The 57,671-nt window shown below is 42.8% G+C and carries 65 protein-coding genes and 1 pseudogene (2 of these 66 cut by a window edge); 4 read left to right on the top strand and 62 right to left on the bottom strand.

Annotation, left to right across the window (positions count from 1 at the left end; genetic code table 11):
* The 11 genes from sdaAA to KJW29_RS09295 all read right to left on the bottom strand — a co-directional run.
* Positions 1–630, bottom strand: partial view of an L-serine ammonia-lyase, iron-sulfur-dependent, subunit alpha gene (sdaAA, locus tag KJW29_RS09250; RefSeq protein ID WP_214629563.1) — the 5' portion only. The gene continues 267 nt to the left of window position 1, outside the view; the window shows 630 of its 897 coding nt (coding positions 1–630); the start codon lies at positions 628–630; the stop codon falls past the left edge of the window.
* Complete coding sequence (gene sdaAB / locus KJW29_RS09255; protein WP_214629564.1) at positions 627–1,310, bottom strand: L-serine ammonia-lyase, iron-sulfur-dependent subunit beta; 684 nt, start codon at positions 1,308–1,310, stop codon at positions 627–629. Before sdaAB ends, sdaAA begins: the two co-directional genes overlap by 4 nt.
* Positions 1,311–1,337: 27 nt before the next feature.
* Positions 1,338–2,408 (bottom strand): dihydrodipicolinate synthase family protein, encoded by a 1,071-nt coding sequence (locus tag KJW29_RS09260; protein WP_214629565.1) that lies wholly within the window; start codon positions 2,406–2,408, stop codon positions 1,338–1,340.
* Positions 2,408–3,424 (bottom strand): NAD-dependent epimerase/dehydratase family protein, encoded by a 1,017-nt coding sequence (locus KJW29_RS09265; protein ID WP_214629566.1) that lies wholly within the window; start codon positions 3,422–3,424, stop codon positions 2,408–2,410. The genes KJW29_RS09260 and KJW29_RS09265 overlap by 1 nt, the downstream gene beginning before the upstream one ends.
* Positions 3,425–3,538: 114 nt before the next feature.
* Complete coding sequence (locus KJW29_RS09270; protein WP_214629567.1) at positions 3,539–4,855, bottom strand: hypothetical protein; 1,317 nt, start codon at positions 4,853–4,855, stop codon at positions 3,539–3,541.
* A 36-nt stretch (positions 4,856–4,891) separates the two neighbouring features.
* Positions 4,892–5,101 (bottom strand): helix-hairpin-helix domain-containing protein, encoded by a 210-nt coding sequence (locus tag KJW29_RS09275; RefSeq protein ID WP_214629568.1) that lies wholly within the window; start codon positions 5,099–5,101, stop codon positions 4,892–4,894.
* A gap of 32 nt (positions 5,102–5,133) precedes the next feature.
* On the bottom strand, positions 5,134–6,324 hold the full coding sequence (locus KJW29_RS09280) for an MFS transporter (RefSeq protein WP_281426344.1): 1,191 nt from the start codon (positions 6,322–6,324) through the stop codon (positions 5,134–5,136).
* Between the two features lie 97 nt (positions 6,325–6,421).
* Positions 6,422–6,862 (bottom strand): DUF6376 family protein, encoded by a 441-nt coding sequence (locus KJW29_RS09285; protein ID WP_108992631.1) that lies wholly within the window; start codon positions 6,860–6,862, stop codon positions 6,422–6,424.
* 191 nt (positions 6,863–7,053) lie between these two features.
* Positions 7,054–7,188, bottom strand: coding sequence for a hypothetical protein (locus KJW29_RS36465; RefSeq protein WP_281426345.1), 135 nt, complete (start codon positions 7,186–7,188; stop codon positions 7,054–7,056).
* A gap of 11 nt (positions 7,189–7,199) precedes the next feature.
* Positions 7,200–7,724: a YfiT family bacillithiol transferase gene (locus KJW29_RS09290; RefSeq protein ID WP_214629569.1), complete on the bottom strand. Its 525-nt coding sequence runs from the start codon at positions 7,722–7,724 to the stop codon at positions 7,200–7,202.
* A gap of 82 nt (positions 7,725–7,806) precedes the next feature.
* Positions 7,807–8,526 (bottom strand): YebC/PmpR family DNA-binding transcriptional regulator, encoded by a 720-nt coding sequence (locus KJW29_RS09295; RefSeq protein ID WP_214629570.1) that lies wholly within the window; start codon positions 8,524–8,526, stop codon positions 7,807–7,809.
* A gap of 174 nt (positions 8,527–8,700) precedes the next feature.
* Between KJW29_RS09295 and KJW29_RS09300 the strand changes: the two genes are divergently transcribed.
* On the top strand, positions 8,701–9,219 hold the full coding sequence (locus KJW29_RS09300; RefSeq protein WP_214629571.1) for a TlpA family protein disulfide reductase: 519 nt from the start codon (positions 8,701–8,703) through the stop codon (positions 9,217–9,219).
* Between the two features lie 27 nt (positions 9,220–9,246).
* On the opposite strand, the gene KJW29_RS36035 is transcribed toward KJW29_RS09300, so the two are convergent.
* From KJW29_RS36035 to KJW29_RS09480, 37 genes and pseudogenes are all read right to left on the bottom strand, one after another.
* Positions 9,247–9,636, bottom strand: a complete 390-nt coding sequence (locus KJW29_RS36035) for an antibiotic biosynthesis monooxygenase family protein (RefSeq protein ID WP_246608823.1) — start codon at positions 9,634–9,636, stop codon at positions 9,247–9,249.
* 18 nt (positions 9,637–9,654) lie between these two features.
* A pseudogene (locus KJW29_RS36040) lies at positions 9,655–10,167 on the bottom strand (GNAT family N-acetyltransferase); the annotation flags it as partial.
* Positions 10,119–10,619 (bottom strand): putative immunity protein, encoded by a 501-nt coding sequence (locus tag KJW29_RS09310; RefSeq protein ID WP_214629573.1) that lies wholly within the window; start codon positions 10,617–10,619, stop codon positions 10,119–10,121. The gene KJW29_RS09310 and the pseudogene KJW29_RS36040, both read right to left, overlap by 49 nt.
* A 3-nt stretch (positions 10,620–10,622) precedes the next feature.
* Positions 10,623–11,174, bottom strand: coding sequence for a pyridoxamine 5'-phosphate oxidase family protein (locus KJW29_RS09315; protein ID WP_214629574.1), 552 nt, complete (start codon positions 11,172–11,174; stop codon positions 10,623–10,625).
* A complete protein-coding gene (locus KJW29_RS09320) occupies positions 11,158–11,718 on the bottom strand; it encodes an NUDIX hydrolase (protein WP_214629575.1) in 561 nt (186 codons plus the stop codon). The genes KJW29_RS09315 and KJW29_RS09320 overlap by 17 nt, the downstream gene beginning before the upstream one ends.
* A gap of 409 nt (positions 11,719–12,127) precedes the next feature.
* Positions 12,128–12,589, bottom strand: a complete 462-nt coding sequence (locus tag KJW29_RS09325) for a shikimate kinase (RefSeq protein ID WP_246608824.1) — start codon at positions 12,587–12,589, stop codon at positions 12,128–12,130.
* Positions 12,590–12,683: 94 nt separating this feature from the next.
* The gene (locus KJW29_RS09330; protein ID WP_246608662.1) at positions 12,684–13,826 is read right to left on the bottom strand and encodes a Gfo/Idh/MocA family protein; all 1,143 of its coding nucleotides are present in this window, start codon (positions 13,824–13,826) and stop codon (positions 12,684–12,686) included.
* A gap of 34 nt (positions 13,827–13,860) precedes the next feature.
* Positions 13,861–14,772: a nucleoside hydrolase gene (locus tag KJW29_RS09335; RefSeq protein WP_214629577.1), complete on the bottom strand. Its 912-nt coding sequence runs from the start codon at positions 14,770–14,772 to the stop codon at positions 13,861–13,863.
* 25 nt (positions 14,773–14,797) lie between these two features.
* A complete protein-coding gene (locus KJW29_RS09340) occupies positions 14,798–15,991 on the bottom strand; it encodes a hypothetical protein (RefSeq protein ID WP_214629578.1) in 1,194 nt (397 codons plus the stop codon).
* A gap of 37 nt (positions 15,992–16,028) precedes the next feature.
* Positions 16,029–16,895 (bottom strand): carbohydrate ABC transporter permease, encoded by an 867-nt coding sequence (locus tag KJW29_RS09345; protein WP_214631061.1) that lies wholly within the window; start codon positions 16,893–16,895, stop codon positions 16,029–16,031.
* Between the two features lie 33 nt (positions 16,896–16,928).
* On the bottom strand, positions 16,929–17,786 hold the full coding sequence (locus KJW29_RS09350; protein WP_214631062.1) for an ABC transporter permease: 858 nt from the start codon (positions 17,784–17,786) through the stop codon (positions 16,929–16,931).
* Positions 17,787–17,933: 147 nt separating this feature from the next.
* The gene (locus KJW29_RS09355) at positions 17,934–19,619 is read right to left on the bottom strand and encodes an extracellular solute-binding protein (RefSeq protein ID WP_214629579.1); all 1,686 of its coding nucleotides are present in this window, start codon (positions 19,617–19,619) and stop codon (positions 17,934–17,936) included.
* Between the two features lie 120 nt (positions 19,620–19,739).
* A complete protein-coding gene (locus tag KJW29_RS09360; RefSeq protein ID WP_214629580.1) occupies positions 19,740–21,425 on the bottom strand; it encodes a helix-turn-helix domain-containing protein in 1,686 nt (561 codons plus the stop codon).
* 139 nt (positions 21,426–21,564) lie between these two features.
* A complete protein-coding gene (gene tatC, locus KJW29_RS09365; RefSeq protein ID WP_214629581.1) occupies positions 21,565–22,299 on the bottom strand; it encodes a twin-arginine translocase subunit TatC in 735 nt (244 codons plus the stop codon).
* A gap of 33 nt (positions 22,300–22,332) precedes the next feature.
* On the bottom strand, positions 22,333–22,563 hold the full coding sequence (gene tatA, locus KJW29_RS09370) for a twin-arginine translocase TatA/TatE family subunit (protein WP_214629582.1): 231 nt from the start codon (positions 22,561–22,563) through the stop codon (positions 22,333–22,335).
* A 22-nt stretch (positions 22,564–22,585) separates the two neighbouring features.
* Positions 22,586–24,775, bottom strand: coding sequence for a hypothetical protein (locus KJW29_RS09375; RefSeq protein ID WP_214629583.1), 2,190 nt, complete (start codon positions 24,773–24,775; stop codon positions 22,586–22,588).
* Positions 24,776–24,942: 167 nt separating this feature from the next.
* Positions 24,943–26,586 carry a sensor histidine kinase gene (locus KJW29_RS09380; RefSeq protein WP_214629584.1) on the bottom strand — a complete coding sequence of 548 codons (1,644 nt, stop codon included), beginning with the start codon at positions 26,584–26,586 and terminating at the stop codon, positions 24,943–24,945.
* Positions 26,587–26,919: 333 nt separating this feature from the next.
* Positions 26,920–27,330 (bottom strand): DUF1801 domain-containing protein, encoded by a 411-nt coding sequence (locus tag KJW29_RS09385; RefSeq protein WP_214629585.1) that lies wholly within the window; start codon positions 27,328–27,330, stop codon positions 26,920–26,922.
* 80 nt (positions 27,331–27,410) lie between these two features.
* Complete coding sequence (locus tag KJW29_RS09390; RefSeq protein ID WP_187100411.1) at positions 27,411–27,806, bottom strand: GNAT family N-acetyltransferase; 396 nt, start codon at positions 27,804–27,806, stop codon at positions 27,411–27,413.
* A 63-nt stretch (positions 27,807–27,869) separates the two neighbouring features.
* Positions 27,870–28,457 (bottom strand): metallophosphoesterase family protein, encoded by a 588-nt coding sequence (locus tag KJW29_RS09395; RefSeq protein ID WP_214629586.1) that lies wholly within the window; start codon positions 28,455–28,457, stop codon positions 27,870–27,872.
* A gap of 48 nt (positions 28,458–28,505) precedes the next feature.
* The gene (locus tag KJW29_RS09400) at positions 28,506–29,051 is read right to left on the bottom strand and encodes a DNA topology modulation protein (protein WP_214629587.1); all 546 of its coding nucleotides are present in this window, start codon (positions 29,049–29,051) and stop codon (positions 28,506–28,508) included.
* 23 nt (positions 29,052–29,074) lie between these two features.
* Positions 29,075–29,557 (bottom strand): DUF6933 domain-containing protein, encoded by a 483-nt coding sequence (locus KJW29_RS09405; protein WP_214629588.1) that lies wholly within the window; start codon positions 29,555–29,557, stop codon positions 29,075–29,077.
* A 329-nt stretch (positions 29,558–29,886) separates the two neighbouring features.
* Positions 29,887–30,594 (bottom strand): class I SAM-dependent methyltransferase, encoded by a 708-nt coding sequence (locus tag KJW29_RS09410; protein WP_214629589.1) that lies wholly within the window; start codon positions 30,592–30,594, stop codon positions 29,887–29,889.
* Positions 30,595–30,752: 158 nt separating this feature from the next.
* Positions 30,753–31,259 carry an HIT family protein gene (locus KJW29_RS09415; protein WP_214629590.1) on the bottom strand — a complete coding sequence of 169 codons (507 nt, stop codon included), beginning with the start codon at positions 31,257–31,259 and terminating at the stop codon, positions 30,753–30,755.
* Between the two features lie 17 nt (positions 31,260–31,276).
* Positions 31,277–31,867, bottom strand: a complete 591-nt coding sequence (locus KJW29_RS09420; RefSeq protein ID WP_214629591.1) for a GNAT family N-acetyltransferase — start codon at positions 31,865–31,867, stop codon at positions 31,277–31,279.
* Between the two features lie 111 nt (positions 31,868–31,978).
* Positions 31,979–32,464, bottom strand: coding sequence for a DinB family protein (locus KJW29_RS09425; RefSeq protein WP_214629592.1), 486 nt, complete (start codon positions 32,462–32,464; stop codon positions 31,979–31,981).
* Positions 32,465–32,486: 22 nt separating this feature from the next.
* Positions 32,487–32,876, bottom strand: coding sequence for an NUDIX hydrolase (locus KJW29_RS09430; protein ID WP_281426346.1), 390 nt, complete (start codon positions 32,874–32,876; stop codon positions 32,487–32,489).
* Between the two features lie 80 nt (positions 32,877–32,956).
* Positions 32,957–33,409 (bottom strand): VOC family protein, encoded by a 453-nt coding sequence (locus tag KJW29_RS09435; protein WP_214629593.1) that lies wholly within the window; start codon positions 33,407–33,409, stop codon positions 32,957–32,959.
* A 95-nt stretch (positions 33,410–33,504) separates the two neighbouring features.
* A complete protein-coding gene (locus KJW29_RS09440) occupies positions 33,505–34,215 on the bottom strand; it encodes a class I SAM-dependent methyltransferase (RefSeq protein ID WP_246608663.1) in 711 nt (236 codons plus the stop codon).
* A 313-nt stretch (positions 34,216–34,528) separates the two neighbouring features.
* Positions 34,529–35,329, bottom strand: a complete 801-nt coding sequence (locus tag KJW29_RS09445) for an inositol monophosphatase family protein (protein ID WP_214629594.1) — start codon at positions 35,327–35,329, stop codon at positions 34,529–34,531.
* Between the two features lie 581 nt (positions 35,330–35,910).
* On the bottom strand, positions 35,911–36,468 hold the full coding sequence (locus KJW29_RS09450) for a histidine phosphatase family protein (protein ID WP_343222768.1): 558 nt from the start codon (positions 36,466–36,468) through the stop codon (positions 35,911–35,913).
* Between the two features lie 1,123 nt (positions 36,469–37,591).
* The gene (locus KJW29_RS09455) at positions 37,592–38,188 is read right to left on the bottom strand and encodes a hypothetical protein (protein ID WP_214629596.1); all 597 of its coding nucleotides are present in this window, start codon (positions 38,186–38,188) and stop codon (positions 37,592–37,594) included.
* Between the two features lie 230 nt (positions 38,189–38,418).
* Positions 38,419–38,838, bottom strand: coding sequence for a GNAT family N-acetyltransferase (locus tag KJW29_RS09460; RefSeq protein WP_214629597.1), 420 nt, complete (start codon positions 38,836–38,838; stop codon positions 38,419–38,421).
* Positions 38,839–39,162: 324 nt separating this feature from the next.
* Complete coding sequence (locus KJW29_RS09465; protein WP_214629598.1) at positions 39,163–39,567, bottom strand: DUF4259 domain-containing protein; 405 nt, start codon at positions 39,565–39,567, stop codon at positions 39,163–39,165.
* A gap of 214 nt (positions 39,568–39,781) precedes the next feature.
* Positions 39,782–40,249: a DinB family protein gene (locus KJW29_RS09470; protein ID WP_214629599.1), complete on the bottom strand. Its 468-nt coding sequence runs from the start codon at positions 40,247–40,249 to the stop codon at positions 39,782–39,784.
* Positions 40,250–40,481: 232 nt separating this feature from the next.
* Positions 40,482–40,997 carry a MepB family protein gene (locus KJW29_RS09475; RefSeq protein ID WP_214629600.1) on the bottom strand — a complete coding sequence of 172 codons (516 nt, stop codon included), beginning with the start codon at positions 40,995–40,997 and terminating at the stop codon, positions 40,482–40,484.
* Between the two features lie 263 nt (positions 40,998–41,260).
* On the bottom strand, positions 41,261–42,028 hold the full coding sequence (locus tag KJW29_RS09480) for a nucleotidyltransferase domain-containing protein (RefSeq protein ID WP_214629601.1): 768 nt from the start codon (positions 42,026–42,028) through the stop codon (positions 41,261–41,263).
* A 362-nt stretch (positions 42,029–42,390) separates the two neighbouring features.
* Between KJW29_RS09480 and KJW29_RS09485 the strand changes: the two genes are divergently transcribed.
* Positions 42,391–43,353: a tyrosine-type recombinase/integrase gene (locus KJW29_RS09485; protein ID WP_246608664.1), complete on the top strand. Its 963-nt coding sequence runs from the start codon at positions 42,391–42,393 to the stop codon at positions 43,351–43,353.
* The gene (locus KJW29_RS09490; protein WP_214629602.1) at positions 43,350–44,321 is read left to right on the top strand and encodes a tyrosine-type recombinase/integrase; all 972 of its coding nucleotides are present in this window, start codon (positions 43,350–43,352) and stop codon (positions 44,319–44,321) included. Before KJW29_RS09485 ends, KJW29_RS09490 begins: the two co-directional genes overlap by 4 nt.
* Positions 44,322–44,836: 515 nt before the next feature.
* Here KJW29_RS09490 and KJW29_RS09495 read toward each other — a convergent pair.
* The 14 genes from KJW29_RS09495 to KJW29_RS09560 all read right to left on the bottom strand — a co-directional run bounded on the left by KJW29_RS09495 (position 44,837) and on the right by KJW29_RS09560 (position 56,994).
* Positions 44,837–46,054 carry an MFS transporter gene (locus KJW29_RS09495; protein ID WP_214629603.1) on the bottom strand — a complete coding sequence of 406 codons (1,218 nt, stop codon included), beginning with the start codon at positions 46,052–46,054 and terminating at the stop codon, positions 44,837–44,839.
* The gene (locus tag KJW29_RS09500; protein ID WP_214629604.1) at positions 46,035–47,339 is read right to left on the bottom strand and encodes an NAD(P)-binding domain-containing protein; all 1,305 of its coding nucleotides are present in this window, start codon (positions 47,337–47,339) and stop codon (positions 46,035–46,037) included. Before KJW29_RS09500 ends, KJW29_RS09495 begins: the two co-directional genes overlap by 20 nt.
* Before the next feature lie 29 nt (positions 47,340–47,368).
* Positions 47,369–48,430 carry a flavin-containing monooxygenase gene (locus KJW29_RS09505; protein WP_214629605.1) on the bottom strand — a complete coding sequence of 354 codons (1,062 nt, stop codon included), beginning with the start codon at positions 48,428–48,430 and terminating at the stop codon, positions 47,369–47,371.
* A 67-nt stretch (positions 48,431–48,497) separates the two neighbouring features.
* Positions 48,498–48,944 (bottom strand): MarR family winged helix-turn-helix transcriptional regulator, encoded by a 447-nt coding sequence (locus tag KJW29_RS09510; RefSeq protein ID WP_214629606.1) that lies wholly within the window; start codon positions 48,942–48,944, stop codon positions 48,498–48,500.
* A gap of 304 nt (positions 48,945–49,248) precedes the next feature.
* On the bottom strand, positions 49,249–49,683 hold the full coding sequence (locus KJW29_RS09515) for a protein-tyrosine phosphatase family protein (RefSeq protein ID WP_214629607.1): 435 nt from the start codon (positions 49,681–49,683) through the stop codon (positions 49,249–49,251).
* Entirely contained in the window at positions 49,683–50,162 is a 480-nt protein-coding gene (locus KJW29_RS09520; protein WP_214629608.1) for an ArsI/CadI family heavy metal resistance metalloenzyme, read from the bottom strand. The genes KJW29_RS09515 and KJW29_RS09520 overlap by 1 nt, the downstream gene beginning before the upstream one ends.
* 64 nt (positions 50,163–50,226) lie before the next feature.
* On the bottom strand, positions 50,227–50,652 hold the full coding sequence (gene arsC / locus KJW29_RS09525) for an arsenate reductase (thioredoxin) (RefSeq protein ID WP_214629609.1): 426 nt from the start codon (positions 50,650–50,652) through the stop codon (positions 50,227–50,229).
* Between the two features lie 26 nt (positions 50,653–50,678).
* Positions 50,679–52,100, bottom strand: coding sequence for an arsenic transporter (locus KJW29_RS09530; RefSeq protein WP_214629610.1), 1,422 nt, complete (start codon positions 52,098–52,100; stop codon positions 50,679–50,681).
* Between the two features lie 18 nt (positions 52,101–52,118).
* Entirely contained in the window at positions 52,119–52,427 is a 309-nt protein-coding gene (locus KJW29_RS09535; RefSeq protein ID WP_214629611.1) for an ArsR/SmtB family transcription factor, read from the bottom strand.
* Positions 52,428–52,526: 99 nt separating this feature from the next.
* Positions 52,527–53,225 (bottom strand): response regulator transcription factor, encoded by a 699-nt coding sequence (locus KJW29_RS09540; RefSeq protein WP_214629612.1) that lies wholly within the window; start codon positions 53,223–53,225, stop codon positions 52,527–52,529.
* Positions 53,226–53,258: 33 nt separating this feature from the next.
* Positions 53,259–54,014, bottom strand: coding sequence for a phosphate ABC transporter ATP-binding protein PstB (gene pstB / locus KJW29_RS09545; protein ID WP_214629613.1), 756 nt, complete (start codon positions 54,012–54,014; stop codon positions 53,259–53,261).
* 11 nt (positions 54,015–54,025) lie between these two features.
* The gene (gene pstA, locus KJW29_RS09550; protein ID WP_214629614.1) at positions 54,026–54,913 is read right to left on the bottom strand and encodes a phosphate ABC transporter permease PstA; all 888 of its coding nucleotides are present in this window, start codon (positions 54,911–54,913) and stop codon (positions 54,026–54,028) included.
* 2 nt (positions 54,914–54,915) lie between these two features.
* Complete coding sequence (gene pstC / locus KJW29_RS09555) at positions 54,916–55,782, bottom strand: phosphate ABC transporter permease subunit PstC (RefSeq protein WP_246608826.1); 867 nt, start codon at positions 55,780–55,782, stop codon at positions 54,916–54,918.
* Between the two features lie 213 nt (positions 55,783–55,995).
* A complete protein-coding gene (locus tag KJW29_RS09560; protein WP_214629616.1) occupies positions 55,996–56,994 on the bottom strand; it encodes a PstS family phosphate ABC transporter substrate-binding protein in 999 nt (332 codons plus the stop codon).
* A 189-nt stretch (positions 56,995–57,183) separates the two neighbouring features.
* Here KJW29_RS09560 and KJW29_RS09565 point away from each other — a divergent pair, with 189 nt between their 5' ends.
* A protein-coding gene (locus KJW29_RS09565; RefSeq protein WP_214629617.1) for a response regulator transcription factor crosses the window boundary here: on the top strand, positions 57,184–57,671 show its 5' portion. 238 nt of this gene lie beyond the right edge of the window; 488 of the gene's 726 nt are visible here — the first part of the coding sequence; its start codon is at positions 57,184–57,186; the stop codon falls past the right edge of the window.

Genomic DNA, 57,671 nt, shown 5'->3' on the forward strand with positions numbered 1-57,671 from the left:
GATGAGACCCAGCGAATTTTTTAAGGCGAGTCCTACGGCATGCACCGCTTGCTCCGGCGTTCCGCCGCGAAGCTCCGTTAATGCCCCGGCCGCCATCCCGATTGCGGAACCAACCTCTGCTTGACAGCCGCCCTCCGCCCCGGAGACAAACGAATTGTTGGCAATGACATAGCCGATTGCGCCTGCGGCGAACAATCCGTACACCATATGCTCATCGCTCCAGCCGAATCTCTCCTGCGTGCTGACGAACACGCCGGGGATGATGCCGCAGCTGCCGGCGGTTGGGGTTGCGATCACGCGCCCCATCGAAGCGTTTACTTCCGATACCGCAAGCGCATAAGCCATGGCCGTACAAGCCGATTCGCCGAGCGCAGGCATGCCTGAATCCGAGAAATACGTCAGAACCCGTTTGGCATCGCCTCCCGTTAAGCCGCTCCTGGACGTTGTATCCTCCTGGATTCCCTTCCGTACCGCCTCTTTCATCACACCGTAGTAGGCCGTCATTTGTTCCATGATGGCGGCTTCGCTTGCGCCGGTTTCCAGGGATTGCTCCAGAACCATCAGTCGTCCCATCGTTAGCGATTCCGTCAAACACAGCTCCTTCAGCTCATTGAGACTCGAAAATCTCATGACTGCGCCTCCTTTTTCATCAGATCGATGATGCAGACCTCGTTGACGTCGGTCAGTTGTTCCAATCGTTGCTTGGCTTTCGGCAGAAGCCTTTCGTCGCTTTCGATGACGGTCAGCGCCTCGCCGTTGCGCATCTTGCGGTCCACTTCCATATAGCTGATATTAATGCCGGCTTGTCTGGCAATATCCGATATCTCTGCAACCATCCCTGTACGATCCTTGTGGTAAATCAGCAGGGTTGGGTAGACGGCCGTAAATTTCACGTCGAAACCATTTACATTAATAATTTCAATGCTTCCGCCGCCGATGGAACAGCCCGTCATCGTTACTTTTCGACCGTCTCCTTGCAGAAGCATGGTTACCGTGTTCGGATGAACGTTCGGCCGTGTCATCGGCACGAATTTAATTTGCATGCCGAGCTGCTCGGCATGCTGTATGGAATTCCGGATACGCACGTCGTCGGTGTCCAGATCCAACAGTCCTGCAATGATCGCGAGATCCGTTCCATGGCCGACGTAAGTGTCGGCGAACGATCCGTAGAACCGGATTTCCGCCTCATTTGGCATAACGCCTAACGCTTGCCTGGCGCATCTGCCGAGCCTTACGGCGCCGGCTGTGTGTGAGCTGGAAGGGCCGATCATGCTCGGGCCGATTATCGAAAAAACGTCCTTGAATCGCAAGCGGGTTCCCCTCCGTAATGTGCGCCTCTAATCGTTGGCCAGCCACTTCGTTAAATTCGCCTTAACGAATTCGTCGTCATGCAGATGCGGGTATTGTTCATATACGCGGTCGATCTCTTCCGATTGCCCCGGGGAAAGTTTCTCGTCCGGGTTCAAGCACCAGGTGCCGCGCAGCAAGCCTTGTCTTCTTAACACTTCATGAATGCCCGGAATGCAGCCTTCGAAGCCATGCGCCGGATCAAAGAATGCCGCGTTGGAATCCGTCACCTGGATATTCCGAGTCAACCATTCCTTGCTGAAGACGCCTTCCTTACGCACGGCTTTAATCTCTTCCAGCAGCTCAACGGCTTTATTCGTCCATACGGCCCAATGGCCAAGCAACCCGCCGACGATCGGCTTCTCTACGGTCTCGCCATCTACATTAAACCGATACGTCGTAAGCAGGTCTGCGACGATATTATCATCGTTGCCCGTATACAAGGCGATCTCGTCCCGACGCGAAGAAGCGCATACCGCACGCACGACATCGATTGTCTGATATCGATTAAACGGCGCCATCTTAATCGCTACGATATTAGGAATTTCGGCAAAAGCGCGCCAGAATTCATAGCTGAAAATCCTTCCTCCGACGGACGGCTGCAGATAAAAGCCGATAACCGGCAGGATCGCCGCGATGCGCTCTGTCCGCTTGAGGATTTCGGCTTCGCTCCAGCCCTGCAGTCCGCCCATGCTGAGCAATGCCGCGTCGTAGCCGAGTTTTCGGGCAAGCTCGGCTTCCCCGATCGCTTGCTCAGTCCCCCCGCATACGCCTGCAACCTTAATAAATGGCCGGTTCAGCGACGCGGCATCCACTTCTTCCGCTGCCATTCGCAGAACGGTCTCGAACAAATTATGCTGCGGTTCGCGGATTTCGAATTGCGTAGAGTGGACGCCTACGGCAATGCCGCCCGCCCCTGAAGCGATATAATATCTCGATAAGGCTCGTTGGTAGTTTTCGTCCAGTTGACGGTTCTCATCCAAAGCGAGCGGATGCGCTGGAATGACGAGCCCATCCTGCAAAGCTTTCAACAGCTCCGGCGATAACGTTTGTGCAGCCATTAGAAGTTCCCCTTTCGTTCTTGGAAGTGCGTCGGCTTATTCCAGGTTGCGCCGCCCTGCAGCACCCACTCCGCCGTCCAATCGATCATTTGAAGCAGAGACACGCGCGGATAGCCGAATAATTGATGCGACTTGGCCGCATTATTAAGCAACGCCGTCTCGGATTCTGTGCCTTCAAAGAGCGCTTCCTTGCCAAGCCGCTTCGCAATTTCGGTTGCCGCCCACCTGATGGATACCGTCTCCGGACCCGTAATATTGATCAGCGTCGGCGGGCTGGAGCAATGATTTAAGCTTCTAAGCGCCATCGCGTTTGCATCACCTTGCCAAATGACGTTGGCGAAGCCCATCGTCAAATCGATGGAGCGGTTCTCTTGGATCGCTTTCGCCAGCTCAAGCAGAACGCCGTATCTCATGTCGATGGCGTAATTGAGTCGATACATAGCCATCGGCGTGCCGTTTTTGTGGGAATGGTATTCGAAGATCCGTTCTCTCCCCAGCGTCGATTGCGCGTATTCGCCAAGCGGCTCCGGCGCGACCGATTCGCTGGCGCCGCCGCTGCTGACCGGCTTGAACGGATAGATATTGCCAGAGGAGAACACGACGATCCGGGAATCCTTGAACTTCTCCGCTACGCGGCCGGGCAGATAAGTATTCATCGCCCAAGTAAAATGTTCGTTGCCCGTTGTACCGAACTTGTTGCCGGCCATATAGATAACGTTCGCCGCATCCGGCAGCGAAAAGAGCGACTCGTTGTCCAGCAGCTCGCAGGAGATGGTCTCCACGCCGAACTCTTCCAGTTCTCTCCTTGCTTCCTGATTGGAAAATCTTGAGACGCCGATGACCCGTTTATTCAAGCCGCCTTCGCGTATCGCATTCATCGCCAATCTGGCGAGACTGGGCCCCATTTTGCCCCCTACTCCAAGCAGAATAATATCGCCCTCCACCTTCGACAAATCGCTCACCAAGGCTTGTGACGGCTCGGCCAGATTGGCTTCCAGTTCCGTTATCGTTTTCATATATGTGATGACCTCCAATCGTATGATTACGTTCATCTTACGACCGAAAGCTATATAAAGACAAGTCTTTAAATTGACTTTATATAGCGACAAAAAAAGGACAAATCGCTGTCATTACAACGATTTGTCCTTCAGAAAGGCGAAACGGAAGAGCTGGCGCGGACGGCCTTTGGGCACTTTCTCCACACCCGAGACCTCCACGAGTCCGTTATCCGTCCATTGCAAGACCAAGCGATGCGCGCTCCGAACCGAGATGCCGAGCGTAGCCGCCAGGTCGTGAACCTTGTATTCGTACTTGCCCGACTTGGCCATATTCGCAAGCAATCTGCTGAGATAAGCGCTGGTCATGCCGGCATCCTCCGCTTGCCGGATCAGGGCTGGTTCAGTAGGAGCAAGCACCGATTGCACCGGATCGGACATCTCGAGCGGGCCGATTACCGTTGCGTCTTCCCTGACGATAAATCCGGTATTGCCGCCTGCTTCCCGGGATTTACGAAGCGCAATTCGCGCGTTTGTGCCGGCTTCGTTTGCAGTCAAGCCGAACCCGATGCCGACGCTTAGCGAGATGCCGAAGCTTTTGTTTGCCTCCTTCGCCAACGGAATCGTCTTGTATCCGCCCGTCTCCCTCTCGAATATGCCCCGGGTCGTGCAGAATAGAAATTCGTCTCCGCTTGCAGACATGGAGTATCCGTCCAGTGATTCGACATATCCAAGCACCATCCGATGGATGTCCAGCTTCAGCTTCTGAACCTCGTGTTCGTTATGCCTTTGCATCACAAGCTTGCCGAAGTCATCGACTTTGATCATGCCGACGACTATTTGCGATTCCTTGCTTCGACGCGATTCCGTCGATAGAAGCGCACGCTCCAAGGTTACGATAATATCCTGCTCCGAGGGCAGCAGCCATTCGTTCGGAATACCTTTTATGTCTAGCAGCTCCGCGACGTCTCCATTGCCAGTAAACGCAATGGAGCAAGCTCCTTCGGTTACGTTCGCGGCATGAAATGCGACCAGCTTATCGGAGCCCGCATGCGCCGGTCCGTCATAGACGATCAGCTTTGTATCCTCGAGCCCGAGATCCTGGAGCGTTCGCGTGATGATATTGCGGGTTAGCGTATCGATGGAGATGCCGCTCTCGAGCTTTCCGGCTTGCATGGCTTTAAAGATCGCTTTATACAAGCCGGCGCCGGTCAACGGCAAGTAATGAACGGGAATGGAAGCCGGCAGCATCTCCTTCACTTTGCGATGCGCCTGGGGACCGGATAGCAGCAGCACCTCTACTTCCTCGCTAAGCCGCGTCGCGACGTTGGGCACCTCTCGTTCATGTTCGACGACGACAGATATGGGCAAAAACGTTGGGAACGACTTTAATACGGCAAGCGTCTTCGAGACAATCGTTTCCGTTCCGATAATTCCGATCTTGATCTGCATACTAATCTGCACCTCTTAGCCTGGCATAGTTGAATGCTACTCTTTGGCATTCGCGAAGGTTAGTCCATGTTCCTCTAGCGACGCTTTTAAAATGCGAATCGCTTTGGGCCCCATGCCATGGAGACGCAGCAACTCGGCTTCGGTTATCGACGTCAGATGATTAAGCGTCGTTATGCCGACATGGTTCATTGCCCGCTCGGCAGGTCTGGATGTTTTGGGCAGCGGAATGGATGTTTGACACATCATCAATCTACTCCTTTGTCTCGATTAGGCTTCGCTTAAGGCGTATCCGTAACATCGATTGCTTTAGGTTTGTACCCTATCCCCCTGATCGCAAAGAGGGCGAACGCCAGTCCCAGAAACAAAAACAAGCTATTAGGCGAAACATATCGAAGCCCAATACCGCCAAGCATCGGCCCTGCTATGCTCCCCAGGCTGAAGTGTACGGAGGCGATCACATTGGCTGACGGCAGCATGCTCCGCGGTACAATATCGGCGGCATAAGCAAGGCCCAAGGAGAAAAACGATCCCACGACTCCGCCGGCAACGATGAACAAGATAAACAATACAAGTAGTTCATCACCTGCGATTGGCACAGTCAGAAAGGCAATAGCCCCAATCATTGCGCAGCCAATCAGGACAGGCTTGCGCCCGATCCGGTCGCTCCATATGCCAAGCGGCAGCTGCAGGACAAGACCGCCGATCCCGAATGCCAGCAGCAGGAACGAGATCCAATGCTGATCCAGACCAAGACGAATCGCATACAACGGGAAGCTGCTGTTCATGGAAGATTCCATCAATCCGTACAACAGTCCGGGAATGAGGACGAACCAAGCCAGCTTGTACGTCTTCAGATGACGCCGGCCCAAGGAAGACGCCGTCGCCGAGCGCTCCGGCCACTCGTTTGGTATTCTCAGGACAAGGCATAATACGATGGCAAAAAAAAGACTACTGACCAGAAACGGAAGCCTCTCTCCGTAAGGCAGCAGATTGATGCCTAGCGGTCCCAGGCTAAAGCCCGTTCCGTAAGCCATGCCGTAAAGCGAGATCGTTCGCCCTCGTTTCTCGGCGGGACTGGAGCTGACGATCCACAGCTGGGTCGCAAAGTGGAGCGAACTGTCCCCGATTCCGACCAGCATTCGCAAGAGAAACCAGACCAGGAGGGAATCCGTTGTCGCAAATAACAGGGTGGAGAGCGTAACGAGCGTAATTCCCGCAACGATCACCCTCTTGTACCCGAACCGGACGACAGGCTTCTCGATCACGAACATGGTGAAGAAAATCCCGATATACATGGCGGCCGAATTCATGCCGTTCAACTCGGACGAAAGGCCCGACCGGTCTAATAAAATGGACAATAACGGCAGAAGCAGGCCTTGGCTCATCCCCGCCACGACGACGACGAGCAACAAAGCCCCTAGTCGAAATTTGGAAGAAAGCAATGCCGGTGCAGATGTCTGTGCTGTCAAATCTTATTGCACTCTCCTTGTTGATTGGAAGAATCCTAGGTTGTCGTTCGCCTATTGTATCGCGAGAACCGAGGATTCGCAATAAGGAGAACGCAGATTAAGGCGCAAGCCCGTTTAGCTGCGTCAGAAGTTCATTTACCTTGCCAATAGTATCCGGTATGCCGGTTGCATCGAATGCCGCCCTGCCTTGCTCGATGTTGGTTAACGCCTGATCCAGTCCTTGTTGCAGCGTATCGTTATACTGAGCGATCGAAGCGTGCAGGTCCTTCGCGTAATCCGGTACGGTAAGGTTACCGTAGGCGACCACCTGATCCTTCAGCTCTACAATCCGCGCCTTCAGATCCGTTCGGGCATCGATATCCGCAACCGCTTTTTCGGCGAGTCCGTTCATGTCTTCGCCGAATGTCTTTAATTCATTCATATACGTCGTTGTTTCCGTGGCGAAATTGACCGTTTGTCCAATCCCGTCCAGCATGCCGCAGCCTTGCGCAAGCAATAACGTAACGGCAAGGATGACCGCGAGTCCTTTTGCTCTCAATGGTACCACCTCCTTCTTCTTGATCACAGACGCCAGTGCAGATGCATCCTACTCTAGCTGTAACCATGTCTCCCTCTACGCAAACCATTGCATTCAGGTTCCATGACACGAAAAGGTTGCAGCGACAATAAAAAAGGCGCAAGCTCCAGAACGGCAAGCTCGCGCCTCGCCGCGATTCTCCATACGCGACGTTATTTCCGCCACTCGGCGGCATATCTTCCATGATCCGATGCTCCGATCCGCTGATCGCCAGATGGCTTAGCAAGGTACGCGCCGATTGTACGGAGATAATTGTCCTCTATAAGGGCTTGTACTTGATCGTCCATGACTCCGTCCCCTACCAGCCCAGCCGAACGGCCAAGCTTGTGATCTGAGCCAGATGATGTTTCCCGTGCCATGCATACATGCCCAGGCAACGGTCCAGCGGTACCGTCTCGCCGGATCCGGGATGGTAGAAAGTGCGAGCGAATTGCTCGGCGCTCATGGATTCAAGCAACGTTACCCATCTACCGTGAAGCGTGGCGATGAGCGAGATCGATGTATCGATCGGCTCCTGCAACGAGTCTGCCAATTCCGCCCAGAGTGCTTCGTCATAGGGTCTGATGGTGGGATGATCCTCGGTCAGGGCCAGCTTGAACCGCATGAGACTATTCATGTGACTATCCGCGAGATGATGAACGACTTGCCGAACCTGCCAGCCGCCCTCCCGATAGGGTGTGGAGAGCTGATCCTGAGTCAAATTCGCGACCGAGTGTTTAAGCAGCAAAGGAAGCTCCGCAATCTCTTTGATCCATGCCGCTCTCTGATCGGAAGTAACCTTGCCTTGGTGTTGAAAAGTTCCAATGGGATACTTGTAGTCCATCTTATTGACTCCTCCCTCTTGTCAGGTCTGGGAAAGGAAAAGCCGCGAGCAATCGCGGCTTCCTTCGGGCGAGTCCGGAAGATTAATCTTCCAGCTCGACGTTATGAAATACTTGCTGAACGTCTTCCAAGTCTTCCAGTGCGTCGATGAGCTTCTCGAATTGCGCTTGCGCATCGCCTGGCAGCGTGATGTAGTTCTGGGCAAGCATCGTCAGCTCCGCTACCGTGAATTCTTCTACCCCGGCCTTCTTGAACGCTTCCTGCACGTTGTGGAATTGATCCGGCTCCGCATAGACGATTACGGCATCCTCTTCTTCGAGGATGTCGCGCACGTCGACGTCCGCTTCCAACATAATGTCCATCACTTCGTCCGCCGTCTTGCCGGTTACGCCGAATACTGCCGTGGCGTCGAACATATAAGCGACGGAGCCGCTCACACCCATGCTGCCGCCTTGTTTGTTGAACGCGGCACGAACGGCCGGAGCCGTGCGGTTTACATTGTTCGTCAGCGTGTCCACGATCACCATCGAGCCGTTCGGTCCGAAACCTTCGTAACGCAGCTCTTGGTAATTATCGTCCGCGCTTCCCTTGGCTTTATCGAGCGCGCGGTCGATGATGGCCTTCGGCACGTTGTACGTCTTGGCTCGTTCCAGAACGACCTTAAGCGCGCGATTGGATTCCGGATCAGGTTCGCCCTTCTTTGCCGCTACGTAGATCTCGACTCCGAATTTGGCATATATGCGGCTTGTATTGGCATCTTTGGATGCTTTCTTTTCCTTGATATTATTCCATTTACGACCCATGCTGCTCCCACTTTCTACGATAATCTATCCTCCAACATTATAACCGATTTTTTATGGGAATGGACAAGTGTCGACGAGATTTTGAACAAAGTTGGTGTTTTGTTTGGATAATCATCCCAACTATTGTATACTGTTGGTGATTAGGATTCGAGGTACACGAAAGGGTGAAATTCGTTGAAACGAAGGCAAACCTTAATCACGTTAACCATTGCGGCGGCCGCTGTCGCGTTCATCTTATATGTGGGATTGGCGAATTGGGGAGGCAAAGCGGAGACGGTGCAAGCCTCTTCCATTCAATTGCAAGAGTTGGGAAGCGAACAACAAGTCACGGTCGATTTCGCAGAGAAACCTACCGTTATCTCGCTGTTCACTTCATGGTGTACCTATTGCAACGAAGATGCGCCGAAGATGGCCGTCTTGCACGAGAAATACAAAGATCGTTTGAATCTGATCGGAGTCAATATCACGAACCGCGATAAGCTGTCGGAAGTCCGCAGTTATGTAGAACGACATAATTTATCGTACCCGATTCTTCTAGATCGGGACGGATCAGTTTATTCGCAATACGGAGGCAGCGGCTTCCCAGCTTTATACTTCGTTAATAAGGCAGGCGAAGTCATCGATGCCATCATTGGGTCAACGGATCTGGAGACGCTGGAAGGACATTTCGCTCGTTTGGCTAACGCTCCATAACAAAACAAGGAAAGGCTCGCCCCCATCTTATTGACTGGGGGGCGAGCCTTCTTCTTTGTCATTTCTTTTGGTTCCGGGTAGCAAATTAGGATGAAAATGCTCCACCACCGGGAACGGGTCATAATAATGATGCAGCAGGCTCTTCCACTCCTGGTAAGCGGAAGATTCGCGGAACCCGACGGTATGATCCTCCAGCGACTCCCAGTGAACCAGCAACAAATATTTGTGATCGTCCTCGACGCAGGCGCGAAGCTCATGTCCCAAATAACCGCGCATGCCGGCTATAATGGCGGATGCTTGAATAAAGCTAGCTTCGAACTCTTCCTTCCTGCCTGGTATGATCGACAAAAGAGCGGCTTCCAGTATTGGCTGCTCTTGATCCTTCGACCGAGGAGCCGCACCGATTCGATACGCCATATGCGCCTCGTCCAAACATTCTCCGTCGACTCGAAGCGCGCACGGCTCCGTGCCATAGGTTACGAATCCTAACGAACGATACAGCTTAAGCGCGCCCGTGTTCGTAGTAACGACGGAAAGTGTAACGATTTCTAATCCGTTCATTGCGGTCGCCCGTTGAATAACCTCTTCCATCAACAACCTGCCAATCCCCTGCCCGCGATGCGAAGATGCGACGTACATGCCCCAGATGAATGCTTTGTGACGCTCCTTGATCGACGTTCCCCGCTTGAAGCCGATCATGCCTACCAAGCGATTGTCCTGGTACGCACCTAACACGAATCCGTTATCGTCGTTCCGAAGTCTGTCACGTATACCTTCATCGGCCGTGTCTTTCGCCTCTTCCCATGAACTGCCGAAGGCGGTAGGATGCAGACGAAGCGCTTCCAGTCGAAGCGACCAGAAGGCTGCTGCTTCCTTATATGGAATGATTCGTATGGTAGTCATGTCGAAACTTTCCCTTCTCTCTCGAGCACAAGTTGATATTGCCATTCTCGAATGGCTTCCACCGAGGCTCCCGGCCCCACTGCTCCCGATGAGTAAGCAGCAGCTTTGGCTGCATAGGTAGCTGCATGAACCGCATGTCCTGTTACATGTGATGTTGCAGCTGCATGCCCTGCAGCTCGGGCAGCTGCAGTCGCCGCATCGTTACCGGCATCTCGGGCAGCAGCGTGCGCGGCAAAAGCGGCCTTGCGCGCTTCGCTCATCGTGATTTCTTTCCTCGACCATGCCCTTCCGGCTTCGATCGCTCTTCGCGGTCTATCATCGCCCGGAACTTGCTTCTCAAATAATGGCAGCACTTGCTCTGCACAATCGGCTGCCCAGGCTACCAATGTCCGCTGTTCCCAATGTTTCACGGCGTTAATTATATCCTTGCCTCGCTTGGAATCCTTAAATTTGATTGTATTCAACTCCATCCCTTCGGCGTCATGATGAATTCGCACGTTTTATAGAAACTTCTCGCCAATAGGTGTCAGTATACCGTCCATACTTGTTGCGTTTTTGGCTTTACGGTATTCCGTAAGCTTCTCTTCCCCTTTATTGCCTGCCCATTGCAGTAGAGTTTCCCTCTCGCCTTCATAACTGTAGAATGGTACGCTGAAGCCGCATGAGGTCTTCACGATATCAATGTCCGCCACAATCATTTGCCGATGTCCCGGCATCAGCTCGAAGCATGGAGCAAGCCCCTCCCACTCTTCCGTATCCGGCAGGACAACCTTTCCTCTCCCATACAATCTCAAAATAAGCGGCTTTCCCTCGAACGCTACGAACATAAATGTTATACGATCCAACACGGAGAGGTGTGCGCTTGTCTCGTTGCCGCTGCCTGTCAAATCCAGATAAGCCACCCGATTGGGCGATAGAATTCGAAACACGTCATGTCCTTTTGGAGATAGATTGACATGGCCGTCAGGAGCTGCAGTTCCTACGAAAAACAGATGCTGTTCCCGAATAAACGTTTCGTGATCAGGTTTAATGCTGTCATAGACAGTTCCCATCGTTTGTATCCCCTTTTTCTTTTCGAATGGCATCCGCTAATTGATACAACTCGGCAAGGTCGGAACGGCCTACGCTATGGAATCTTTGTAAAGCCTCTTCGAGGCTTACGACTTCCACGGCCACGACTTGTTCGCCATCCGGCGGATTTAAGGGCTTACCTACCAATTCCACTTGGCCATACCCCATCAATCTTACAAATCGGGGATGCGGAATATGAGCTTTGTATGGAACCGCGGCATTCGACTCGCAATTGAACTGCCCGAAGATCGTATAGGAAACAAGTTCGCCGCCGAGCTCTTCCATCACTTCGCGTCGCAAGCCGTCCAAATAATGTTCTCCTGGCTCTAAAGTCCCTCCCGGAAGCTCCCACATTCCGTTCTCCACCTGAAAGATGATGTATTTATCCCCTGAGCAAGGCACAATACTAACATTGCTTACTCGCGCCTCGTCCGTCCCAGACGCAAACACGAATGAAGCATGCACAGGTCCCCACTCAATCGGATTGGATAATGTCGGATACAGCGCTAACGTTTCGAGCGGCATTTTGGAAATTCTCCTCTATTTACATAATCAATCCCAATAGTATTATCATATCATCGATCAGGCTTGTTTTCGAACCATACTCTTAAGAAATAATAAGCTGCGAAAGTAAAAATAAACACGGCAGCGCCTATTGACCAGCATCGAAGTCATCTTTGACCTTTTTCGATACCTCAAATGGTTTAATTCTATCGTGAATAAGGATGAGTAAAGCAGTCACTATCGAGAAGTTTAGAATGAGAACACCGGGGATTCCAAAATTGTAATACACTACCGCATTAATTCCGATCATTGCAACAAAAATGAACAGATAACTCATTTGAACTCCCCCGCCCTAAAAGTCAAATATAAATTAACTCGTCCCGCATTTCTTAATTACTCTTTCTTTAACGTTCGGGTTGCTCGCAGGGTCTCATAAATTAAATTCGTTTCGAATTTTTTTGGCAACTTCATCTGGCGACATATTCATATTGTTGATTTTAATATAGTTGCTCCTCGTAATTTCTCCAGGATTAGAATTTAGCCGATGGTTTTCGTAAGTTGTAATTAAATCCTTTTCCGACTTTTCTACATCTCTTTTACTTGGTTTATGCTCGAGTCTATTTGCGGTACGATTTCGTTGCAGTCTTTCTTCTACGCTGGCTTCCAGCTCAACCCAATATACCTGGCCGCCCTTTGACTCAAAGAGCTCCGTTATAGAATGAATGTAATCCCAATCGGATTGGAGATCGAACCCCCACAAATAGGTGAAAATGAACCCCTCTAAATGACTATTTGAAACTTCCTCGAATATTTCCTGACGGATTAAAGCAACTAATCGTTTCCCTGACACAGTCCCATAATCAAAAAATTGCGATACAAAATCAATCGACATGTGATTATGAAATAACTGGAAATAAGAACCCACCCTTGGCGGTCAACCTTGAGGTGGGTTCTTACTATAGTATATCAGGATTAAGTTTAAAAACTTAGTCCGTCCACTTTATTTCCTGAAAAGTTCTTGTTTCTGCTGACTTATTTGCCTTCAAGCAAAGCAGTGCGCTTTGCATCCCCTGTTCCATAGGGGTTTGAGAGGGCAGACCTTTAGTAATAGTATCAAGAAGGCTTTGACATACAGCAATGTCACCGCCGCCATGAGTATCATTTCCAAAAGGTATCTCGTACGTTTCGATCCGATTCGTATGATGCATATATACTTGGATGCGGTTCGTGTAATAATCGAATTCCATTGTTCCTTTATAACCCAAAAACCGAAACATTCGCGTAGCCGCTTTATTGCGGGCAAAAAAGTTTTGCGAATAGCTGGCATGCATCCCGCTTTCATATTGAATGATCGCACTTCCAGAATCCTCATTCCCCGTATCCTCTGCAAAACAACACATTTCACCATGAACAGCTTCCCCCCGTCTTCTATGGAGGACTGCACTCTCCGGACACGTTGCCTGTTCTTCGCATGCTTCGCATTTCAATCCCGCCGGCTTATTACCTTTAAAAATTTGTTTGGATTTCGCGGCACTGATCCAGGTCGGCTTTTGCTTTAAAATGTACTGTATCATATCAAAATCATGCGTTGCTTTTTGCAAAAATAGTCCACCGGTCTCCTTTTCGTCTCTGTACCAGTGTTGATAATAAACCGATCCGTAGGAAACGTTATTGATCGCCTGCACATGCTCAATCGTCCCCAGTTTGCCCGATTCCGCAATTTCCTTAGCGGCTTGGCCAAGTGTGTTCAACCTTAAGGAAAAAGGGATAGCTACCTCGGTTCCACTTCGTTCATAGGCTGACTTAAGGGCTAACAAATCCTGTAGATTGGTGGAGACCGGCTTCTCAAGAATAAAAGGAATTCGTTTCTCCAGCACTTTAATCGCAATTAGAGTATGGGACGAACATCTGGTGCTGATAATAATGCCGTCCGGCTTTTCACGATTAAGCAACTCGTCTACCGTATCGTAAAAACAGATCTCATTCGCACTTTCCGCTAATTCATTTCTAATTTCTTCTTTCCGGTTATCCACGATAGCCGATATTCTAACATTTTCGTTCATGTTCAAAAGGTGAGTACTTAACACTTTCCCTCTAAAACCGTAGCCGATAATCGCAATGTTAATCATTTATATGATCACTCCAGGGCATTTGCTATTTTTCTTAATTTTCAATCTCTTTAACTAACAACTCATCAAGTATGCTCTCTATCTCCGACTTCTTATTTTTCATTTTAATGTAGCTATGCTCCTTGCCGGGCAGCTTCCCTTTATTCCATTTGTTTTCTCCCGAAGCTTTTACTTCGACCCAACCTTCTTGCTCCAACTCCCATAATCCGCACAAACCTCGTACACCAATCAAAACAGTGATCAAGTCCCAACTACTTCTGGTTTGTCCTCCATCAAGATAAAGCTCATAGGCTTTACGAACAGGGTGATCAGCATCCGCATCCATAAACAATCGCGAACCAGTTTGTATATCTGCGCCGGCTTCATATCCGCTAAATACTATAGGAGTTGGCCAATGGTCGACAACAAATTTTGCTGCAACGGGATGCATTTCAATATTCCATTCTTTCCCCGAAGGAAAAGCCCCTCCCATTACAACCAACTTTTCGACCTTTTCCTTGATCAAAGCTGCTCCGTTCAAAGAATGAACATCATCGGATTCAGACCTGAGTAAATGATATAAATTAATTAAAGGACCAATGGCAATAATGACTACGCTTCGTTCTGCAGCTCCTGCGAGCAACTTCCGATAGAGGGCCGTTGCATCTTCTGGCTTTTCCCCTTGCCGAAGGGGATTCGGATAGTGCTCGGCAAGGTATCGGTTATACTTTTGATAAATAGCCTCATCCAAAAAACGCTCCTCTTGCAAAGTACCGATTGCAATGTCCGATCTCCCATAATACGTATGAATAGCGGAAATACAACCGCTCCCCCAAGGACTTGACGTACAGTGCATGACGCCCAGAATATCTGCTTCCCCTTGATCAGCCAACGTCAGCAATATGGCGAGTGCTCCCGCATCATCGCAATCCGGTCCGATATCGGTATCCAAGATAACGGGTTTCATAGAAGTCCCTCTCGATCCATGACATTCATGATTGGTACAACTCATTGATCAGCCTTGACGCTTCTGAACCAAATATCTCGCATGCTTCCTCCGAATAAGGAGTCGTCTCGATCTCATAACCACCCAATCCATCACGGATGGCTTCGACTGTTGGGAGATAACCCGCATAACCATTTGACACACCGGAAACAAGAGTAAACCTGGCCGGCGAATTTCTTCTGATTTGTTCGGCATAACCGCTAAACGACTCCAATGAGGTAGCAAACAGCAATACATCTCCAATCATCAAAGCATGCATATTTGCCTCTATAGAAGGCTGATAGTAACGCTCTTTCGTCGGTAATGAGACCTGCCTATGCACACTTCGAATAGGTACTCCCTCGATGACTCTTACATTCGGAAGCAGATTTAAAATATTCTCACAAAAATGACGGCTCATTTCCTTTACTTTCGGATACGTATCGGTTGTTTCTGCCCAAAACTGATTAATCGGGCCGACATCTCCGCTAAAGCCTTGGATAAACATAGAAACAAACCCGTCGCCAAAACGTTCTTCGAGTTCACTCATCGCCAGTCCTACAAATTCTGCGGATATTCTAGCAGATGTATTCGACACTAACGTCGGATGGACGGCACAATTAACAAGCGCCCCTAAAGACTCTCCTTGCTCCGTCTCGAACAAAACCACTAGAAGCGAACGATCAATGGCCAACTCGTCATTATGACGGAGATTCGGCCTGCGATTGACTGACACGACAGACTCCCCTGAGGCGACTTTCACAACTGCAGGCCGCAATCTGCTCGACATTTCCTTGATTTCCGCTGCAATTCTCGACGTATATTTCTGCCCGATATAAGCTGGCGCAGTATGCGTATGGCTTGCATGTACAGTCACCTTGTCAGCCGCAACATCTGCTGCTTCCCCCCAAGAGGCTTTCGTTCCCTCCGGAAATGTACTGGAAATAAAATTATAGCCAACATTGTCCGTAAACGGTTTTACAGCCAAAAACGGCACTTCATTTGCTAAACAACAATCTACACTTACGATAACGCTGCGCTCTACACCATCGTCCAGTATGAGAATCTTTGCATACAAATCGTCGAGTATATCTTGTGCTGGATTTGCAATATTCGTAGTTACATCATAGCCTTGCAATGGAGTATATTCCTCCGGCGTAATTTTCACTTTTCCAAATGCAACTTGTAATGTATTTTGCATAGAACCCATCACCCCTTAGCTTAAATAAGATATGGCATCAACCTTTAATACTTCCTAACACAATCCCCTTAACAAAATACTTTTGCAGGAACGGATACACGAGCAAGATCGGCAGCGCACCCAAGAAAATTTGTGCTGCTCGCGTGGTTCGATCCGATATTTCCGCAAACTTATAAATATCTCCCGCACTCATCTTCATAGGATCACTGTTGATCACCATTAACTGTAGATAAGTAGACAACGGATATTTATCCGGAAAATTCATCAAGATCAAGCCATCAAACCAAGCGTTCCAATGACCTACGAGTGTAAATAACGACACTGTAGCCATAGAAGGGAGTGACAGCGGAATATACATCAGCCAGAGAACCTTCCAATGTCCGGCTCCATCCATAAATGCAGATTCTTCAATCTCTTTGGGTAGCCCGCGGAAAAAGTTAAGCATCAAAATCACATTAAACACAGGCACCGCACCGGGAATAACAAGTCCCCAAATCGTATCAATTAACCCAGTTTCACTAACCGTTATATACCAAGGAATAAGGCCGCCACCAAATAATATTGTTATGATGAAGTACCACGCATAGTGGGTCCGGTATTTAAATGTGCTCGTTTCCTTTGATAGTGGATAAGCACATAAAATAGTCATCAGCATATTAATTGAAAATCCAAGCACAACCCGTTGGAGTGTGACAACAAAAGATTGGATAAACTCCTGCTTTTGTAAAATGTACCGATAGGAAGACAATTGAAAATCGACCGGCCACAGTTTCACTAAGCCGACCCCGGCAGCAGAACTGGAACTAAAAGAAATCGCGAGCACATGGATTAGCGGAAACAAACATAATAAAGAAAGGAAAATAAGAAAGGTATAATTACCCAGTATAAAAACCTTTCGTCCCATCGAACGATGATGCTTCAAAGTAATCACCCTTCTTTAAAAAATTCGATAATTCGCCAAACGATAAGCCATATAATATGAAATCGAGATAAGTACGGTAGATACAACCGATTTTAGTAATCCAATCGCTGTAGCTACTCCAAATTGTGCATCGATTAATCCCATACGATAGACTACTGTATCTAATATATCTCCACTTTCATAGACTGCAGGACTATACAGGTTGAAAATTTGATCAAAGCCCGCATTTAACACATTGCCTAAACTTAATGTGACCATCAATACAATGATTGGCATCATGCCAGGGAGGGTAACATGCCAGGTTTGACGCCAATGAGAAGCTCCATCCATAATAGCTGCCTCATAGAGCGTCGGATTGATTCCAGTTATGGCAGCCAGAAAGATGATTGTACCAAAACCAAATTCTTTCCAAACATCCGATATGACCATCACATATGGAAACCATTTAGTAGATCCCAAAAAGAATATAGGATCGATGCCTACCGCTTTCAGTATCTGTGCGATAATTCCTTGGGACGGGGACAAAATATCAATTAAAATACCGCCTAATAAGATCCATGACAGAAAATGAGGCAAATAAATTAAGGTCTGGATCCCTCTTTTTATAAATTCCTTTTTCAGTTCATTTAATAACAGCGCAATAACTAGCGGAACTACCAAACCAGCAACAATTTTCATTGATGCGATGTACATCGTATTCCATAACACCTGCATAATATCCGGCATCTGCAACACATAACGAAAGTTCGTAAGCCCAATCCAATCGGATCCAAACAACCCATTCGATGGGTAAAAATTTTGAAATGCGATGGAGATGCCCACCATTGGGACATAGTTATAAATAAACAGGACTATAACACCGGGTAGCAGCATGAAATGCAAAGGAAGTTCACGCAGTCGTCTCCACGAGTTTGTCTTAGGCAAAATGTCTACACCACCTCATTCAAGTTAAGATGGGAAGGGTGGAATGGTTCATTCCACACCTTCCAATCTTTTAGAAAAGCTCTTTCTCTGCGGCTATTACTTCGCAGCTTGAACTTCTCGGGTAATTTCATCTCCGCCTAACTTTTTCCAATTTGCAACGAATTCATCAAATGAATCTATAGAGGCTTCACCCATAATAATTTTCGTAAAGACGCTTAGCTCCAACTTCGCCAATGTGTCGCCTTGCTCTACCATTTTTGGCGTAGGTACACCGATAAATTCTGTTATATTAAAAGCATTGTTTTTGTCGTACTCCGTTAAGATCGATTGAGAACCTTCCGGTCCGAAATCCATATAATACCCCCACCCTTTGATATCGCCGTCCAGGTAGGCTTTCATATTTCTATAAACGTCCGGTTCGCCCGAATTAGGATTCAATAACGATTCGTCATTATTGTCTATAGCTGCATTAACATTTTTAAAAGCATCCAGATTTTGTGTTGGAATTTGATTATGAACAAGTCTATAAACCCACTTTTCAACACCATTATTGGATTCAAGTATCGGAGAAAGATTTCTATCCGGATATTTTTTACTCCATAATACCAAGCTTGCATTCATCATCTTCACCAAGGCCTCAGGATGTTCAAATCCTTTTCGTACAGAATAATAGGCATTAATCGGGTAACCTGCTTTTGGTTTAGCTGGTGTTTCATCGATAGACAGAAGTGGATACGGCTTCCATTCCATGTTAGGATCCTGATTTTTACCTGATTGTAAGTAGAGCGGCAGCCAGTCTACGGAGTAAGTTATCCCTAATTTACCTGCGTTAACCATTTGCCCTACTTTATCCGCATCTTTAACAACAAACTCTTTGTCGAGCGTTCCGTTTTTATACAGCTCTTGCAGTTTTGCCAATGCTGTTTTCATTTGCGGTTGAATGCTGCCATACACAATTTCCCCAGCCTCATTTTTGACCCAGATTTTTGGATAAGCATGATAACTGTTAAAGAAACCATCTATTCCGAACAGATCGGTATACAAATCCTTGTTCACAACCAATCCATAAGTATCCTTCTGGTCATTTCCATCCGGGTCCTGGTTGACGAATGCTTCCGCAATTTTAAGAACATCATCCATCGATTGAGGTTCAGACAAATTCAACTTTTCCATCCAATCCGTTCGAATCCATAACAAAGGTGCTGAACCTGTATATCCCCCCAACCAAGGAAGCGCCAAGATTTTCCCATCTTTGGTAACGGAGTCAAGTCCGATTTTACCTCCACCTTCGTAAACCCTTTTCAAATCCTCGGAGCCGTATTTCTCAAGCGCTTCCGTCAAATCTTCCAGTTGATCCATTTCTGCCAAGCGTTTATATTGATTGCCGCCGAGCGGCATAATATCCGGCAGTTTCCCAGATACCATCGTCGTGTTCATCTTTTGATCAAACTGGTCTGAAGCCCATAACAACTTCACCTTTATTCCAAACTCACTCTCGTAGAAATCCATCCAACCATTTTTTTCGTAGGTTTCCCCTTCGTCGAATTTCAAAATATTAGCCGCGCGTACCGTCGTAACTTCAATAGGAGGATCAAACTTACCTAATGGATCAAATTGTTCATCGCCTGCTTGTTGACCATCCAGTTGAGTCGTGGCAGCTTCAGAAGGAGCCGAAGACTCCGTACTCTCCACTTCCAATTTGTTACTGCTACAAGCCGTAACCATCACTAGCACAAAAGCTAATAATACGATTGCTGTTCCTTTAATTTTCTTTACTCCCATACGCTTAACACCCTCCATAGTCTATTTTTTATCTCTTTACTTATTGCTACAACCAATTATAGAGAACGAAGAGCCGGCAAAATACAGGCTTTCTTTTACTTTCATTGACTGCTGTTATCCTCATGACTGATCGAGAATCTGAAAGGTATCCCGATACTCTTGCGGCGTCACCTTAAACCATTTCTTAAATGAGCGGGTAAATTGTGGAGGTGATTCATAACCAACTTCTCCAGCAATCTTATGGATTTTCATCGCGGTTTTGGATAGCAACTCCTTTGCCTTAGCCATACGACATCCCGTAATGTAATCGAATAACGTCACTTCAGTCTCCTTCTTATACAATCTGGACAGGTAAGCTGGACTATGATTAACGAGCTCCGCAAGATTCGTTAAGGTCAATTCTTGATTGAGGTGACTCTGAACGTACTGCTGAATAATTTGAATCGTTCTTTGCATGCCCATCTCCGGGCTGCTTTGCCTGTTATCGAACAATAATTGCGCAAATTCCATAAAATATCGGATAATGCCATCCCATGTCTCGTGAGCGTCATATTGCGTCATCTTGCCAATGTTCATCTTCGAAGAAAGGATATGCAGCAATCCCGTACGGTTAGAGAAAGACAGCAAATAAAGGGAAACGGAATAAAATAGCTCAAGCAAATCGGCCTGACTATGAGAGGGATCCCTTCTCATAACTTGGCCGTAAAGCTCCATAAATTCTTCGGCTTGTCCGCTTTCCAGATACTCCTCCAATTGCCCCAGCTGCTTCCTGAGTTGCTGCGAGTCCGCAAAATATCGCCGACTTTTATCGATATCCAATCCGCCCAGCCTATTCCCTTCTTGAATCAAAAGTTCGTTTTTGCCGTCGTGACCATGTCCGAGCAGCATTTTCAAATAATGAAATTGGTTACCGAATTCTTCCCACGTCACAGGTTCATAGCTAACGGCAAATGAGACGGATACGTTAATCACATTCTTGCAAGCAAATTGCGCATCCTCTAATATGCCTTGCACCCTTGCGGTCAAAAGTTTCCATTGCTGTTCCATTTCTTTGTCCGAATGGTCTAAATGACAATCCGTCGGTTGCATCAACCAGAGATACTTGTAATGCTCGAACACGACGGAGACGCATACAGCCGCTGAACCCAAATACTCATTTACAATATTCTGCACGGCAAAGGCAAGAAGTTCGCGGTCCTTCTCGCCCTCAACCTCAACCTGGTCCCAGCTATCTATTCGTCCTATAATTTGATAGACTTGTTGATCCACTTTAAGCGGCATCTCCAACTGTCCAAACTTCTGATCTAAAAACTTCGGTAAAGGCTTATTTCCGTTTATCAAATCAAACAACACGTTCTTCTGCGCTGCAGAGAGCGCTAATTGCAGCTTCGTCTTGGACTGCAGGGCAAAGCTGTCAGACAAGGCCTGCTTTGCGATCTGCGCAATAGCCTTCTCTACAGATTGCAAAATCATGTCATCATCCTCATGCTTAAGCAAATAATCGGTCACTCCGCCATTGCGAATGGCTTGCTTGGCGTAGTCAAAGTCATTAAAACCCGTCAAAAAGATAATTTTACACATTGGCCATTTATCGATTATGATTTTTTGCAATTCAATACCACTTAATCCCGGCATACGAATGTCGGACAATACCAAATCGATCCGATGATGTTGGAGAAAATCCAATGCTTCATAGACGGTATAGGCTCTGTAGATTTCAATATCTAGATGGACGGCCTCGCGGAATAATTGATACATGCTGTTAACGATTATCGGCTCATCGTCAACCAGTAAGAGTCTGTACATCTCTATTCCTCACTTTCAATTGAGATTTGGATTCAATTTTTGGTCGAGCCAAAGCTTTAACTTATGGGAAAAGGATCTATCTCCGACATTTTTCACGCCGGTTGATAGACCCTTGTTTATTTCATATCAAACTTGCTATCTAATTAAAAGCATGATCTCGCTCAATCTGTTTTCGGCGGATATGCACCGAAAGTAGAACGCTTAATTCATATAGAATAATAAGCGGGACCGCAATAAAAATATTGGATATAAAATCCGGAGGAGCGATAAATGTTGAAACGACTACCAGTCCAAAGTAGGCATGCCGGCGAAACTTTCGCAGCAAATCCGGTTCTAGAATTCGCAGCTTCGTCAGGAACATTAATAACGGCGGGAGCTCGAAAATCAACGAGACGGGAAGCAAGATATTGAACATAAACGAAAAATATTGGGCTGCGCCGTAAGTTTCCGATAAGTCCATTCGATTGTTTAGCTCTCCCGCAAAATGAAACGCCGATTGGAATACAACAAAATAGGCAAACAACAGACCTGACAGAAATAATAACGTCGCCAGCGGGATATATCTAAATGCTGCGCCCCTTTCCTCAACACTTAAACCCGGTCGGACGAACGCCCACAACTGAAAGAGGATAATGGGCATGGAAATCCCGACCGAAAAAATCAAAGCAATTTGCAAATAAAGCCGAAGGCTATCCCAGGGAGAAAAGACATTCCAGGAAATCTCATTTGCCGGTTCCAAAGTTCGTAGATAGTTTAGAATTCCGGATGAGATCATTATACCTCCTACCATAGTTACAGTAAGAACAACTAAGATCAGAATGAGCCGTTTTCGAAGCTCTGCCAAATGAAGGGAAAGCTTCATTTCTTTGTCCATCACCGTTGCCCCCCGCTCAGCGATTCAATCCATTTATAGTTGCTTAACAGACTGCTTTTCCATTTCGTTTGGCTGAGACTCATGATCCAGCACGATCTCCCGTTTTATAGACTCTGTATCCGGCATTAATTCTTTTGCCCCGTTCTTGAATTCCCTAAGCGTACGTCCAACTGCTTTACCTAACTCCGGAAGCTTGCTCGGGCCAAATAACAATAGTGCAACAATGAGTATTAATATAAAACCTGTTACTGTAGTTGGGTGCATCGAATTCCCTCCTCGGCGTAAATTAGAATTGGAAAGCTTTTGTGTCGAAGTCCACAATGGCGTTTAAGTTAGTAATGGAAGTTCCAAAGCTAAATTCCGCGCCCCCTTGCACTTCAACACCAGCGAGCGGACTCCGCACTGGATTAGTAAAAGTCATGACAGCCGAGGCAAGCGCCTTGGCTTTGGGAGCCATATCTACCGTAACGCTGCTCTGACCTGAACCGGATAATGCGAATGTTCGTCGCTCGAAATAATGCTGAACGTTTTCCAGCGTCTCGCCCTCCGTCCTATAGTCATTACTCGCACATAAACCGAAGTCGCCATGGTTAATTCGAACTCCCGTAAATTCATACCATGCCGGAGAATCAGGCATCCGGAGCTCCAACATAAACCAAGAATCCTTTGTTAATGAAGCATGGTTGCCGAGCCAGAATGGGAAAGTAAACTCTTGAAAGCTGGAAGTCAAAGCAACGTTCTCCGCTTTGATTTCCGCTGGCACGATGGCTGACCCCGAATAGGCGGCTTGGGCAACGACACGCAGATTCGCATTAGTAGAAGCTCGGGCAAACAATTGGACCGTGCTAACATGGCCGGCCATTTCACTTAATGCCGGAACCATAAAATAAACCGACTTGTAAGTTCCGATACCGCCTGGCGTAAATCTCAGCGCATATTGTGATTTTCTGGTGCGCATAAAATCGGCATTGTTCAGTTGTACACGAGAAGCCGAACATGCTGAGAAATCCGTTTTGGCATACCACATATCGGCCAATTGTTGGAGATTGTTTGCCGGGATGGTATAGCTGTTACCCAATTGGGAGACCGCTAATGCTCCGTTTACAACCGACCTATTAAGTACACCATCCACATCGATTACATGAATAGGGTTGGCCGTTACCGGCAAAAGCGGTTGATATGAGGCTGTCAGGTTGCGCACTCTGACCGATTGTCCCGGAAGATCATTTAAATGAAGTACTGGATTTTGTTCCCCTCCCAAAATGAGGGTCACGTTATCGATTTGCAACCCAGCGGTAACGTTAGCGTTCGCGGTATCCAAAAATTTCCCATTACCATGCAAATTAACATAAATATCTTTGATGTTGATCAAATTGATGCTATTGTTCCCCTGCGACGTTTGGTCTCCCAAGCGAACTGAGGTTCCTCCAAGCGGCTGCTCAAAATAACAATTCACGATCTCCGACATTAATGAAGGGTAGCCAAACTGAACGCCTACGCCAGCATTTTCAAAATCGCAGCGGCTGATTAAAGTTTTCACAGCATTTGTGTATATGCCGGTTCCGCCAAGTAATGCGCCGTGCCATTTGCATTTGTTATCAACGAAGCTCAATCGTGAATTTCCAGAGCCCCTATAAGCGCCGCTGCGTCCGTCATCAATCGACTTAACGAAGTTCATAGCCTGATCGTCCAATGTTTCCCAACGACAGCCCTTAATTTCCGGCCACCAGTTTTGAGCTTCAAACACAATCGCCCAACTAGAGGAATTGCCAAATTGGTTAAACACGCAATCCTTGATTCGTGCCAACAGACCGGTAAAAGGAGCAAAGCTAATTCCGGCCGTCATGTTTTTTCCACCAGTAAAGTGGAGACCATCTAGAGAATAGTGGTCGTCGTTAAATAAATTGCCGCTGTTGCGTCCATCATCCGGTCCCATAGCTAACATGATGCCGGTACCCGTATAATTCAGCACTTTCGACGCGCTTCCTACGATCTCCACCGGTCTAGTAAATCGCACACCTTCGCTAAAGGTATACTTCAACGGTGCAGAGGCGCGATTGATCCCAACACGAACCGGAATGCCGTCGACAATGCCGAGCGGCTGGGTTCCATTGGGAAATCCATTGACATAACCGGTAAGAGCAGCTAGAGCCGCAGTATCAGCTGTTACAGTTCCGTCAGCTCCAAAGTCAACTAGCTGTACCTGATCTCCGAGTTCGTTCTCGATAACGGTTACTCTGTCGCAAAGCTCGTCCGGATCACAGCTATTTGCAGTGTTTCCTTTCCCCTTTCCCTTTCCTTTTCCCTCCGCCGCGTATGCTCGTGACGGCAATAAGTTCCCTGCCACTATCGCCGCTCCGGTAATCGCCATCGAAGCTAATAATTTTCTTCTGGTCATCTCCCCCCCAGCCTCTTTGCTTGGACCCTCCTCTAACTCTTTCAGTTTGTTTTTGGCGCCTTCATCTCCTAACATCATTCGCTCCTCCTCAAGATTAAAATGGGGAAACCGCTTTCAATCTATGAACTCGCTTGCTTCTTTAATTATAAATAGGAGCGTTATTCGAAAATACAAGCTTATTTCTACTTTCATTGATGCTGATTGTCTTCTTCGGAATGTTTTTTTAGCAAAAAGTGACTACTTGTTCACTTACCAATAAAGGGTATACTCATTTGCACTAGTAAGCCTCCCAAGCTGCTCTGCTCGATTGAAATTCCTGAGCCTTCTCCATACTTAAGCTGAAGCCGACGGTGAACATTGATAAGACCGGTACTTTCTCCCCCATTTTCGACTTGATTTAATTTGCGCAGTAGATCTTTGGCTGCTAACTCATTTATACCCGGGCCGCTATCTTCAACAATTATCAACAGCTGCTTGTCAGTTGATCCAAACCGGATGATCAGATTACCTCGCTCTAAGATCTCTCCAAGTCCATGCTGGTAGGCATTCTCGATGATCGGCTGCAAAATTAACCGCGGAATCTGAACTTCATGAAAACGATCCGGCAATTCTTCAAATACAGCGATGATTCGATTGGAAAAACGGACATTCTGAATTTCTACATAGGAACGTGCATGATTCACCTCAGCTAATAGAGAAACTTCTTCCTTGGCATTTCGTGTTATGTATTGGAAATAACCTCCTAAGTTTTTGGAAACAACTTTTGCAGAATCGATATCGTAATTCAGAATTAAACGATGCAGTATAAAAAAACTGTTATAGAGAAAATGCGGATTAATTTGCGCTTGCAACTGCTGCAATTCGGCATGTTGAAGCCTAATTTTCTGTACGTAAAGATCGTCAATTAATACCTTTAAATTGTGCACCATCTTGTCAAACTGTCTAAACAAATAACCGAATTCATCCTGATTGGTATAAGCTGTGTAAACATCGAATCTCCCGGCTTCCACTCTCTTGAATTGTTCCACCAATCGTCTCAGCGGTTGATGAATGAGCATATAAATAAAATAAGAAAACAAAATAACGATGATCAGAGAACTGATGATCAGCAGCCAAAACCAGTTTTGGTAGGATTTTAACGTACCCAAAACCGTGTCCTCAGGAATGTAAAACAGAAGCCCAGTGTCGAGTTCTAGAGACCTTTCATAGAAGATGAGATATTTTACCCCGGATATTGAAATACTCGACGGTACACTTTCCGAAAGTCGATCGTAATGGAGTTGGCTACTGATTTGATTAAAAAGCGTTAAATCCTTTTCACTACCAATAGACCATGTATCTCCAAACAACACGGTTTCACCAATTGGATGAAAATTATTAAGTGCTGTTCTAAGCGCATCAATAGATAATTCCATTTGAAAAATAAATGATGCGCTTTCATTAGATTGCTCGGAAATTGGGTAACTTGGAAAATTTAAATTGACGTACAAACGATCGTTTAAGTAAGTCAGCGGAAAACCTTTAAGGTAGATCGCTTCTGATATCTCCTCCATACTTTCCTTCGTTACATTACTTAATCTAAAATTCGCTGTAGTGATCACATCGTTCATAGAATGCAGATAAAGGCTAACATCTTTAATATTTACGTTGGATTCCTTGAAGCTCTTTAACTTGTTTTGCAAGTGATTAATGGCTTGCGCTTTTTCGTAATCGGATAATATCGATTCCATACCGACTAAATTTTGCAATTGCTCATCGTTAATAATCTCTTGTTGGTTTTTGAAAATTTGCTGGATTTCATTTTGGAGGGATAAGAAATAATAGTGAATCTGTGACCTCATCGTGTTCGACAGCTGCATTTGCACTTCCTTTTTGCCTAGTTCATTCATGCGGAGACTTATCCCAAATAAAGGTAATGTGATTAGAATAAAGGTTAGGATAAGCTTGTGTAAAATGGATAGATTTCTTAAGCGCGATAATACCCTCATTATCGTTTTCCCCTCCAGCCTTGTAACTGCTTGCTCTAATAGCGAGTGAGATAAGAAAGACGCCTTTTAGCTTGATACTGCTGTAACAGTATCTCAAAAGGCGTCTACTTACAAATAACATGGTCATTGTATCAAAATACTCGATTCTTGAAAAGGAGTCGAGAAGTATCTAAAGTTCTCATTTAATGCCCCTCGCGTAAACGATGTGATCCGTTTGGCCGCATTACGAATTGCTTACGACTGCTTTGTCGCTTCAATCCATTTGGTTATTACGTCGATTAATTTATCTTTTTTCGCCATGACATCCTTTAGATCAGTAAGCTTAACAATTGCACGGTCATCTGCCGCCCAGTCGAGCAAACCAGTATGATCCTCGATTAGTTTACCTGATTGCGTACGTGTCTGAGCTTTAGCCCCTGTATGGAAGACAAGCCTAAAGAAGCCCTTCCCTTGCAATTGGAATGTAATTCGGTCCTCGGCTGCATAACAGAAGCTTGGCGCATTCCATTTGATATGCTCCGTGAGCTCGGGTACAGCCTCCAACACAATTCTCCGAACTTCTTCGATTTCAGCTTTGAGCGGATGCTGTAATTCGCTTAGAAAGGCGGCAACCTGCTCTTGGCTGCTTTGTTTTTTGACAGTCATGGCGTGATCTCCTTCTTTCTCGTTTCAATTTGTATTTTGTGATGCTCATCGTGTTGGCAGTTGAAGTTGGTTAGCCTTATCTATTGTTTGCGTTTGATGAGATAAGCGTTCTCGGCCTTCTCGAATCCAATCTTCGGATAATAGTCCATCGCTCCTGGTGCCGCTAAAAGGAGAAGACAACATTCGTCTCCGATTCGATCATGAACATGCTGAACGAGTTGCTTGCCCACGCCCACCTGTTGATGCTGCTGGATTACCGCAAGGTCGGATAAATAACAGCAGTACGAGAAATCGGTTATCGCTCGTGCAATGCCGATCATTTTCCCCTTCTCCCAAGCCGATACAATGACATGAGCATTGTCAATCATCCTCTGAATCCGTTCCAAGTCCGCAAATGGCCGTTTCATACCCGACAATCGGAAAACTTCCGCTACATCTGATGCTTGCAGATTATGATCAAAAGAATATTGGATCATTTTGCCCTGGCCTCCTTTGTTTCTGTTTAATTCGTATTGCTCCGATTGAACGGCAGTGCCTGACTACATCTCAATAATGTGATACCCAAAAGCATTAATTATTTTCGTCATTTTATATTGATGAATTCTTTGGCCTTTACCGTAATTCAAATGCTGATGTCCATGGAGTAACAACTTGAGATGATATTTGTCCATAAAATCAATAAAACATTGAAATCCCCTATGACAGAGATCTTCGCCATCTCCAATTTTATAGACTGGTGCATGTGTTAACAGGATATCGATACCTTTGTTTTTCCACAACCTAAACTTGAGTTTAGTTATTCTCCATTTCATCTGTTTTTCGGTGTATTGATGGCTACCCTGGCTGTATCGATTGCTACCACCGAGTCCCATAATTCGAACGCCATTAAATTTGACAACTTTATCTTCAATGTTCTCACAACCTTCAGGAGGCTTTGTTATATATGTCGTATCATGATTTCCATGCACATAGAATAGAGGCGCCTTAATCATTGTGACCAGAAAAGACAAATACTCGGCTTTGAGATCTCCGCATGATAGAATCAATTCAATTCCCTCGAACCTGGATGGATCATAATGATCCCAAATGTATTTGGACTCTTCGTCGGAGACAATCAAAATTTTCATCGGCTCTCCTCCATCTAATTCTTCTCATGCAATTGTGTGATGGGGTTGTTATGAGAAGTTCTCGCCTTTTTCGAAAATACCCGCGCCTAATGTCTTAGCTTGTGCTAGAAAAGTTTTCACTTCTTTCGGTGATTTCAACACAATAATATGTTTGTCACTATAATCTCTTAGTTTTTGAATGATGCTTGGAGTCCTTGTTTTTCTGAAATTCCACACCCATTTAATAAATTCAAAGTCCAGACTTTCCGGACATTCTTCATTTAAGTCGGGTCTGGCCTTGCCATGATACTTAATCCTTCTCTTGATCACTCTGTATACAGTTATCAGTCTTGAAAAATCCAAGAGAATAATAACATCAGCTCGTTTTATTCTAATATCAAGAGTACGACCATAATTTCCATCAATAATCCAATGTTCTTCTAGTACAAGTTTTTCTTGAAACGAATCCCACTGTTCATTAGGAGTAGGATTCCAGCCAGCCTTCCAATAGTACGCATCCAAATGATGAACTGGCAATTGTAATAACTCTCCCAGTTGTCTGGCAAGAGTGGATTTGCCAGCTCCACCAGATCCAATAATCATGATTCTCTTCATTGAAACTTCACCTGCCAAACAGTTCAATTAGATAATTTTTTAAGAGCTTCTTTAAAAACATTGATTGGTTCATTATATTCTATCGGTTTATAAATTAATCGGTTCAGCCACTTCATTCTATGCATATTGTCTGTAAAATTATCTGTTTCAAAAATGGATATTTCTTTCATTGTCCCTAGCACACTTCTGCTGTTGGTTTTTGAAATACTTAATTCAGAACCTTCTTTCAAATACCTATCAATCATATTTTTTTCAATTTCTTCTTCCTGTAAATATGTTTCCAGTGTTATCAAAAATTTCTCCTTTAGTAAAGAAAGTTGCGATGATCTAATTCCATCAATGATTAGACAAAGCCTTGATAAATCATTAACAAATAGTATGTGTTTTTTGTTGTTTAACTTATATATATTCACATGCCAACTGAAAAGAGGTGAAATATCGTCGACTTGAATTTGAGCAGACTTCATGTCTTTCAATAAAGATTGCGTAAATCTTAATACGATCAATTTAATTCAATCCCTTCTTTATTTTTCTAATCGAACATATTCCTTAAGAATCTTTAGGTTTAAAATCATCTTCTTTGTTTTTTAATTCATTGATTATAAGGTCTAGTCTATTAATTATTCTTTCATCATTCTTCGTTTTTTTTCTAAGTGATCCATCTATACTAGCTAATCCTATAATGATTATTATCATTAAGATGTAAATGAATATACGATCACCTTCTTAGATTTTTTAGTTTTCTTTCGGAGATTTCATCTAACGGTCATTCCCCCTTAGTCCGCCGATGCTTGAACACATTGTTAGATGGTGCTTGCAGGTTTCAACGACTAACTTACTTTGTTTTCTTAGCTACAAATGTTATACAATCAGTAGTCAGCATTACGTTTTGTCCATTTCTGTCTATCTCATATTCTAATTGTTTTACAAACCGATTTTTAACTACCCATCCGGCATAACATTGATCCAATAATGTCAGCATTCTTTCGGTAGATATATTCACTTCAAACATTGGATCAAATTCTTGCCCATTTTCAAGGCATATTTCTCTTATATTCGATCCAATAATAATACAGTTTGACCCATTTGATTTGGTTCCACATGTCATTTCATTGAGTTTTCTTTCCAGTTCTCTCTCCGAGCTTACGTGCTCCAGGGCAGACACAGCAATAATAATGTCGAACTTTTCTTGTTCGATAGTAAATTGTTCAATGTCAGATAATATTGCCTCAATATATTGTTCAACATCATATTTCTGACTATAATAATGTAATTTATCTATAGCGGATTCTAAGATATCAACACAAACGACCTTGCCATTATTATTCTTCAATGATTCAGCTATAGGAATGCTATTCCTACCAATTCCTGAACCTAAGTCTAATACACATAAAGATTGTTGATCTTTATATTCTGCTAAAAGGTCGATTACAGTTTTTACTGGTCTATGCAGCCAGGAACCTGATTCAAATAAATTGTAATTATCGTAACAGAAATCATGATATTTCTTCTCTTCTATTCTTATACTCGCTACTCTGTCCATATCTTTCACCTCGAGCTTTCTGCAAGTATATCTAAATTTCGTGTATTCACGAAGTCCGACGAATGTCTTAAATGTTCGGCTGGACCTGCTTCCCTGCCAATTACTTCTTTCCGGACCGAGGGCGAATGCTCCGATACGTGAATATCGTGTAAGTGAAGTCACCCTGCGCTGATTTCAAAATGACTTAATCCTTCCCTTAATTCTTTGATTCCTTCAATTACAGTTTTCATATTCTCTTCATTATTCATTTGATTTCTTGCATGTAACAATACTGGTCTCAAAGATTCAACGGAGTTTCCAAATTGTTTCATCCATTCATATCTCGGAACCATCCACATATGAAAATGATGTGTTGTATCTTCATTATAAAAATAATAAACTTTATCAATTCCTAGTCTTGATCTTTGTTCGCTTCTAATCTTATGTATTAATGATATGTATTCCAATCGTTCTTCTTCCGAGAGCTCATCCATACAGTAAAAATGCCGTTTAGAAGCTAGTATTACTAATCCTCTAATTGGATAAGCAACATCTTGATGTACATGAAAATGTTTAGATTCATAAATCACTCCGCCTGTGGGAGCAATTAATCCACTTGTCAGAGCACAACTCAGGCAATCTACTTCGACAGTTCGTCCATCAGCCAATGTGATCTGCCGTGACATTCGGACACCTCCAGGTTTTAATTATAGATCTCTTCGTAATTACATCGAGTGCCGAATGGATCGATATCTTCTTTCGAGTATTCCATCAGCCAACAATCCCTTAGCTCTCCCTCATGCATTTCATAATTTTCTAGTTTCATTATTTTCTTAAATCCACATCTCTCATAACAAGTGATTGCTCTTAAATTCCATGTTTGTGGGTCCATTAAGATACGATCTGCCCCTAATTCATGCGTTAAATATTTGATCATAGATTTCATAAGCTGTTTGCCAATTCCTTGATTCCAATATTTCGTTTCTCCAATAAATTGATCCGTTCCATAAATCATTTCATTCCTATCACTGTACCCAAATTCCTTACATGTTTCTTCATCTATCAAGTAGAATTGTATATATCCTATTGGTTCTTGATTGTATTCTATCAAACATCTCTTTTCTTCTTCGTCATTCTTGTAAAAATTTTCTATTATCATTTCTAAATCATGCGGACGATCGCGCCCTTCATAATACGTTAAAACCAATGGGTCATTGAGCCAAGTAACCAGATGTTTTTGATCTTTCATTTCAAGTTTCCGCACAGTTATACCGCCACTTTCGTAGAAAATCATCCTTGTACCTACTTTCGATTGATTTTGATTCGAAGATTTCGTCTACCAAGGAGTGATAGTAATTCAACTCGAATATGATGTTATGAAATGAGCGGTCCATCTTGGAGTTATTTACTCTTCTATATGTATTGATTTTTTATACTTTTCAATTTGTTTTTTATGGTGTTTATCATGGGAAATAAATCCTCTTAAATATCCCCGAATCGAAAACTTCTTTTTATCCCCGTCTTTATATTCCTTAATATAATCTTCCTCTGGTAATCCTGAAATGTCACTTATGATCTTTTTCCTATATTCAAGGAATTGGTCAATAATTTGATCCCTGGTTTGGGTTTTTGCATACTCCCTTGCATTGGCGTTGAATTCATCAAAGTTTAAATGCCTTACCGACACGGGCTGCCCAAGCTTGATCTTCTTTATGCCTTCCTCATAGAAATACTTGTCCCAAAGCATGATGTGACTGATTACATCTTTTAAAGTCCATTTCCCCTCAGAAAGAGGCCTATTCCAATGGTCTTCATCTGTTTTTTTAAGATCTTGTACGAAATTAATAAAGGATTTGAATTCTTCAACCATTTCCTTAGACGTCTTCGCCATATAATTTGCTCCTTTGAGTATTTTATGATGTCTTTAGCTCCAATTTCTCACTTACAATATCCATTATCGGCTTTGTGTAACAATCAAGATAATTAATACCTTTTTGTGAAATCCATTGAACCTCAATTATGTCTTCATTATCTTTATTGTCTTTATCTAGTTTTATTTGCCCTTCAAATTTGGTTATTAGATATGTGTATTTTTCATTCTGTTCATGTATTAGATATAATCCTTTTACTTCAATTCCCGTTTCTTCTTTAACTTCTCTTATACAAGCCATTTCAGGGGTTTCATTTATTTCAATTCCGCCTCCAGGAAAATTCCATACGATATCTCCTCGTTGTACATATTGTCTAACCATCAAGAGGCTGTCGTTTTGTAAGATAACAGCTTGTGCAATGATAGGATACACCTTCCAACATTATTTAATGAGGTTAATATGTTTGATTCTGTTGGTTTTATCAGTAAAGGCTTTTTCAAACCGTCACTTACTTATTTGTTACCGAGTTCTTCCGCCAAACCGATTAGAATTCCTTCGGTACCACGAATGTAGCAGAGCCGATAAGAGTCCTCATACTGAACCACTTCGCCAACGAGCTGCGCACCATATTTAGTGAGTCTGGATACCATCTCGTCAATGTTTTGAACAGTGAACATGACGCGTAGATAACCAAGGGAGTTTACTGGAGCCGTCCGGTGATCTGATATAGTAGGTGGGGTGAGAAATCGCGAAAGTTCAATTCGGCTGTGGCCATCTGGGGTAACCATCATAGCAATCTCTACGCACTGAGAACCTAGTCCGGTTACGCGACCAGCCCATTCACCTTCGACAGTGGTTCGCCCTTCGAGGTTCAAGCCAATCTCCTCAAAGAAAGAAATTGCGTCATCAAGGGATTCTACAACTATTCCGACATTGTCCATTCTCAGTAATTTATTATTTTCCATGGTTTTTTCCTCCTCGGATATCAAGTCTATACTTGGTTAAAAAAAATGGTATAGGAAAATGGTGTTAGAGGATTTGGCCGACTGCTGAATAACGCTTAAGGTTTTATAGCTTTCCATATGTATTTATATTCCTTCAATTGTATAATTCCATTTATAGTATTCTCATTAATCCTAATTTCAAGTTCTTCTTTCATATGGTCTTCTGTATAATTGGGGTTTCCAGGAATGTCAGAGAGGAATTTCGTAAATTCTTCTCGGTTAGGAAATATAATTCTTGCATCCTTATACTCTCTGATCTCAATATTCTTAAAACCGTTGTGATCAAGCCGTTCCTTTACTATATCAAGTGCGCCTGAATGAATACCGATAATCGTACCTTTAGATCTCAAAATCCGGCTATGATTTATAATAGAAGTAGGGCCTCTACGATCATATATAAAATCGAATTGTTCATCTTTGAATGGAAGTTCTTCCTTTGTTGTGGCATATACAAATTCCAAATTTGATTTATCCAACTGATAAGACTGAGCTATCTTAATCATCTCGATTGAATTATCAAAACCAATGATTGATTTAGCGAATTGAGACATTTTTATTGTAAAATCACCATGACCACAGCCAGCATCTAGAACGTGACTATAGTTTGGCAGCATATTAGTTAATTCTGTTTCGAAAATATTCTCAGCGGAAACACCTTTAATTAAGAATTTCGCATCTGATTTATACCCGCCATTTCGGCGGGCGATAGAGTTATACCAATCTACTCCCATGAAAGCCCTCCATTGTTTACGATTTAGCTGTTTCATCTAACCCAACTCTTTAATATCGGTTATTATTAGAATTATTCATATCCCTTAGTTTTTGATTAATATCATCAAGTGATCTTTGGATGCCTTCCATTCTTCTCATAGATGAATATTGATTTCCAATAATTCCGGCTAATCCGATGATTAAAATTACTACTAGCATATAAAACACACAACCTTTACGATAAAGTTCAACAATCAAATTGTTTTGTCAATATTAACGCACCAGACCGAAAACCTTTTGCCGTATCGAGGACCGAATCGCAAGATGGGCGAATATGGTATTTTAAATGAAGCCAGTTGCTCCCTCGAGTTAACTAAGTCCCTCTTTTACTATTCTCAATAATTCTTGTTTGTGGTCTGGATGGCAAGCAATTATGTAAGGCTCTTCTCTCATTCCTGTAAAAGGGTTTCCATCAAAATCTATTACGATGCCCCCAGCTTCTTTAACCATTAAAATACCTGAATACAAATCGTCACCTTCAGAATTATAAAGAATTATTCCGTCTATGTCCCCTTTGGCAAGCATGCACCATTGAAGTGTTGGAGCCCATAATCTCATCATTCTCTTGAAGTTTACATCAATAAATTGTCTTAATTTAACTGCCCTTCTATCGTTCTGTACTTTGTGGCCTTGAATCCAACCAATATTCCCTTTAAAAATATTGAAATTACTTTTTATCTGAACCTGACGTTTATTGCAATACGTTCCTTCTCCAAGGACAGATACAAATAATCTATCGGTCAACGGCTCGTAAACCACCCCAAGTACGGGTTCTCTTCTATACATCAACGTTATTGAAGTAGTAAATACGGGCAATCCTATTGCAAAATTATTAGTTCCATCCAAAGGATCAATAAGCCAAAGCCACTCGTTTTCCGTTCCTAGTATCCCTGCCTCTTCACTATGTATCTGATGGGTAGAAAATGTAGTGCGAATTTGTTTGATTATGATTTCTTCAGCTAGATGGTCAACTTCAGTGACCACATCGCCAAATTCGTCTTTTGATCTTAAATCTACAAAATTATCAAATTTTTCTTTAGAAATCTCTCCTGCTTGGCGAATAGTTCTTACTGATATTTCTTTTGCTTTATGGATAATCTTGTAATCCATTTGACACCCCTTATTTATTTGCATCTACCGTTCTCTCGCTCTCAATATCATCAGATTTTAACTGAATTCATAAGATCACATATTCAGTTTATTATTAAGCATCTCTGCTAATATCCCCTGCCAAACCATGGCCCAAAGCATGAAAATAGAGTTAGGTAAGGTACCTTGAGATTTTTACATTCATTCTATGATCAGTTTAATCAGTTCTTCTTCTTCAAGTTCCTTCACAACTCTTTCCCTGTTTTTTTGATTCTTGAATTTATACCATTCTTCCAACAATCATCCGAACGGAATCTTTAAATCTACTGCAAACCCCTTTTCCACCACTGAGTGCACGTCTTCAAGTTCTAGATCATTTTCAATGTAATCGTCAATCATCTCGACTTCGCCTGTTTGCTTATCAAAATAATATCAAATTTCGTGCCCTGTATTTTCACAAGCAAATATCAGCTCTTCGAACTGAGATTGAGTAATTTTAATTTGTTGCATTGAGTTCACCCTCATTAAGTATTTTTCTTCGTACCTTCACCTTAATGCTTCCTAGCTTCTTATTCTACTTCTTCGTTGCTTGCTTCATTGAATTACTCCCAGATCCTACTTAAACTATATTGTTCTTTTTTTGAATTTAAGATCTTTAGTTCATAAACATCTGGATTGCTTAATTTTTTCCATTCTTCAAACCCAAAATTATTATCAAAATTTTTTATTATTAATGACATTAAATTTCCATGTGTTACAATCGCTATACTACTTTCTTTTCGTTCAATTAATTCATTAATTACGGACAAACCTCGTTCCATTGCTTCCCTTGATGATTCACCGCCAAATAATCTTATATCTAGATTTTCATACGATTCTGATAATCTATCCATCCAGTTTTCTATATTTTCTGAGCTTAAAACTCTCTCACTTAACCTATCTTCAATATTTATTTTCAACTTAATCTTCTCCGCTAAAGGCTGGATACTCGACACAGCTCTTACATAATTGCTAGAAATAATATAATCAATTTGCTTTTCATGAAGAAAATCAGCTAATTTAATAGCTTGTTCGTTTCCTTCAATCGTTAATTTTGCATTCGCCCCCTGCCCTTCAGCCTTGCAATGTCGTATAAGATAAAATCGCTTCAAAGATATCACTTCCAAACATTATAGATTTGTTTTTGGCAATTTCACATAACGTTTCGCATGTTCACGACGTCCTACGAAGTCGGATGTGTCCACAGCAACCACTTCCTTGAAGCTGCTTCTGGGACCGAAGGCGTCAGCCCAATGTGTGAATATGGTGTTATGCGTAGTACCTGACTTCACTGAAATTCTATCAAATCACACATAATTTCATTCAATAGGCTTATAAATGTTATTAAGATTTTCAAAATATTGATCTTTAATAAACCTCAATTCAGGTACTAAGTCTAACCAGGTTACAATAGTGCCTATAAGTTCATAATTATAAGGAGTTCCTAATTGACTTGATTCCACTCCAACTCGACTCCAAATTACTTCAGTATCAGTCTTTGTTACTTCGGCGACAATTATAGTCGATAAAAATTACGGGATGTTCTACATCAACATATTCACTTGTTTGTTGATTTACAGCAAGTATGTTCATAATGATCCGTTCTTCTCCGGCCGGCCCCAGGGCGTCAGCCCGAAGAGTGAATAGAGTTACTTTCAAGATTTATAGAGTTACTTAAATATCTTTTGAAAAGTATTAAAACCAAGACTTATTCGAATATATCTTTACCGCACTAAAAATGCAGGTATTAATTAATATAAATATATATATAGCACTTAAAATAAGTATTGCTTTTTTGATTCTAAAAAAGCCAGAAAATTTGATTATTAAAAAACTGAAAACCAATAAGAATAAAACAATAATAGAACCAAAAGCGAATGCGTAAACTGCACTCTCAATGCTATAATCATACCAATCCTTTTCTGTCATATATGGACCGATCGAATCATCAACAGGCCAATCTGCTAATAAATAAGAATAAAGACAAACTAAAATAAATATAAATAACAGCAATATGATGACTGACCAACTCACACTCTTATTAAGTCTCATAGAATTCCCCTCAAATAATCACTTCAGAATTTCACCTATCGTTTCTTATGTTCACGACGTCCTACGTAGTTGGATGTGTCCGGCTGTTTCAGCTTCGCTGCCAATATCATCTTTCCAGACCGAGGGTCGAATGCCCGAGGCGTGAATATGATGTTAACTGAAGTTCCACTCATCTTTGATTTACCTTCAAAGTTATTCATTCAATAACCACTTTTTCATTTTTTCTTTCATCGCAACAGCAATTTCACTATTTTCTTTAGCTATCCAATAATATAATGGTCCTTCAATAAATCCTTTAATCTCTTTTGAGGTTTTATCGAGGTTCACTTTGAGTTCTTCGTATGAGAAATCAATAGATTTCTCGCTACTATTTGATGATTCTGGATCATCTGGCCATACGTAAACTTGATTATTGTTGTAAGTTAAACCCGGTGAGGGATCGTGTCCCATCCACGGGCTTTGTTTATTTATAATCGAATCAATTACATTTGAATAATCTTCAAGCCCGCAGCAGCAGCTCGGTAAAATATAATTATGTTCGTCAGCAAAGAAAGCGACTCCACCTGAAAGTGCTATATAATCTTGCTCAAACAATTCATTAAAGGATATGAGCAATGTATGCTCAACATTAATATTCATGTAGCCAAAAAGATGAGTTAGGAATAGTTCTACATCATGACTGCTTGACTCTGATGAGAGACACATGTATTCCTTTCGAGTAACATCGTTTGAAATCCATTTAGGCTTATCGTAATATGGATCAGTTATAACAGCCATTGTATAAGGCATCTTCGACTCTCCTTACCTAAATAAGTCTTACAGGAATTTCAGTTAACGTTTCGTATATTCATGACGTTCGACGCAGTCGGATGTGTCCGGCTGATTCTACTTCTCCTGCCGGACCAAAGGCGAATGCCATGCGTGATTATGGTGTTCGCTTCTCGCGGACCAAGGGTTGATAGGCCCGAAGCGTGGATACAATGTGGATGATGTAGCAGCTTCTCGAGTTACCTTCGATATTATAACTCTTTAACAAAAAACACTTCCCCGATTTTGCCTTTATTTATACCATTTATTATTCCACATTCCTTAAATCCCATTTTCCTATGCCATTCTTGTGGATCGGCTTCATTCACTTGAGACGAACTATATATTGTTTTTATTCCTTTGCTTTTCAAATGTTCTTCAACATATTTCAATAATCTTTTACCAAGTCCTTTTCCTCTATAATCAGGATGAACCATTATCAACCCTATGTATGGATACTTTGACCATAAATATTCTAATCTCAAATATCCAATCAGATCTTCATCATCTTTTGCCAGAATAATTTCTTGGTTTTTCAGCTTCCAATTTAAAATATGCTCTGGAACGTGCTGGTCCCCAGTGAACACATCACTTGAATCTAATAGACTTCCAAATCTAATTGAAATTGACATTATTCAATTACTCCCTTTGCTTTTTTATTAATAACTCTTTCGACTATTTCATCTAACGTATCGTATATTCACTACATCCAACGAATGTTGGATGTGTCCGGCTGCATCGGCTCCCCTGCCAACTACTTCTGCCGGACCGAGAGGCGAATGTATATTCCCTGTTGTCCTTGATTTAATTGTTGATACATTTCTAGTTTTGTTGATAGATCTTTTCCACGAACAGCAAGCAACGTTGGCTTGATACATAGCCAACAGAGGGCCGAATGGCACGAAGCGTGGATATGGTGTTATGTGAAGTTCCCTCGATCAACAATCACCTTATCTCTACAATCGACTTTCTAAGTCGTTTATTGTATTGAGCCAGATTTGATATTCTTCTGATTTTTCCCATAATTCCTTGAGCTCTGAATCCTTTTTGATCTTCTTTAGTACCTTTTTCGCTTTCGATATCAGTTTCTTGCCTCGACCTTGATGTATAGTAATCCAACCACTGAGATCATCTGCATAACTCGAATTATTTCTTATTTCAACTCCTGGATTTCCTTGTAATGATGCGAGGATCTCAATAGCACCCAAAACATTTGAAGCCAACTCAGACTCAATATATTCTTCATCTGTAGCTTCTTCAATTGTTTCTTCAATAAATTCAATTCCTTCAGAATCAAGTAAATCTGCTTTCCAATCTAAAACATCATCGTTCTCGAAGATCCCAGTTCCCCATGCTCCCATGAATATTCCTCCAGTAAAATGTTTTATTGTTTCTTACGCTCTTAGGGAATTTTAAATAACGTTTCGTATATTCACGACGCCCAACAAAGTCGGGTGTGTCCGGTTGCTATCGCTTCATCTTCTGCCGGACCTAGAGCGAATGCCCGATGCGTGAATATGGTGTTAGAAGATATATCTGCCATCTTCGAATTTCCCCGTAATACTCTCTTCATTTTTATTCAAATAACTGAACTTTAATTTCTTTAAAATCAATAGAAATATATGAATGTAATTGGCTTCTATGATGATATAAATGACTTAGGATTTCTAAAAGCCATTCAAATTTTGTGTACCTAACTCCCCAATAAGACTCTTTATATTCAAACAATTCCTCTTCCGAATAATTAGAAAATTCTTCAACTAATTCATTGTAATTCATTATCAGATTCTTTTTTATTTCTTCAATTGTTCTAAGAGTATTTCTTTCATAATATCCTTGCATCTCTTTTTCACTAGCTTCATTTAAGATTAATAAATCAGCTTTACATATAAGCGAAATATGAGATAACAATTCTATATAGGATCTTTTATCGTTTATAGGTTTTGATTTCAAATCAGTTTCAGGTAATTGGTTGATTATTTCAATAACTGAATCAACAGCAATTTTTATTTGATGAAAAACTGAAGATAAGTATTTATTCATAGTTCTCCTCAATTTTTTTAAGTTTTTGTTTTGCGGATATTCCCTCTAACGTTCTTGAATTCAACCTTCACTGCCTTAAGTGAGCGAAGGGAACGGCCGCGATGCGGTTAGGCAGTGCAAGGTTGTCCGGCTGAATAAACTTCCCTGCTACTGCTTCAGCTTTTTCGAAACCTCATCTTATGCTTCGGCCCGGATCAAGGAGCGACAGCGACGCAGCGTGAATGCGGTGTTATTAGATGTCAGCGTCTTCTTCGAAATACTTACCAAGTTCTTGTAAAGAAGAAGTATGATTTAAGTTTATAAAATATGGTAATTGCCATCTTTGTGTTACTATAGCTTGTTTACTGGTAAGTGTATCCCAGCTAGGATACACTCTTATTGCCATTTTCCCATTTGAAGTATCTGTTTTGAGAATATTATGTTTTAACAATACATCTTTGGGAAAAATGAATTGCCCAAACTTATGATTACTTCCGAAGGTATTAATGACTAACAAATCAGTAGCATTTTCATATGAATATGCTTGATTTTTGTTGTCACTGCCTTTTTCCCAACAGACGACAAATTGACCTATCTTCTTGGGTGTTTTTCTCGCAACCCTAAATCTAACCGTTTTAGAATTTATTCGAAATATGCCTGAACCATATTTTTCATTTTGAATTTCTTCTTGGATATCCTTGATCATCAAGTTGTTTGGCTTATAAAAATTATCATTTACATATGTTAATACCTCATAAAAATCATCCAATACTGCACTTCCTTTTCTATACTTTCATTCTTCCATATCTTCTCAACAAAGCTACTAGTTTAACATCAAACATAATATGGGTTGTGTTTCTGGTCTAGCGCTGATTCCCTATAACGTTTTGTATTGAAGACGTTCTGGCCCCTAAGATTCGCTGCTTATAGTTGTGAGGCTTGCCGAACACTTAATGCAGTGACGTCCCGACGGGCTTAGGGGTTGGATGTGGTCACTCGCTTCTAAGAGTGACCCTGAGCGTTAATATGGTGTTAGCCCAAGGAAGTTCTGGAAGCAGCCATTGCATTTAAGGCGTTCTCAAAATAGCTATATACTTCATCTGCAATTTCCAGAAACTCTTCAACAAGTACATTACTATCCAAGTAACAAGCATACAGATAATCAACTAAAGCGGAGTCAATCTCACAATAGTTTAATATGGCATTCTTCATCTTAATAATGTCATCTTGCCATACACCTGTATCTTCTAAAACCAAAGAGTATAATGCACGAATTAATCTTTTAGAGTAACCTTTAATATATCTAGTTTTCATTGTGCTATCACTAACATTAGAAAGTAAACTATGTATACGATCTACTTCCTCCTTGGTCTCTGTATTTAAGTCTATAATGAACTCTGGAGAAATAATTATCGGTGGTACTTTTTCACCAACGTCATGACCATATATGCAAACGCAAATTATCTTAATCCAAAAACCCCACTCATTTGGTTTACTTAATACATCGTCAATCGAACAAATTATCGTATCAATCTTAGTTACTAATGGATATTCTTCCAAAAGCCTGTCTTTAATATTTGACAATCTTTCGTAATCAATATCTTTGGGATTTACACATACAATAGTAAAGTCTGCATCTGACTTAAAAGGTTTAGCAGTTCCTTTTGGAATCGAGCCACACATATAAATGCTATGAATCTTACCTTTAAATTCGGTAAGTATATTATCTAAATACTTATCAACAAAATCCTTATATTCACTTTGTATTGCAATTCCATTCATAACTTTTTCTAATATCATATAGACTCCTCCTAAACTAAGAACTTCTTTCGGCTAACGTTTCTTATATTCACGACGCTCGGCGAAGCCGAGTGTGTCCACAGCAACTGCTTCTCCGAATTCTGGGACCGAGGGCGAATGCCCGATGCGTGAATATGGTGTTATACGAGCCATTCAGCGAAAACCTCTGACCCTCAAAATGCCCAAAAATCCATATGTATCAAGGGATTCCGGCGATTTTCGAGGAACGCGAATATCCTTCAAATAACCCGGTTTTTCGGGCAAGTTATACGAAAGTGTATAACTGATTGTTATACGAAGCCCACTCCCCTCCTTCGCATATCCGCTTTGGTTCGCATAACTCCATAGGGAGGAAATGCGAAGTGCTAAACAAGGAAAGCTTCATATTACACTCGGATTGGAACGATGCTGTACAGTTATTTCTTCAAGATTGCAAAGTACGGAACTTCAGTAGGGAGAGCATTCGCCGTTATCGTAATGGCCTGGAAAAACTCCAACAGCACCTCAATGCTTTGGAACTGCAACTACGAGCTCTCACACCTGCCGTCTTCAAAAATCAAGTGCTGCCCAGCCTGCTTAACGAGAGTCTCGCTTTACGCACTCTTAATTGTAATTTTCAAATCTATAAGTCCTTTGCTCAGTTTTTAAGTAAAGAAGGTTGGATTGATGAGCCCTTTGACGCAGATATCAAGCCGTTTAAACTACAACCATCTTCTGCCCACACGTTTACCGACGAGCATCTATTCCAACTGCTTGCACTGCCTGATCGTACAACGTTTACAGGAATACGGAACTATGCAATGATGCTAACCCTTCTCGATACCGGCATTCGATTAAGAGAACTGGCCAAACTGCAAGTCACGGATGTTTTACTGGATGAAGGTTCCCTGCGAGTTAACCATGGGAAAGGAAGGAAGTCACGTTTAGTTCCGATTGAACGAATTGCCGCGGGAGAATTGAAGCACTATTTGCTGGAACGTGGCATACTGGAGCATAATGCCCTTTGGGTCAACTTGGATAATCAGCCCTTTTTGCCTGGTGGCATTCGCACGATGATTGCCCGATACTGCCAATCCGCCAAAATTGATGACATTCAATGCTCCTGCCATACCTTTCGACATACATTTGCCAAGAAATATTTATTAAATGGCGGCGACGTCTTCACGCTCAAGAGCATAATGGGGCACGCCCAAATCGAGACGACTGAAATGTATGTAGAATTATTTGACAGCGACCTGCAAGCCCAGCATGAGAAGTTCAGTCCTATCGAACATTTAGCCGGAGCTCTTCACCTGCTATCCGAAAGCGAGGTGAAGAGCAAATGAATGTTCGTCGTCGACAAAACAAGCTAGAACACGTAGAGAACTCAAGTCAAGCCAAACAACAACTCAGTTTTGAAGATCTGCTTCATTCCTTTATTCTCGATTGCAAGGCCAAAAACCTTTCACCACTGACACTTCGATTTTACCAAGACAGCGCCAAGCAGATGAAAGAAGCCTTTCTAGCCCAACAAGTGCCGTTTGATATCTATACGGTATCGATTCGCGAAATCAAGAATTATTTTATTACCAATTTGTTTGATCAAGGCAGGTCGGACAATACGGTAAACGGACGAATCAAGGCCATAAAGCAGTTTTTTAAATACTTATTTGAAGAAGGCTGGCGGACAGAGAATATCGCCAACGATCTCCATGTGGTCAAAGCTAAGAAGCTAATGATTCAAACGTTTACTAAAGAGCAAGTGGTCTCCATCTTTGAGCAACCTGATAAAAAAAAGTTCACGGGTTACCGGGATTTTACTATGATGATGGTATTGCTCGAAACGGGAATGCGAATCGGTGAGCTATGTCATTTAAAGACAGGTGACATCTTTTTCAAAGAACTGGAGATTCGAATTACTAAGGGAAAAGGCGGACGGGCACGCAGAGTACCGTTTCAACAAACATGTGGAAAGATCATTCGCAATTACTTGGACATTCGAGGCGACCTTGAGACGGATGCTTTGTTCGTCAACATTGACAACCAACAAATTAGTACACGAGCCTTGCAAGACAAAATGCAGGCCTACGGTAACATGGCGAACATTACCGGCGTCAGAGTTTCACCGCATACGTTCCGGCATACAATGGCCAAATTCTATATTCTGAATGGCGGAGACCCATTTACGCTAAGACGTATTCTTGGCCATGCTTCATTAAAAATGGTCGACTACTATGTCGAATTGTTCAGCAGCGATATCAAACAGCAACACAAGAAATTTAGTCCCGTTGAAAATATGAAACACATTTTATAATCTTAATAGGAGGGGGTCTTTAAGACCACCCCTCCTCCATATTTATATCTGCAACAAAACCCGACTAACGCTTAGTCTCTCCACTATGTTTATCACTTCGAGGAGGCCATCCCGAATTTCCTGATTCAATTTGCAGAGTACTTCTCTTCTTAGCCATTAATCGAGGAAGGCTAAACTCCCACACATTGGCAACTTCCTAGATAATATTTTTGTCCCCCTATTTACATCATGCCGCACATCTATCAGTCCACAACGGTTTATTTCAAATTCAATCAATTTGCTTATACAATCAACTACAATCGAATCGGCATTTAAAATAGTTTTCAAATCATTTCAGGTCCCGCCGGAGTTTTCGTTATTTTTTGTTATTTTTCAATAAAATTAGCTCTGTTATTTTTCTACTCCCGGCTCTGTATTAAAACCATCTGTTGTTCTATTTTTTATACAGAATCTATATAAAAAGAGCACACTTCATGATGAAATCATGAGCATACTCTTTCTTTACAGGAGTTTATTCAACTCTCGTTCGCTACTACGGCCATCTGTTTTTTCATCGTGATTTCAAAAACCAAACAAAGTATGAGAAGTAAAGAAGCCACCCAGGCTGTTACTAGATCTCCAACTAACGAAATAAAAGAGAAACCCAATAACGGGCCTGCGGCCGCACCTAAATCACTGGACATCGAATATCCGGAAATGATTCTGTGTCGATGGTTAGCTGTGGAATGTCGGAAAATTTTCGCGTCGTTTATGGTCATGAGTACGGTTGAGAAAAGAAGCAATAAGATCGTTATCCCTAACCACATGACCACGTTCATCTTCATTGGAAACAAGATTAACAAGAAACTGGTTATAAGCGTGATAATGACAAGGTATTGATCCCTGTGTCGGCTTTGATCATTTATTCTTCCAATCCAAGGGACCAAGAGCGGATCTAAACTTAATTTCACAGTAATCAACAACCCGGTTATAGTGGCAGCTCCAATAGCTTGCATGAATGGTATCCACTCGTAATTCTGATTCCCTACCCAATAACTCATGGTTGATTTGAGAAAGCCTTGAAATATTAGAGTCAGTACGAATCCCATAATCATAAGCATTATTAATTCTTTATTAAAAACTCTTATTTTCTCAGCCTGCTGTTTTTCAATAAAGGCTGCTCCTTCAATTCTACCTACAATCAATAAAGTTAAAAAAGCAAGTATAGCAAAAGTGATAAGAATCATTTCAGGGCCATAGAAGGTTGATACCCAACCCCCGACCAGCATACCTACCAAAGCACCAATGCCCGAAATACTGTTGTAAATGCCGGATAGCCTTCCACCATTACCGCCTTTTTCTTCGATAGCAGCTACTACCTGCAATTGTCCACCTTGCTTAAGAAAAGCCCACGCTACTCCCCAAATACATCTTGCGATGAGCAGCAGCCAAAATCCCTTTAACATTCCATAAAATGATGTGGATAGGATCGTAAGCAAAATGGCGATGATTAGACCCGTTCTAATTTGAAAGGTAGCGTAGAACCAGCCAATAAGCGGATGAATGGGAATTCGAACAAATCGATTGATGGATAGCAGAACACCAACTTGCCACAAAGATAAAATACCAAATTGCTCGCCAAAGATAGGAAGTACGACATACAGCATCGTATCTCCCAGTAAACAAACTGCCGTTATCACTGCAACAAGTTTAACTTTTGTATCTGCAGATAACTTACTGCTTGTCAGATTCATCTACTGGTCCGCAGCACGATTGATTGGAACTGGTCACTTTTAAGGCGAATTTAGGTCTTGTTACACTGCAAACCCCTGTTTCAGGCAAACGCAGCTTCACTTCACGCGCTGAATCCCAGTCGCCAGCTAACGCAGCTACGACACTTCTCACTTGCTCATAGCCGGTAGCCAATAGAAAGGTTGGTGCACGTCCATAGCTCTTCGCCCCTACAATATAGAAGTGTTGCTCCGGTTGGCTTAGTTCAGCCTCTCCATGCGGGCGAACCGTGCCACAGCTATGAAGGTTAGGGTCAATAAGGTCTGCCAGCTTTGGTACACATTCAATGGAAGAATCAGCGGCATATCGAAGCTCTCTTAAGAATGAAAAATTCGGTCTTGCTCCAGTTGCCGCGATGATCTCATCTACTCCTGGAATCCTTTCGTTGGTCCCCACAATCGTTAACTTTTGATTTTCTTTAACCAGACTATGAATGAAAAACGGGGTATGAACGTGTACGCTCCCATCCTTCACAAGCTCGGCAGCACGTGAACCAAGCTCTCCTCGAGCAGGCAGACCATCGAGCTCGCCGCCTCCAAATACATCATCAACTTTTTGTTTTCTGAGTATCCAATGGATCGTCGTTTCAGGGTGTTTGAGCTGCAGCTCATGAAGCAAAAGTATGGCATGAATGGCAGAATGGCCACTACCTATAACTGCAACGCTCTTGCCTGCATAACGCTCGGCAGGCTCCGCTTTAATATCTGGAATGCCATATTGAATATGTGAGCTGTATTCCAGCTCTTGGGCCGCAAAATTTCCACTCGCACCGATAGGATTAGGCGTTTTCCAAGTACCTGTCGCATCAATTACAGCTGAGGCTTCTATCCGTGAGACAACACCATTATTTTCGTAAACGACTTCAAAAGGTACGTATTCCCTTCCAGCCGTTTTCATTTTATCAAAACCTTTACGATGAATCGCAATAACGCGCGACTCCGTCAGAATGCTCGATTTCAACTGTTTTAATTCCGCTAATGGTTTCAAATAGGAATCAAATAATTGTTTGCCTGTCGGGAGATCTGTTTTAGGAGGCGCTACCCATCCCGTTTCAGCAAGAAGCTCTGAAGCTGCCGCATCAATGTTGAATTCCCATGGGGAAAACATTTGGATATGCCCCCATTCCAAAACTGACGCCCCAACAGTTGCTCCTTGCTCCAATAAAACAAAGGGCATATTTCGTTTAGTTAATTGCGCTGCAGCTGCCAAAGCAACTGGTCCTCCTCCAATAATCGCTACGGGTTTCATGTTAATTCCTCCTCAAATTAGTCTACACGCTAGGAAAGCCCATTTCGTTTGAGATGTTTTACCACATATTTAGCATCAGAACCTACTCCACGTATGGTTGCAGAAGCAAATGATCGTTGGCCAGATAAACCGAGATAATACAATCCGGGTACCGAGCTACTCACGCCTGCCTTTTGTATTGCATAGCCTCGATCATCCAATGCCCCCTCGATCCCGCTTAAATAGGGGATAATGGGTTTAAAGCCTGTTGCAAAAACAATGCTGTCAACCTTTTCCTTTGTCCCATCGGGCCAAATCACCCCTTCGGTAAACATACTTTTGAACATCGCTTTCTGTTGTAGTTGACCTTCACGTAATATTTTTTTGAAATTACCTACATCGATGGCTCCGCTTGGACTGCCCACTTTCACACCAAGACGCCAAAAAGGAAAACGGTCATAACCAATCACTTTCAGCCAAAAATGAAGATCTTTCCCCAGGAATCGCTGAGGCATTAATTGCACCGGCTGGAGGACCGCAAGGTAAGTTTTAGAAGCGACCTCACTGATTTCAGCTCCAATCTGCACGGCTGAATTTCCTCTACCCACGACAACCACTTTTTTATCTTGGTAGACAGCCGGATTTCGATAAGTCGATGAATGAAGGATATCCCCTTTAAATGCTTCACCTCCTTCCAATATTGGTATGAACGGTTGATTAAACGAGCCAGTCGCACATATAAGGTTTTTAGTTTTGAATACCTGCCCATCGGCAGTGTGTACAAAGAAAAGATCTGCTTTTTCCACTCGTTCCACTCGAACATTAAAGTGTGTAGGAAAGCGATGATATGCAGCATACTGTTTTAAATATGAAATAACTTCTTCTCTAGTCGGATACCTGTCAGCTTTAGATGGAAAAGGCATTCCAGGCAATGAGGAATAGCTGGCTGGTGAGAATAATCGTAAATTATCATAATATAGTGGCCAAGAGCCTGTAGCTTCAGCATTTGCTTCTAAAATAACAAAATGAAGTCCCTTTTTCTTCAAATAATAGCCGGCAGCCAGACCTGCCTGGCCAGATCCAATAACAATTACGTCATAAATTTCGTTCATTTTTTGTCCCCGCTAACTTTACTTGTATATTGCAATTATTTATCTAAAAATTATGGAGTAACTTTTATTACCCCATTGGTGTACAGCACATTTTTGATTTTTGCATACTTGTATTCAATAGCTGCAAGGATCGGATTACGGTATCTTTCTCAAATTCATTCATAAATGAAAAAACATCTTCCAAATAATCTTTCATCATTTTATCGATGGAGCCAGCAACGAATCTACCTTCTGTTGTAAGCGAAAGCAGATACACTCTGCCATCCTCAGGAGAAGCTGTTTTTTTCACTAATTTATTTTTTATCAAGGTTTGAATCTGACGACTAAACGTTGTAATGTCCACGCCAAGCGTCTCTGCGACCTTTTGCATGGATGGCATACTCTGTCGTCCAATTTCATAAAGAATATGGCTATGAATGAGCGAGATGTCCACGCCACTGATTTGACAACAGTTCTTGTTTAACAAGCCAAACTGCCTCGCTAACGTTTGTAATAGTTCACGTGAATCGTTCAATCCCGACACCTCCTATATACGTTTTATCACACATACTTGCATTTTGCAAGTATATGTTTGGAAAATATAATTTAAGTTGATTTTTCATTAAATCCCACTCGGCTTCTCACATCACAAAATCTTTGTAGAAATAGCGGCCGTCTTGGACGAGAAGATAAAGTCTGAGCTGACACAACCTTATCTTCATTATCTCTTTGAGCAGCTGCCCAGCTTGCTGATCCTAAAGACGCAGATGCGCTGGACAAGCTGCTTCCGTGGCCGGCATCGTTACCACTAAGCTTAATATGTCTGATGTATCTTTACTTTAGGCCTTATACAACTTCTCCAATGCAGCACGCTGTGGGGGCTTTATATTGACTTTAGGTCGGATCGACTTGGCCAAATCTTCCGCCTCATCAATCGTTTGACTTTTACCTAGTTCAATAAGGGTTCCAACAGCTACAGCTCCTGTTCTACCGCTTCCGCCTCCGCAGTGGAAACCAACCTTCTTACCGGCTTTGTATGCTTCTACAACGTGGCTTACTGCTTGCTTGAAAAGTTGATCTTGCGGTTCTTCTGCGTTGTCTCCAAGCGGAACTTGGATCCATTTCAAACTTTCATTAAAATAAGAACACTCGGTCGCTTCAGCACGTAAGTCTACGACTACCTCAATACCTTCATTTCTAAACATATCCTCGACGTCTGCAGCTCCACCGAAGAAGATTTTGTCATCCACGAGATTATGATAATTCTTTTGCATCAAATATTTCCCCTTCGTTTAAAAGATGTAAATTCAACAGCAACCGGAGTAGAAGGTGGCGCACAACAAAGTGAGAGATCTCTCGCTTCTCCAGCAGACTCAAATTCAGAATCCTCTTTAGTACAAAATATTTCCCAAGCGTTACCATCAGGATCATATACCCAAACCTTGTCTTGAACAGCATAGCAGCATGTCGTATTCATTTCATCGATGGTAAGAAGATTCGATTGACGCAAACGCTCCCCCATTGCTAAAACATCCATAGTATCATCAACCTGAAAACCAAGATGATTGAGAACACCATTCCCTTCAAAAGGTCGTACGTTCAATGAAAAATGTAATGCAGGATCATTGAGCTCAAACTTAGCATAATTGTCTTTTATTTTCGTTGGTTCTGTCCCAAAAAAATTACGATAAAAGCTAAGCGATGATTCTAAATTTGTACAATTTAGAGCAACATGCATTCTTTTAACAGCCATTTTTCCTCCGATCTAGGAAAGACGCACATTCTTGAATGAACGTGCGTCTGCCTAACTATTCATATTATTTTCCTGTTTCCACAAATTCACTAATGCGGGCTTTTATCGAATCTCTCACTTCCCGGAACTTTGCCGTGATTTCCTCTTCCGTACCAGTAGCTTTAGCTGGATCGTCAAATCCCCAGTGCCATTTGACGACGTTTTTGTTGGAGATTACGGGACAATGCTCATCTGCATGACCGCACAGCGTAATTACATAATCAGCTCGGTTAAGAATTTCCGGATCAATCACATTGGATGTATGCTTCGAAATGTCAATGCCTGTTTCCTGCATCGTAGCCACTGCTCTCGGATTAAGTCCGTGAGCTTCAAGACCTGCACTTTTCACCTCGTACTTATCTCCACCAAGTGCTTTCAAGAAACCATCAGCGATTTGACTGCGGCAAGAATTACCAGTACACAAAAAGTAAACAAGCGGTTGTTTTTCCATGATCGTCATTTCTCCTTTAGAGTTGTCTATTTTTGTATTTGCTTTTGGCCTTGCTGTTTTTTCGACTTGCCTGATTGCCATTTGTTAAAAGCGAACAGTGCAAGCCCTGCTACAACTGCAATTGCTGCAATGATGATCCATATATTTATAGCAACGGAGTCAATGACCATGAGCCACAAGTACAGACCAATCAAGGTAATAAGCAAAGTAGGGACAGTCAACACAATGCCTACTTTAAAGTAGTAGCCCCAACTAATTTTAACCCCTTTTTGCGATAATACATGCAGCCACAATAAGGTTGCAAGAGATCCAATCGGCGTTATTTTTGGTCCCAGATCGGAACCGATCACATTGGCGAATATTAAGGATTCTCTGATGATCCCTTCTGTTGCCGTTTCTTTAATGGCAAGAGCATCAATCATCACGGTCGGCATGTTATTCATGACGGAGGATAAGATCGCTGCAATGAACCCCGACCCTACCGTTGACAGGAACAATCCTTGTTCACTTATCCATTGAAATACTTTACCAAGCTCATCCGTCAGTCCAACGTTTCGGAGTCCGTAGACCACGACATACATTCCTATCGAAAATATGACGACAGCCCACGGTGCGCCTTTGACTACTTTCCAAGTATGAATCGCTGGGCTTTGTCTAGCGAAGATTAAGAAAACAATGGCTGCAATTCCCGCAATGATCGAAACCGGAACATGAATGAATTCACTTATCATATAACCGGCTAACAGGACAACCAGGACCAACCATGAAATTTTGAACAAGCGAATATCTTTAATCGCTTCTTTCGGTTCCTTCAGTTGCTTCAGATCATATGTTGTCGGTATATTCTTACGGAAATAAAAGAACAGAACCAGCAGACTCGCAACAATTGAGAATAATGTAGGAACAATCATTCGGCTAGCGTACTCCACAAATGAAATGGAGAAGAAATCCGCTGACACAATATTAACTAAATTACTAACAATCAACGGAAGTGATGCAGTATCGGAAATAAAACCACTGGCCATGATATAGGGTAATATTAGTCGATCATCAAATTTCAATGCTCTCACCATTGCAAGAACAATAGGTGTTAGAATAAGCGCCGCCCCATCATTTGCAAAAAATGCTGCAACAGCTGCACCTAATAGTATGACATACACATACATCAGTCGACCATTTCCGCCAGCAAAACGCGCCATATGCAGCGCTGCCCATTCAAAAAATCCGATCTCATCGAGAATGAGCGAGATGAGGATGATTGCTACGAACGCTAATGTTGCATTCCATACGATCTGAGTGACATCCCCCACATCGGAGAACGATACGACCCCACACAATAAGGCAAGAATAGCGCCTGCAGATGCAGACCACCCAATATTAAGACCCTTTGGTTGCCAAATCACGAACACCAATGTAACGATAAAGATTAATGATGCAATAATGACCATGTTTTCCTCCTGCCTACCTTAACATCTTTCTAGTGTTTGAAATTCCAAGTCATTATGTTTAATTAAAGGAAGTGAATTTAGAATATCTCGTACATATGGCTTATTATCACTATTTATGGAATAGTATATCCATTGCCCTTTACGCTTTTCACTAACAAGGTTTCCAGCTTTGAGTTTTCGCAAATGTTGGCTTACATTAGGCTGAGTTGTGTCCAGCACAGAAACGATATCACAAACACATAGCTCTTTTTCATTCAGCATAGCCAAGATCATGAGTCGCGTCTTATCCGATAATAATTTCATTTCATCAGCAAGTTCAGTATACATATGCACGCTTCCTATCCCTCCCCACTTGCTTATTTGCCTTACTCAAATTTCATTATACACATATAATTATATAAGTAAAGAATTATATAATTATGTCGTTTAGTCCATTACTAGCCTATATCCATCACTGCGTACCGTTTCTATCCTAATGTGTGTCGAGACCAGCAACAATTTTTTCCGAACGGCAGCAATGGCTTGAACAAGGCTTGAATTTTCCTTCATTTCACCATGTAGAACTTCACTTAAATTTTGTTTAGATATGACTTGATTGGGGAACGACATGAAATGATAAATAAGCTTATATTCAGACGGCTTTAATTTAATAACCTGATCATAAAAGTGAAGCTCTAGTCGTTGAGGATATAGCTTGAAAAAGCCAAATTGAAAAGCACATTCAAAATCCCCCACGAAAAAGGGGAGAAGGCTATTCTCATGCATACGTCGCATGACAGCATGTATACGAGAGATCAATTCCCCATAACCGAAGGGCTTTCGAATGACATCCTCTGCACCTTGCATAAATCCGAATGCTATATCGGCATCTTCTTCAATTGCCGTTAAAATAATGAACGGCACATCAAACTTTGATGTCACTAATTGAAAAAGCGAATTGGAATTAGATATACCATGTTGATCAACATCTAATATAACCATGTCAAACGAATAATCTGCAACAAATTGAACCAAGGTTTCTTTTGCAGATGACAATTGTACCCTATGTCCCGACTTGTTCAACTGATAGCAGAGAATATTAGCTAATGTAGGATCCTCTTCGAACAGAAGTAGATGGTAGGACATATTATCTCCTTCTCACTTAGCGTATTTGTTAACCTAGCCGAATCGACCGGAAATGTAGTCCTCTGTCCTCTTATCTTCAGGTGCAGAGAATAGCTCCTTTGTTTCGTCAAACTCTACGACCTCTCCATTGAGGAAAAAAGCCGTATCATCCGAAACTCTCGCCGCTTGATGCATGTTATGCGTAACCATGATGATTGTATAATTATGTTTTAACTCTTGGACAAGTTCTTCAATTTTTAATGTAGAGATCGGATCTAATGCAGATGTAGCTTCATCCATGAGTAAAATATCCGGGTTGACCGCCAGAGCGCGTGCGATACATAATCTTTGCTGCTGTCCGCCAGAGAGAGAAAATGCCGAACGTTTCAAATAATCCTTTACTTCTTCCCATAATGCAGCACCGCGTAAACTCTTCTCTACAATGTCATCCAACTCATTTTTTTTACGAATACCATGAATTTTAGGGCCGTAGGTGATATTGTCATATATGCTTTTGGGGAATGGGTTCGGTTGTTGAAATACCATCCCAATCTTTTTGCGAAGAGTCTCTACGTCTACTTGTTTGGAGTAAATCTCATAGCCTCCGATCGATACGGACCCTTTTATTTTCACTCCAGGCGTCATGTCATTCATTCGGTTAAGCGTTCGAAGGAGTGTTGATTTACCGCAACCTGAAGGACCAATAAACGCCGTAATTGACCGCTCTTTAACATCCAAGCTAACCTTCTTTAGCGCATGGAATTCGCTATAATATAAATCGAGATCCTGGACTTTAACGATTGGTTTCATAAGTCCCTCCATTAATTTTTTTTCTGATATTTATTTCGAACAAGCACTGCAGACAAATTCATGAGCACCAGAAGCGTCATCAAAACAATAATTCCTGCAGCGGCTAATTCGTGAAATTCGACCTGCGGTCTTGAAACCCAGTTGTAGATCTGAATTGGCATAACTGTAAATTGATCCAACGGATTGTCTGGCAAAAAGGCTACGAATGTTAGCGCACCGATCATGATCAACGGCGCTGTTTCCCCGATTGCCCTGGATAAAGCTAGTATGACACCTGTCAAGATACCGGGAATAGCCGAAGGCAGGACCGCTTTCTGAACGGTTTGCCATTTGTTAGCCCCCAGCGCATATGAAGCGTCACGCCGAGAACGTGGGACAGCACGTATCGCTTCTTGTGCAGACACGATAATAATGGGTAATACTAATAAGGACATGGTCAGGGCACCAGCCAATATACTTCTTCCCATGGCAAGCAACTCAAATCCGCCAGCCCGTACAAATAAGGTTAATCCTAACATGCCATAGACAATGGAAGGCACGCCAGCTAATGTGCTGATATTTAGTTGCACCATTCTAGTCAGTCGATTCTTCGGCGCATACTCCTCCAAGTATATTGCGGCCCCTACGCCCAGGAATAATGATACTGGCGCCATAATGGCTACCATGTATCCCGTCCCCACTAACGCTGACAAGATTCCAGCTTCTGCTGGCCGTCTGGAAGGGTAACTTGTGAAGAAATGAGGGGCAAGTGAGCCTAGTCCATCTATTAAAATATCGACAATTAAAGCTGCCAGACACAAAATCCCAATAGCAGTGCAGCCGATAAACAAAAGATGCAAATAAAGATCGACTCTTCTTCTCGACCGATTTAACGCCCGATTGTCATCCTCGAAAATCATATTTAATACTCCTCTCTAAATCGTCTAGCCAGATACTGTGCCAGCAAATTGAGGACAAGCGTAATGACGAACAACGTAAGACCGACTGCAAAAATAGACCCGAACTCGATGGACCCGTGCGGAGTATCTCCAAGACTAACCTGAACGATATAGGCTGTCATTGTTTGTATACTCTCGAGTGGATTTCCTGTTAACTTCGGAGTCGATCCTGCAGCAACTGTCACTATCATCGTCTCTCCTATAGCCCTGGAAAAAGCAAGAACAAATGAGGATACGATGCCTGACAATGCAGCAGGCACTATTATTTTCAGTGCTACTTCGAGACGTGTTGCACCTAGAGCATAGGCTCCATCACGCAATGATCTCGGTACAGAGAGCATAGCGTCCTCACTTAATGAAGCGATCATAGGAATAATCATAATGCCGACCACTATTCCTGCGCTCAGTGCGTTGAAAATGGAAACATCCTGTCCGAACATCTCACGGAATACCCATTGGATAATCGGTGTTACAAAACTTAATGCAAAGTAACCATAGACGATCGTAGGTACGCCAGCTAACACTTCAAGTATGGGTTTAACCACTTTGCGTACTCTACTCGGTGCATATTCGCTTAAATAAATGGCGCTTCCTAGCCCAATTGGCATAGCAACCAAACACGCAATAATCGTTATCATCAATGTTCCACCCAACAGTGGAAGTACACCGTATGCTTTAGGTTCAATTAATGGAGCCCACTTTGTAGATGTGAAAAATTCAACAATAGAGACTGTTTCAAAGAAACGGATCGTTTCGGTTAATAATGTGTAAACAATTCCAACAGTTGTTAATATAGAAACCGTCGCACATAAAAATAGTAACTTGGGCATCAGCCAGTTTGCTGTTTGCTTTCGATGATTTCTGAAAGGAGATGATTCAGAAATTCCGATTCTATTCGTATCGAAGTTTTCATTATCCAAATTCCTACGCTCCTCCATACTGCAATAAAATAAATTCTTTCAATTGAAAGGCCCCCTTGACGCACAGGGGGCCCTCAAAGAGCTTTCAAGGCACTCGCAATCGCTTATTGCCAAAGAAATGGACTACAACTTCGCTTTTTCTTCCGCAAGCATCTCTTCTGGCAATGGAATGTATCCTACCTCTGCTGCTAATTCGTTTGTATTGTCCATAAAATACTTCGTAAAGGCTGCTACTTCCGGACGTTCATACGAAGTTTTTTTCACATAGATAAACAATGGTCTTCCAAGCGGGTTATAGCTTTTATCCATAACCGTTTCCTGTGATGGAAGTACTGCATTTCCTTCCTCATTAACGATAGCGACATCCTTTATTTTATCCTTGTTCTCTTCGTAATAGGCAAGTCCAAAGTAACCAATTCCGTTCTTGCTTCCGGCTATACCCTGAACAAGGACGTTATCGTCTTCGCTGAAGGAAACTTGATTATCGTTGCGGCTTAATTGGGCTTTTCCATTGATCACTTCCGTGAAATAATCAAATGTACCGGAGTCTGCACCGGGCGAAAAAATCTCGATTTTTTCTGATGGCCATTCAGGACGGACATCTGACCAGTTGACAACTGTACTCTCTGGTTTAAAGATTGCGTTCAGTTCTTCAACAGAAAGTTGATCCACCCAATCGTTTTGTGGATTAACAATGACCGCCAAACCATCATATGTCGCTTTTAATTCAATATATTCAACACCAGCAGCTTTACACGTTTCAGCTTCTTCTGCTTTAATAGGTCTTGAAGCATTACTGATATCTGTCTCGCCAGCGCAGAAGCGTTTAAATCCCCCGCCTGTTCCAGAAACACCTACCGGTACACGCACGTCTTTATTTTCTTTACTGAACTCCTCGGCAACTGCTTCCATCAAAGGGAATACGGTGCTAGATCCATCAATCTCAATTGCTCCGCTCAAATTTGCACTAGGTTCCACCGTTGCCGTTGCAGTTACGTTTGGGGAAGCACTTTGGCCTCCTGTAACATTCGAATTACCCGACCCATTATTTGCCTGACCGCACGCTGATACTACTGTCAAAACAACTGCCAAGGAACCCACCAATACCGCTCTCTTTAACACGTTCTCCCACTCTCCATATCATCATATAATTATGTTGCAATATGATCGTAATGCCTGATTATTAGGAGAGTATTATTGATTTGTAATCGGAGTGTAAATAATTAGATCAAATTCACCTAACAGCTTGCAATTCATATAATAACATGTTTATATGATGATATAAAATAAATTGTGAAATGAGGACTCCGAATGAACACAAAAGTGCTTTTGATTGAGGATGATCCTACTACTGTAAACATGTTTAATCTGCTGCTAAGTCAGGAAGGCAAGTATGTGGTTCACTTTGCTACAAATATTGAAGAAGCTACTCCACTAATAAATTCATCTGCTTTCGATCTTCTTATATTAGGTCACAAGTTGTCAGGAGAAAAAGAAGGAGTTCATTTCCTAGAACACTTACGGTATCAAGGAAATCGAACACCTGTCATTGTATTAGGATCAACACATCAAGAAAATGAGGTTATCCAATGGCTGGAAGCTGGCGCAGATGATTTTATTTTAAAATCTTTTGGGATCATGGAATTCCTGGCGAGAATTTTAACGATTTTGCGGAGAGCTCGTCACCTGCATCGCAAGCAAATGTATACGCCTGTCAATCAGAACCAAATCATCATCTCTTCAAAACCACTAGTTGCAGAATTAAGGGGGGAAAAAATCGCATTCCGGCGAAAGGAGTT

Origin of the sequence: Paenibacillus agaridevorans (assembly GCF_018604145.1) — a bacterium.
Classification (GTDB): domain Bacteria; phylum Bacillota; class Bacilli; order Paenibacillales; family Paenibacillaceae; genus Pristimantibacillus; species Pristimantibacillus agaridevorans.

Excerpts from the sequence above, each read along its gene's own strand:
- KJW29_RS09385 (WP_214629585.1), bottom strand. The coding sequence starts at position 27,330 with ATGACTGTCAAAAAACAAAGCAGCCAAGAGCAGGTTGCCGCCTTTCTA.
- KJW29_RS09315 (WP_214629574.1), bottom strand. The coding sequence starts at position 11,174 with ATGGGAACTGTCTATGACAGCATTAAACCTGATCACGAAACGTTTATT.
- KJW29_RS09540 (WP_214629612.1), bottom strand. The coding sequence starts at position 53,225 with ATGTCCTACCATCTACTTCTGTTCGAAGAGGATCCTACATTAGCTAAT.
- KJW29_RS09345 (WP_214631061.1), bottom strand. The coding sequence starts at position 16,895 with ATGGGACGAAAGGTTTTTATACTGGGTAATTATACCTTTCTTATTTTC.
- KJW29_RS09375 (WP_214629583.1), bottom strand. The coding sequence starts at position 24,775 with ATGATGTTAGGAGATGAAGGCGCCAAAAACAAACTGAAAGAGTTAGAG.
- KJW29_RS09400 (WP_214629587.1), bottom strand. The coding sequence starts at position 29,051 with ATGAAGAGAATCATGATTATTGGATCTGGTGGAGCTGGCAAATCCACT.
- tatA (WP_214629582.1), bottom strand. The coding sequence starts at position 22,563 with ATGCACCCAACTACAGTAACAGGTTTTATATTAATACTCATTGTTGCA.
- KJW29_RS09440 (WP_246608663.1), bottom strand. The coding sequence starts at position 34,215 with ATGAAACAGCTAAATCGTAAACAATGGAGGGCTTTCATGGGAGTAGAT.
- KJW29_RS09290 (WP_214629569.1), bottom strand. The coding sequence starts at position 7,724 with ATGGACTACAAGTATCCCATTGGAACTTTTCAACACCAAGGCAAGGTT.
- KJW29_RS09465 (WP_214629598.1), bottom strand. The coding sequence starts at position 39,567 with ATGGGAGCATGGGGAACTGGGATCTTCGAGAACGATGATGTTTTAGAT.
- KJW29_RS09490 (WP_214629602.1), top strand. The coding sequence starts at position 43,350 with ATGAATGTTCGTCGTCGACAAAACAAGCTAGAACACGTAGAGAACTCA.
- pstC (WP_246608826.1), bottom strand. The coding sequence starts at position 55,782 with ATGCCCAAGTTACTATTTTTATGTGCGACGGTTTCTATATTAACAACT.
- KJW29_RS09520 (WP_214629608.1), bottom strand. The coding sequence starts at position 50,162 with ATGGCTGTTAAAAGAATGCATGTTGCTCTAAATTGTACAAATTTAGAA.
- KJW29_RS09380 (WP_214629584.1), bottom strand. The coding sequence starts at position 26,586 with ATGAATGAACTAGGCAAAAAGGAAGTGCAAATGCAGCTGTCGAACACG.
- KJW29_RS09330 (WP_246608662.1), bottom strand. The coding sequence starts at position 13,826 with ATGATTAACATTGCGATTATCGGCTACGGTTTTAGAGGGAAAGTGTTA.
- KJW29_RS09460 (WP_214629597.1), bottom strand. The coding sequence starts at position 38,838 with ATGTCAATTTCAATTAGATTTGGAAGTCTATTAGATTCAAGTGATGTG.
- KJW29_RS09340 (WP_214629578.1), bottom strand. The coding sequence starts at position 15,991 with ATGCAAAATACATTACAAGTTGCATTTGGAAAAGTGAAAATTACGCCG.
- KJW29_RS09320 (WP_214629575.1), bottom strand. The coding sequence starts at position 11,718 with ATGCCGCTCGAAACGTTAGCGCTGTATCCGACATTATCCAATCCGATT.
- KJW29_RS09480 (WP_214629601.1), bottom strand. The coding sequence starts at position 42,028 with ATGATATTAGAAAAAGTTATGAATGGAATTGCAATACAAAGTGAATAT.
- KJW29_RS09355 (WP_214629579.1), bottom strand. The coding sequence starts at position 19,619 with ATGGGAGTAAAGAAAATTAAAGGAACAGCAATCGTATTATTAGCTTTT.
- KJW29_RS09415 (WP_214629590.1), bottom strand. The coding sequence starts at position 31,259 with ATGTCACGGCAGATCACATTGGCTGATGGACGAACTGTCGAAGTAGAT.
- KJW29_RS09530 (WP_214629610.1), bottom strand. The coding sequence starts at position 52,100 with ATGGTCATTATTGCATCATTAATCTTTATCGTTACATTGGTGTTCGTG.
- KJW29_RS09515 (WP_214629607.1), bottom strand. The coding sequence starts at position 49,683 with ATGCAAAAGAATTATCATAATCTCGTGGATGACAAAATCTTCTTCGGT.
- KJW29_RS09270 (WP_214629567.1), bottom strand. The coding sequence starts at position 4,855 with ATGCAGATCAAGATCGGAATTATCGGAACGGAAACGATTGTCTCGAAG.
- KJW29_RS09325 (WP_246608824.1), bottom strand. The coding sequence starts at position 12,589 with ATGTCGATTGATTTTGTATCGCAATTTTTTGATTATGGGACTGTGTCA.
- KJW29_RS09505 (WP_214629605.1), bottom strand. The coding sequence starts at position 48,430 with ATGAACGAAATTTATGACGTAATTGTTATTGGATCTGGCCAGGCAGGT.
- KJW29_RS09470 (WP_214629599.1), bottom strand. The coding sequence starts at position 40,249 with ATGAATAAATACTTATCTTCAGTTTTTCATCAAATAAAAATTGCTGTT.
- KJW29_RS09265 (WP_214629566.1), bottom strand. The coding sequence starts at position 3,424 with ATGAAAACGATAACGGAACTGGAAGCCAATCTGGCCGAGCCGTCACAA.
- KJW29_RS09435 (WP_214629593.1), bottom strand. The coding sequence starts at position 33,409 with ATGGAAAATAATAAATTACTGAGAATGGACAATGTCGGAATAGTTGTA.
- tatC (WP_214629581.1), bottom strand. The coding sequence starts at position 22,299 with ATGGACAAAGAAATGAAGCTTTCCCTTCATTTGGCAGAGCTTCGAAAA.
- KJW29_RS09360 (WP_214629580.1), bottom strand. The coding sequence starts at position 21,425 with ATGTACAGACTCTTACTGGTTGACGATGAGCCGATAATCGTTAACAGC.
- arsC (WP_214629609.1), bottom strand. The coding sequence starts at position 50,652 with ATGGAAAAACAACCGCTTGTTTACTTTTTGTGTACTGGTAATTCTTGC.
- KJW29_RS36465 (WP_281426345.1), bottom strand. The coding sequence starts at position 7,188 with ATGGACGATCAAGTACAAGCCCTTATAGAGGACAATTATCTCCGTACA.
- KJW29_RS09500 (WP_214629604.1), bottom strand. The coding sequence starts at position 47,339 with ATGAAACCCGTAGCGATTATTGGAGGAGGACCAGTTGCTTTGGCAGCT.
- KJW29_RS09420 (WP_214629591.1), bottom strand. The coding sequence starts at position 31,867 with ATGATTTTCTACGAAAGTGGCGGTATAACTGTGCGGAAACTTGAAATG.
- KJW29_RS09535 (WP_214629611.1), bottom strand. The coding sequence starts at position 52,427 with ATGTATACTGAACTTGCTGATGAAATGAAATTATTATCGGATAAGACG.
- KJW29_RS09445 (WP_214629594.1), bottom strand. The coding sequence starts at position 35,329 with ATGGATTACAAGATTATCCATAAAGCAAAAGAAATATCAGTAAGAACT.
- KJW29_RS09275 (WP_214629568.1), bottom strand. The coding sequence starts at position 5,101 with ATGATGTGTCAAACATCCATTCCGCTGCCCAAAACATCCAGACCTGCC.
- KJW29_RS09390 (WP_187100411.1), bottom strand. The coding sequence starts at position 27,806 with ATGATCCAATATTCTTTTGATCATAATCTGCAAGCATCAGATGTAGCG.
- KJW29_RS09350 (WP_214631062.1), bottom strand. The coding sequence starts at position 17,786 with ATGCTGCTACCCGGTGTTATAGTCCTGTTTATTTATAACTATGTCCCA.
- pstB (WP_214629613.1), bottom strand. The coding sequence starts at position 54,014 with ATGAAACCAATCGTTAAAGTCCAGGATCTCGATTTATATTATAGCGAA.
- KJW29_RS36035 (WP_246608823.1), bottom strand. The coding sequence starts at position 9,636 with ATGGCGTATCGAATCGGTGCGGCTCCTCGGTCGAAGGATCAAGAGCAG.
- KJW29_RS09410 (WP_214629589.1), bottom strand. The coding sequence starts at position 30,594 with ATGGACAGAGTAGCGAGTATAAGAATAGAAGAGAAGAAATATCATGAT.
- KJW29_RS09455 (WP_214629596.1), bottom strand. The coding sequence starts at position 38,188 with ATGCCTTATACAATGGCTGTTATAACTGATCCATATTACGATAAGCCT.
- KJW29_RS09495 (WP_214629603.1), bottom strand. The coding sequence starts at position 46,054 with ATGAATCTGACAAGCAGTAAGTTATCTGCAGATACAAAAGTTAAACTT.
- KJW29_RS09260 (WP_214629565.1), bottom strand. The coding sequence starts at position 2,408 with ATGGCTGCACAAACGTTATCGCCGGAGCTGTTGAAAGCTTTGCAGGAT.
- KJW29_RS09335 (WP_214629577.1), bottom strand. The coding sequence starts at position 14,772 with ATGAAACCCGTTATCTTGGATACCGATATCGGACCGGATTGCGATGAT.
- pstA (WP_214629614.1), bottom strand. The coding sequence starts at position 54,913 with ATGATTTTCGAGGATGACAATCGGGCGTTAAATCGGTCGAGAAGAAGA.
- KJW29_RS09395 (WP_214629586.1), bottom strand. The coding sequence starts at position 28,457 with ATGAAAATTTTGATTGTCTCCGACGAAGAGTCCAAATACATTTGGGAT.
- KJW29_RS09295 (WP_214629570.1), bottom strand. The coding sequence starts at position 8,526 with ATGGGTCGTAAATGGAATAATATCAAGGAAAAGAAAGCATCCAAAGAT.
- KJW29_RS09425 (WP_214629592.1), bottom strand. The coding sequence starts at position 32,464 with ATGGCGAAGACGTCTAAGGAAATGGTTGAAGAATTCAAATCCTTTATT.